Source organism: Deltaproteobacteria bacterium GWA2_45_12, assembly GCA_001797365.1.
In the GTDB taxonomy this organism is placed as follows: domain Bacteria; phylum UBA10199; class UBA10199; order UBA10199; family UBA10199; genus UBA10199.
In genome coordinates this window covers 1-44,890 of the sequence record MGPH01000060.1, presented here as the reverse complement: position 1 = coordinate 44,890, position 44,890 = coordinate 1, and the positions used below count along the sequence as shown (strand labels likewise).

Genomic DNA, 44,890 nt, shown 5'->3' with positions numbered 1-44,890 from the left:
CGGTTTAAATGTTTTCATGCCTCCTTATATCAAAAACCGGGGCTGTTGCCGATCATGAATTACTAAAAATGTTTCCCCGACAGGCTCCTAGAGTATTGGCACCTACATTATTTCAGCCTTGCGTTTTCAAGAAAGTTGATTCTGGACCAACTAAAGGATTCTCTAAGAAAGAGGTCCTCCCTCAATTTCAAATTCGATAATTGGAGCCGAGTTGTAAAGTATCGTTGGGCGCTTAAACCCCTTTCTGCCGAAGGGAGTACTTTGACTGATGCGGGAGGTCGATTCAATATTGGGGATATAGACCCAAACCGTTTTCCAGCTTTTCCGGCGTTGTATCTAGGAGAAGATGCGGAGACCGCATTAAAAGAAGTTTTTGGGAAAAAGCCACAGCAAAAAGGATTGGATGCTTTAGATTTCAGTTTGACTAACCCAGATTCCTACAGCCTTGTGCGGGTACAAGGGCAATTGGAGATGGTTCTGGATTTGACACACATGGAAAACTTGCGAGACTATTTTGAACTGATTAAGAAAATTAAATTTCCCAAGTACGTAGAGACAACGGCAAAGATTTTGAAGCTGCAGAAGCCCAGGACAATCAAAAATCTTTCGGAACTAAAGAAGAGTTTATTGGAGCCAAATTGGCGCATTTTCCCAATGCAATATGATATTCCAGCAAATTCCCAAATTCTTGGTCAAATTGTAGAAAATGCTGGCATTCAAGGTGTTCTTTATCTATCCGTTCAGGGAGGAAAGAAATGCTTGGCTGTTTTTCCACGTAATTTAGAAAATTCCACAGCCTTTGTTCAGCTCATGGATCCATTGCCTGAAGGAACGAATATTGAGTCTAAACTGGATATGAATTCCTGGAAAAAATTGGTTTGATATGTGGGTAAGACGAGTTTGGGTGTCCGCCCCCCAATTTATCGTTTCTAACCGTTTGAAATTATTAAATAAAAAATAAGTAAACAAAAAGCAACTCTGGGCGGTTTGTTTCCCGATAATATCTGTGGAAGGAGATATTTTATGCCAGTAACAGTACCCGGAGCATCCAATCAAAATCAACCCGCTCAGCCGGATTTTAATGAGCAGGCATGGATTGATGAACAGAATAAAAAGGCGGCAGCCCAAGTTGCTAAAAATGAGCAAGAAGCGGCGAATAACCGTCATGCGACGGAGGCCGGTGCTACGATCGCTACAGCTATTAACCCCATTGCGGGTGCGGTGGTCGGTGTGGTTTCCGGTCTTATTGAAATTTTTGCCGGGGATACAGCCAGTGGGGCAAGTGCCATCGCCAGTGGAGCCGCAGGGGGTATTAAAGAAGCTAAAAAACCGGATCCAGTGCCTCAACCAAATATTCTTGCAGAAGCTCAAGCGAATCGAAAAACTCCAGAAGGAGCCAATGGCCCTGTTGCAATAAAAGCCGAACCAGAAGGTGTTGATAGAGAGAAAAAAGGCAAAGGGCCCGCAAGCGCTTCAACACTCATGTACAATTCAGACGTATTAGAAGATCCATCGAGGCTGGAACGTCAAACCAAGCTTGCTTAAAAAAGAGATTTTTTGTGATCCTTTCTTGACATTTTTTACCTTCTTCTTTACAACAAAAAGAGTCCTAAGTTTAAGCCCTTATAATTTAAGGGCTTTTCAATACCTTCTGCATGACAAAACGCGCCATTAAGCTTTGTAAAGAAGATGCCTGCAAAAACGAGCAAACCACCATGGGGTATTGCCGTCTTCACTATCTTAAAAACTGCCGTAAAATCCGCGAAAAACAAAAGAAGAAGGCCGCCCAAAGTTTGAACAAATATATCGATTTCATCATGAAGAAACACCCCGACAATTATGTTGAAACCATCAAGCACGACCTTCGTCATGCAGGTCGTTTTCAACAGCGCGCCGAAGAATATTTTTCGGATGATGGTTTTAATGATGTCATGGGGGAGGTGGACATGGGGCAGGAAGTTGAACGTATTGTGGGGAACCTTAAAGTAGACGAAACCGTCTAGCTGTTTCCTATTTTCTTTCTTGATTATCCCTTCATTTAGTTGCTAGTCGCTAGTAATTCGGGGTCTACTAGCGACTCATTTATGAAAGCTTTCATCAAAACATACGGCTGCCAAATGAACGAGCAAGATTCGCTTCAAATGGGGGGGATTTTGTCCCGTTTGGGATATGGAAAAACCGAAGACCCCCTTCAAGCTGATTTTATTCTGTTTGTCACCTGCAGCATTCGCGAAAAGTCAGTCCACAAGGTTTATAGTGAGTTGGGGAAACTAAAACCCTATATTGAAAATAACCCCCAATTAGTCGTGGGGCTTTCAGGCTGTGTGGCTCAACAGGAAAAGGGGAATTTGTTTAAGCGGTTTCCTTATCTCGATCTGGTTTTTGGTCCCGATGCCATTTCAAGCTTGCCAAGCATGTTAGAAGAAGTGCGCCTTAAAAAAGGAAGCCTCTTTCCGGCTCATCTGATGAATACCCGTTTGCACACGCGCAAGGATTTTGATTTTGTGAATCTGGTTGCCGAAGATGAAAACCGCGTCCGTGCTTTTGTCAACATTCAAAAAGGGTGTGATAATGTGTGCGCCTTTTGCATTGTCCCCTATGTGCGTGGGCGCGAAGTTTCGCGCCCCAGTGATGAGATTCTTCGTGAAGTGAGCATGCTGGTTGATATGGGAGTAAGGGAAGTGACCCTTCTTGGACAAAACGTGAATTCATATGGGATTAAAGATACGGATGAATTGAAATTTTCCGGTCTTTTGGAAAAAATCGCCACGCAAACCAAAATCGAACGCTTGCGGTTTACCACATCCCATCCCAAGGATGTGGGGGATGACCTTATTGAAAAATTTGCAAGCCTTCCCAATTTGTGTCCCCACTTCCATTTGCCCGTGCAATCAGGCTCCACCAAGATTTTGGAAGCCATGGGCCGCCAATACACACGCGGACAGTATTTGGAAATCGTTTCAAAATTAAAAAAGGTCCGGCCAGGCATTTCACTGACGACAGATATTATTGTCGGGTTTCCTGGTGAAACGGAAGATGATTTCAAACAAACCCTTTCGCTAGTTGAAGAAGCCGGTTTTGATTTGAGTTATTCATTTGTTTACTCGCCAAGGCCTTATACAAGTGCTATCAAACTTGGGGATGATATCTCTACAGAAGAAAAAAACAGGCGTTTAAACCTTCTTTTGGAAAAGCAACGCCAAGTTTCGCGAGAAAATAATATCCGGTTTTTGGGAACAAGACAGGAAGTGCTTGTGGAAACGTGGGATGTGCTTGGTCAGGCATGGATGGGGAGAACTCCCACAAACAAAATTGTTCATTTTAAAACGAATGATTTATCTTTGATTAAAAATGCGGATCATTTGATTGGGAATTTAAGGCAGGTTGTCATCAACCACACAAACCCGCATTCACTTTTAGGAGAGTTAGATCATGGAACTTATCAAAATGAAGGTAACGGGGCTGACCATCGACCCGTTTACCAACATGCCCATCATCATTCTTAAAGACGAGCAGGAAACAATGGCTCTTCCCATTTGGGTCGGTCTTATTGAAGCCTCCGCCATTGCCACCGAGCTTGAAAAAGTTCAGCTTTCACGCCCCATGACCCACGATCTGATGTGCCATATTTTAGCCGAGCTTGAGGCCCATGTTGACAAGATCGAAATTGTTGATTTGGCCGACAATACGTTTTTTGCACAAATCTATCTTTCACATGCCACACACAGTTTTGTCATCGATAGCCGCCCCTCCGATGCCATTGCCATGGCTTTAAGGACACGAGCCCCCATTTTTGTGAACAAAACAGTCATGGAAAAATCCCGTCGCATCGATCTTTCAAAAGAAATGGATGAGGGAAAAGTAAAAGAACAAAAATGGACGGAAATTCTGGAAAGTCTGGCCCCTGAAGATTTTGGAAAATACAAAATGTGATGCGTCACTTTCGTTATTTTTTACGACAGAATATCATTCTTTTGTGGGCCCCTGTGGTTTGTTTTTATGGGCTCATTTTTTATTTATCAAGCCAACCTCCCGAATCTTTAAACATACCCCACCTTTTTGAAGGTTTTGATAAACTGCTGCACTTTTTTGAGTTTGGCATGCTCGGCTTGTTTGTCATGCGTTCGGTGATCTGGGAACGCTATTATCATCATTGGTCGAAACGTTCCTGGCTTTATACGCTCTTGCTCATAGGAGTGTTGGCTCTTGGAGATGAATACCACCAATCTTTTGTGCCCGGGCGTGAAGTTTCTTTTTGGGATTGGCTGGCCGATATTGGTGGAGGAATAATAGCTATTGTTGGAGGAAGACTCCTTTATCGTAAGCATGTTCAGCGTGTGTCCGCTCTTAAAACATAAAAAATCGTATTTTGTGTTTGCTTCCCCGGGTTTTTTATGATTTCCATCTTGGCTATGAGTCTCTTTTCTTTTGATTCTATTCAACCCAAAATTCATGCCTCTTGTTTTGTGGCTCCCCAAGCCTGTGTGATTGGCGATGTTGAAATAGGGGAGGGCTCTTCTATCTGGTTTCAAACGGTGGTGCGGGGGGACGTCAATACAATCCGCATTGGCAAAAAAACAAACATTCAGGATTTATGTATGGTGCATGTGACCAATCGGGATGCCCCCAAGCCTGCCCCCACGGTTATCGGGGATGAAGTTACTGTGGGTCATCGGGTGGTTTTGCATGGTTGCACCATTAAGGACAGATGCCTTATCGGCATTGGAAGCATTATTTTAGACGGTGCTGTCATTGAGGAAGAATGCATGATCGGTGCGGGAAGTCTTGTGACCCCGGGAACAATTATTCCCAGGGGGCATTTGGCATGGGGCTCGCCTGCCAAAGTAACCCGGCCTCTAACAGCGGCTGAAAAAAAATTTCTACGCTTATCGGCGGCTCATTATGCCCAATTGGCAAAAAAGTATGGGGAAGAGGGGGATAGAAAATCATGAATGAAAATATCACCTCATGCAAAAATTTGACAAGCAGAGTGGGGGATCCTTTGGAGGGAATGATGGCCAGGGGCACGAACGCAAAAAAGATACATGGCTTCTTATGTTTGTAGCTGGTATGTGGTTCCATAAACCCCAATATAACGCCGCAGCAGCAGCCAAAGATGCAAAGATGAGCGATGTTCCTTACCAACTAAGCCAGGCTCAATCTGTTGTATCTTTTGAAGTTTGATATGAATTGGAATTCACCATGGATATCCTTGATTCCCCTTTTTGTGTTTAATGCTTTCATGCTTTGCACCGTTTTGGCGTTTCGCCCCATTTATCGCAAAAAGGGAGTCACCCAAGAAATTCAGGAACGTCACGCTTCCAAGTTTTTGAATCGCTGGATGCGTGAATACTGGTTTTGGCTTACCGATCCCATCATTCGTTTTTTTATCCGTTTTCACATTACTCCCAACCAAATCACCTGTCTGGGTACTTTTATTGGTGTTTTGTCGGGCCTCTTTTTTTCTTTGGGGCATTTTGGTTTGGGAGGCTGGTGCATGATTTGGGGCGCCTCCTTTGACATGTTTGACGGAAAAGTGGCCAGGCTAACCAACAAGGAAACAAAATCGGGAGCCTATTTTGATTCGATCATGGATCGCGTTTCCGAAGGGGCTGTTTTTGCCGGGCTCATTTTTTATTATCGTGAAAGCCTTGTTTTATGGATTGCCGTGATGGCCTTGTTGGGATCGTTTATGGTTAGTTATACCAAGGCCAAAGGAGATGAAATGAACGCACGTTACAATGGTGGTTCGATGCAGCGACCGGAACGTATCGTTTATTTGGGAGTGGGGGCCGTTTTTTCGCCTGTTTTTTCTTGGATGCTTTCCCACTATTTTCCCTTGTTAACAACGGAAGCATTGTATGTTCTCCCCCTTTTTCTTGTCGCCCTGATGACATGGGTGACTTCCCTTAATCGTATGAAGAATGTGATGAAAATGCTGGATCAATCCTGCTAGAGCCGCCCCTCGACCCCTCGACTCCGCTCGGGGACCACTCCATTCGGGGAGCATTTTTTAGCGGTCATTGAGCGGAGTCGAAATGCCGCTCCCTTGATTTCTCTTAATTCCTCCTTGTTGTTTTTACCCTCTTTGTTAGATTTACTTTCATGAGTTTGTTTAAATTGACTTCTTCTTATAGTCCCACGGGGGACCAGCCCCAAGCCATCAAACAGCTTGCCCAAGGAATTCAAAACAAATTAAAACACCAGACTCTTTTGGGAGTTACCGGTTCGGGAAAAACCTATACGATGGCTCATGTTATCAATCAGGTACAAAAGCCCACCTTGGTGATGGCGCCCAACAAAACACTTGCCGCCCAGTTGTATTCCGAATTCAAGGAACTTTTTCCGCATAATGCCGTCGAATATTTTGTCAGTTATTACGATTATTACCAACCCGAGGCCTATATGCCTCGTACCGACACTTACATAGAAAAAGATTCGGCCATTAACGAAGATATCGACAAATTGCGCCATGCGGCCACGCATTCTCTTCTTGAACGGCGCGATGTGATCATTGTGGCGTCGGTTTCCTGTATTTATGGTTTGGGTTCGCCCCAAGCTTATTATGGGATGCTTGTGGACATCAAAAAAGGAATGAGTGTGGCCCGCGATGCCATTTTGGCAAAGCTTATTGAGATTCAGTATGAAAGAAACGATGTCGATTTTCATCGGGGAACATTCAGGGTGCGCGGGGATGTGGTGGAGATTTTTCCCGCTTACGAAGATGCAAAAGCCATTCGCATGGAATTTTTTGGGGATGAAGTGGAAGAAGTCTATGTCATTGATCCTTTGCGTGGAACCAAATTGGAAAAGCTGGACCGTGTGGCTATTTATCCCGGTTCCCATTTCGTGACTCCCGAATCAGAATTAAAGCGGGCTGCCTTGGCCATTAAGGAAGAATTGCAAGAAAGGATTCTGCATTTTCAGCGAACAAACAAGCTGCTGGAAGCCCAGCGCATCGACCAGCGCACTCGTTATGATTTGGAAATGATCGAAGAAATCGGTTTTTGCAAGGGGATTGAAAATTATTCGCGCCATTTGACGGGCCGCACTCCTGGAGTGCCGCCGCCGACACTGTTGGAATATTTTCCCAAGGACTATCTTTTAATCATCGATGAATCGCATATTACGGTTCCGCAAATTGGGGGAATGTATCAAGGAGATCGTTCCCGCAAGATGACCCTTGTGGAATATGGGTTCAGACTTCCTTCCGCCCTTGATAACCGTCCTCTCAAATTTGAAGAATTTGAGAAAATGACGGACCAGGTTGTTTATGTTTCAGCGACCCCTGGCCCTTACGAATTGGAAAAAAGCAAGGGGAGAGTCGCCCAGCAAGTGGTGCGCCCGACGGGTCTTTTAGACCCTGTTATTGTCGTCAAACCGGTTGAAAGTCAGGTGGATGACCTTTTAAAGGAAATAGAAATTGTCACTGGTCAAGGGGAGCGGGTATTAGTGACCACGCTTACCAAACGCATGTCTGAAAATTTGACGAAATATTATTTGGAAAAAGGGGTGCGCGTTAAATATTTGCACTCAGAGGTGGAAACCCTGGAGCGAATGGAAATTTTGCGTGACCTGCGTCTTGGAAAATTTGATGTGCTGGTGGGGATTAATCTTTTACGTGAAGGGCTTGATTTGCCCGAAGTTTCCCTGGTGGCCATTTTGGATGCCGACAAGGAAGGTTTTTTAAGATCGGAAAGATCACTCATTCAGACATTTGGGAGAGCCGCACGTAATGTGCATGGGAAAGTGATTTGCTATGCCGACAAAATGACGGCGTCCCTTCAAAAAGCCATGGGGGAAACCCAGCGTCGACGGGAAATCCAGGAAGTTTACAATAAAAAGAACGGCATCACACCGCAAACAATCATCAAAGCCATCCGTGATTCATTGGTTGTCGCTAATGCCGACTATGTCACTCCTGAATTGCCTGAGGCTATGGGGGGGGAGGTGGCGCTGTATAAAATTCCTGATCGTGTTGAAGAGTTAAAAAAGGAAATGAAAAAACTGGCCAAGGAACTTCAATTTGAAGAGGCGGCTCAAATCCGTGATGAAATAGAAAGATTAAAAAAGATCGAACTGAAGTTTGGTATAGAGTAGGGACCCCGCACCGCGGGGTCCCTACACACCCATGAATTCTCTTGTTAATAAAATCTCCGAGTTCCCCATTTTCCCCGGTGTGTATTTGATGAAGAACGAAGGGGGAAAAATCATTTATGTCGGCAAAGCCAAAAATATTAGGGCACGCGTAAAGCAGTATTTTGGGAAAGAAGCCCTTGCCCGTTACCAGATTGAGTTCTTGATGAAGAGGGTGACTGATATTGATTATTTGATCACGGGCACAGAAAAAGAAGCCCTCCTTTTGGAAAACAGCCTCATCAAAAAACACAAACCCCGGTACAATATTTTCCTCAAAGATGACAAGTCCTATGTCAGTCTGAAGATAAATGTGGGGCATCCCTTTCCAAGCCTTACAGTCACACGCAAAATAAAAAAAGACGGGGCCCTTTATTTTGGGCCCTATTCAAGTGCCGATGCATGCCGGCAAACGACTGAATTTATTTATAGGTATTTCATGTTGCGTACCTGTTCTGATCACGAGTTCTCCAACAGGTCCAGGCCGTGTCTGGAATATCAGATCAAACGCTGTAGTGCACCCTGTGTGGGGTACGTAAGCAAGGAGGAATACCAAAGGCAAATAGATCAAGTGCGTCTTTTTCTGGAAGGCAGGAACGATCAATTATTAGATGAATTGAAATCAAAAATGGAATCGGCTTCAGAAACGACGGATTTTGAAGAGGCGGCGCGTCTGCGTGATCTTATGTCCCACATCTCCAGCACACTTGAAAAACAGCATGTCGTACACCATGGGGCCAGAGAGCAGGATATTGTTTGTCTTTATAGTGAAGGAGCTAAGGGTATTGTGGCCCTTTTGCATGTAAGGGAAGGATCTCTTGTCGATTCACGGGCCATTTCCATGGATGTGTTAGATGAGCCTTCTGATGTGATGGAGGCTTTTTTAAAACAATACTATCTTGGGGATGTTTTTATTCCCGATGAAATTTTGGCAAGCCCTCTCCCGGAGGATATGGGGGCTCTTCAGGAAATTTTATCGGAAAAGAAGGAAAAAAATATTTCCATCCGTTCGCCAAAAAAAGGGGACAAAAAAGAAATGATCGAATTGGCATGCAGGAATGCCGAATCCCAATTCGGGAAATGGGTGAAAAAAAATAGGGAAACAGATGAGATTCTATCCGGTGTCAAGGATGTTTTGGGAATGGCTGAAATTCCACACCGCATCGAATGTTATGATGTTTCCCATATTTCAGGAAAACATGCCACGGCGTCCCGTGTTGTTTTTGTTGAGGGGAAGGCGGATAAAAATCTTTACAGGCATTATAAAATGCAGGCTCCGGCAGAACCCAATGATTATTTGATGATGAGGGAGGTATTGGGAAGAAGGTTTAAAATCCCCCTCATTCCCCCTTTTCCGCCAAAGGCGGATCTGCCTCTGGCAGAAAACAAGGGGGGTAGGGGGGATTTAGACAATGTACTCCCAAATCTCATCATGATGGATGGAGGGAAAGGGCAATTGGGCGTGGCGCTACAGGTCTTAAAGGAGCTTGGGCATGAGCAGGTTCCTGTTATCGGCATTGCCAAGGGAAAAAGGCAGGGAGCGCGTTCCAAGAGTGCGTGGAGTGGAAGGGCCGAGGATGAAATTTACATTCCCGGAAGAAAAAATCCGCTCAAGCTAAGAAGTGGTTCGCCGGAACTCATGTTGCTCCAAAGAATCCGTGATGAAGCCCATCGTTTTGCCATTAAATATCACCGGTTGTTGCGCAATAAAATGTAGGGGCGTTGGCTGGTCACCGAGCGGAGTCGAGGTGGCCAGCCCTTCGACTCCGCTCAGGGACCAGAGTTACCGCAATAATTTTTCCCTAAATTCCTTTGGCAAGGGCATGGGTTTCCCGATTTTATAATCATAATACACCTGGGCTGATTTGCCTGTAGCCGCCAGGTCGCCGGTACTTTTTTCTTTTAATTCATATTCAAAAAAGAAACTCGAATTTTTAACTTCGCTTACTCTTAAATGAACGACCAGGTTTTGGTCGACGAAAACCGGTTTTAGAAACCGGCAGGAAATTTCGGCAAGGATAAAGGGAAAGGTTTCAGGGCCCACATGTCCTTCCGTTGGAAGATCATAAAAGTTCTTAAAAAAGACGACACGGGCCTGCTCCATATAGGTGAAGTAATTGGCGTTGTTGACATGCCCCATGGGATCGCAGTCGGAGAAACGCACGTTTATTTCGGTGGTGGATTTCATGATTTTTCGGGCGCCGCTTGCTGCGCCCTCTATTTGCCGTGTATGGGCGCGGCAAGCAGCGCCCATACGGATTAAAAATAATACCCAAATGAAAAATGGAAGCGTTGTCCATTTTCGGTCTCCCTTTTATCAAGCACAAAACCATAGTCAAGCCGGATGGGGCCGATGGGGGTGATATAACGAAGGCCAACGCCTGCCGATTCCCTGAAGGAATCGCTGTCCATTTCATCAAAAGAGTCGGTGAGGCTGCCTATATCAACAAAACCAGCCAGTTTGAACGAATTAAACAATTGATACTGTAATTCACCGTTATAAATTAACGAAGTGGTTCCACCCTCATCCTTGACGGCGTCTTCATCAAAGCCGCGGATTGTATCGTTTCCCCCCATGAAAAAAAGCTTGTTGGCAGGGATGTGTTCTGAATCGCGGATTTTAAAAAGCTTGCCAAGCCTGAAATTGTTCACCAGGGTCAGCTTTTTTGAAATGCTTAAATAGTTGGCAAGATTGAATTTGGAAATATTAAAATTATTGGAAGGATCGGCCAGGTCCGTATCGAATTCGGTTGAAACCAGCGCGTAGAGGCCTTTGGTTGGATCTGCGATATTGTTGCGGGTATCATAACCGACGGCCACACTTGGTTCAGAAAAGGTATTGTCAAAGAGATTTCCCCCAAGGGCCGAGCTATTGCTGGTGTCTTCAAAAATATTGAAGTGTGAAATCTGGAGTTTTAGGAAGAGGGTCCAGTCCGAACCGAATCTTTTGACTGTCCCGACAAAACCGCCATAGGACATGGCGTTGAAATTTTCATCATCCTCATACTCTATGAAATATTGATTGACCAAATTCCAGCTGGCCCCAAAAATTCGTGGTACGAGAAATGTTACTTCACCACGGTTTAATTCAAAGCCGCCGACACCGCGAAACTGGAACTGTTTTCCCTGACCGAAGAGGTTCCGTTTGGTAAAAAGAATCTGTCCCGAACCCAATTTATCGCTGTCATAACCCACCTGAAAATCCAGGGTGATGGTTTTTCTTTCCTGAAGATTGACAACCAGATCGATGACGTCTTTTTCCTGTTCCACACCGATGGGCGTTATGTTGACAAAATCAAAAATGCCGAGCCTTTTCAAGTTAAGCTGGGCATCGAGCATCTTTTTATTTGAATAAACATCCCCGGATTTTATTTTGAGTGTGTCGTGGATGGTTTTCAATTTTGTTTCATAATTTCCATGAATGATCACTTCTCCCACTTTGCAGGGGGCTTCTTCACTGATATTAAAGATGAGAGTGACCTCAGGTTTGTCCGGATCTTTGTTAATAGTGGTTTCGATTTGGGAGTAAATGAACCCATTTTTGTCATAAAAACTTAAAAGCCTGTTTTTTGATCTTTCAAGATCTTCTTTTGTCAGCACTTTCCCCTTTTTTATTAAAATACGATCAAGCAGTTTGGCAGTTGAGATTTTGGAGTTTCCTTCAAAAAGAATGGAATTTATTTTATAGGCCTTACCTTCGGTAAGGTCGATGTTCAGAGTCGCTGTATCTTTGTAAGTATTAAAAAAAGAATTAAAACCCTCGATCTCGACATCGAGATAACCTTCGTCATGATAATAGTTTTTTATTTTTGAAAGATCGTCGGCAATGGAGGGCAAGTAGAAGAACCCCTGTTGGGTCAGGGTGTGTTTTTTGTTCTCCATGACGGCATTCAATTTTTTATCACTTAATTTTTTGTTACCTTCAATGTTTAAGTGCCCAAGGCGTGTGCGGGGGCCCTCATGAATGTTAAAGGTGACGTCGATTTCTTTTTCATCATTTTCAACCAGTGTTTCTATTTCGGAAAAAAAGAAACCATTAAGGCGATAAAATTGTAAAATTCTTTTCCCACTTCGTTCAATGCTGAAACGGTCATAGCCGTGCTCTTTAAAAAAGCTTGTGTGTTTTTTGAGGGTCTGGTTTTTGATGAGACGGTTTCCGGAAAAATGCAGATCCAGTTTTTTTCTTTCGTTAATCTTTATGAATACGTCCACTTTTTTTGTGACGGGATTATAGGCAAAACGCTCTATTTTCGCCTTGGCGCGCACATAACCGTGTTTTAAATAGAGGGCTTCAATCTTTTTGATTTGTTTGCGGACCAAAGAGGGTCTGAAAATGGAAGGTCCATAAACGATGTTTTTCAACCTGTTTTCAGTAAACGCTGTATTCCCCGAGACGCTTACCCGACCCAAGTGATAAGTATATCCACGCTTGATATCAATTTTAAGATCGATGACATTGGTTTTTTCCCGTTTAAAAGGGGTGATGTTAACCTTGGTGCCGTAATAACCATATTTTTGGTAAAAAAGAACGATACGCCTCCGGCTTTCCTCCATTTTTGAAAAATCAAAGGGTTCTCCCGGTTGAAGGGAACTGATGCGCAAAATTTTCTTCTCCAAGAAAGGGAGCTGTCCCTTGACGGTGATGGCACGAATGACTTGGGCTTCTTTCAGGTAAATGTCTAGATTGATCGTATTTCCACTTTTTTTTTGGGTAATTTCAACTTTTTCAAAAAGGGCCGAGGAGATGAGATCCTTTTCTGTGCTTGCTAGTAGTTCCTCAGTAAAAGATTGCCCCTTTTCTATAGGAACAAGGTTCTTCACTTCGGTTTCTTTTAGCCGATAAAGATCCAAGTGCCACACAATCACACCAATAGTGGGCATTTTGGCCGCAAGCGATGTCCAAAGCGGGATGATGCTAAGAACTAAAAGCAAAAGAAAATAAATTGCTCTTTTCAATAGGCCTCCATACGCCAGGTTAAATCAAAACGATAGCGACTTCCTGTATCCTTGCTTCCTTTGATCAGTAAATTATCAGTAATCAAATATTCAAGCCCCAATCCTTGAGAAGCCGTTTCAACTTCCAGATCGGTATTGACAGTAATGGCCACACGTTCGGATAATTGTTTGCCAATGGCAAAACGGGAAAAGGAGGAGGAATTTTCTGTGTAGTCGGTTTCCACCTTGACGATATCCAAATGTGTGGCCTTGGAAAGGGGCGCCTGCAGTGCGCTGGCCACTTGCGAGGTAAGGGCGGCCCTTGAAAAAAGGTTTCTCTTTTCGTTGGATAATTCGTCGGGCGTTTGCCCGTAGGCAATCAGGGAAATGATGTCGTTCTGGTTTAAGGCCGGGGTTGATTCCAAGGTAAGTTCAAGATTATCCGCAGGCCCCCGAATACGTGCATAAACCTCGACATCGCGTATGTTTCGGGTGGCCCTCATTTCCATATAGGGCTTCAAGCTTCCTTTTTGGGTGAAATTGGCAAAGCCGGTGGCATCTTCAAAATTGATCCCCAAAGCACGAATGATGCCCCCATTAATATTAATCGACCCCGTCAATTGCGGAAATGTTCCTGTGCCTGTCAAATGCAGGTTAGTCACCAATGTGAGTTCGGCCAGGTTATTTTTGATAAGAAATTCACCGGGGCTTTTAATATTCAGATCAAATTGGGTTTCTTTGAATATTTGGGGGAAGGTCTCTTCTTCTTTATAAACAATTCCCACTGGTTTGAAAATGAACTGAGAAACGGAATAGTCTTTATAGTACAGACCATCCACGATATTTAAACTTCCTGATAATTTGAGTGTGCTTGCCAAACTGCCGCTTAAGTGAACATTTGTGTCGGCAAGAATATGCCATTGGTCTTCCCTGTTCATGGAAAGCTCTTCTGCCCTAAAATTCAGGTTGGCAGAGGTAATGACAGACACAGGGGCGTTATTGTTATCAGATGCGAGTTCCTGTTTTTCCAAGACAACCCAGCCATTTAACAGGGCCGGGCTATCATCATAGTTAAAACGGACATTGTTGAACTGGTAACGGGGGCCTTCCAATAAAATGGTTCCATGGGCCTCACTTATTTCTGAACGCAAATTCCTGAAAAGCAAAGTGGCCTTGTCCAGTTTAAGGGTGCCAAAAAATTCAGGATGAAAGAGGCTTTCCTTCCAGGTAAGATCCACATCGGCCAGGCCTTCTCCTTCGACAAGTTGTGAGTGAATTTCACTGGCTTGATGAAAATCGATCTGCCCCTTTATTTTTAAATTGGAATTTCCTTCCATCCCCAAAGGTCCTTCAAGCCTTAAGCCTCCCTTTCCCAGAAGGGTGGATGTTGGAGAAAAATCAAGAATCTTGTCTTTGTAATGCAGGGAGGTTTTTGAATTGAGATGGATTGATTTTTCCTCTCCTTCTATGTGCAGCGCCAAAAGATCAATCTGGGCTTCTGAATCAAGGGGGCTTTTTAAGGCATAGTCAACAGTGGCTTTTGCGGAAGCCATGATGGTGTCCACCTTAAATGGAAAAACAGCTTCCACAAATGAAAGATCGGCCTGGGTGGCTGATATTTCCATGTGCAGCATTTCGGGTTTTATATTGAGAAAGGTCCCTTGGAGATCGACGTTTTTAAAGACAGGCCCGTTGAAGGTGTAACCATTTTTGTCGAAAGTAAAGGCAAAGGGTTTTGTATTTGTAAAAACTTCCTGGTTCTCAAAAACAATTTGGGAATTGAGCAGATTGAAAGTGTTGTTTCCCATGTCCAGTTTGGCTGAAATTTTTTCGAAAGGAACACCATACCAGGTTACCTTTGAAAGGGTGGCCAGGCCCTGACCTTTATAATCCCCTTTTTCTTTGTGCAATGAAAAGTGGCCATCTAAAATACCCTGGAACACGGGGGTTTTCAAAACAAGATTGGCCGGCATGGAAACAAATTCTGTCTTCAGGTCAAAAACCTGCAATGAAGAACGGAACACTTCTTTAATATCCAAATTAAGAGACCCGTGGCCTTCTCCTAAATTACTTACCCCTGACAAAGAAAGTTTCTTGTCCCTGATTTTAAGCCCCCCCTGAAAAGTGCCTGCAAAAAGACTTTCATAGGCAAAGCCACTTGAGGTTATATTCAGATCCACTTCCGGGTTTGATAAGGCTCCGCGCATGTTTCCCTCTGCCGAAATGTCTCCCGGCATGTCGATTTTCGAGAAAAGGTGAAGAATGCTTTTAAGGTCAAGGGGGTCACTTTTCAGGGCGAGTTGGATGTTTTTTTCCGGCAAGCTGATATGGCCACTCGCTTTGAGAAGTTTGGAACCGATTTTAAGGTTTAAATCCGGAATTTCGATTTTTCCTTGCTTCATATTCAAATGGGAACCCAAATTCAAGTCACCGGCATCCGGAGAAAATTGGTTGTCTAAAAATTCGATTGAAAGAACACTTTCAAGCTTGTTCTCGTTTATTTTTTTAAAACTGCCTTCCCCCTTAAAAGTGAGCCTGGCCTGTCCAAAGGCGTTTTTTATGTTGGCCTTGCCAAAGGGAAGATGTTTGAATTTGAAAGAGTCTGAATTAAAAATGACCCATTTTGTTTTTTGGGTTTCTTTTTCCCATGAAGCACTTAAGTGGGCCTGACCGCCAAAGGCCTTGATAAGCCCCTGTCTTAGGCGGATGGAATCATCTCCAACGTAAAAGGGGAGATGGATTTTGTCAAAATAGGCATAGGTCTTGTCTTCAGGAATTGGGAGGCCATATTTGGATGAAAGAAGAGGAATGAGCGAATCATCCCACCCTTGGGATTTATTCCAGGGTGTGGGGGTTTTGGAAACGGCCAGCAAGAGTTTTTTGAACTGAAGATCTCCGTCAATCTTTGGGGATAGTTTTCCCGTCTTTTCATCTAAGGGAAGGTTAAACGAACCATTGGCACTGACGCTGTCGGCGAAGACATCCATTTTTTGTGTTTTGGCAATGATGTTTTTCCAATTGATGGAATAGGCTTTTTTGTAAAAAAGGAATGGTTTGGTGGCCGATAATTTCATTTCTCCAAAATACAAACGGCTGCCATCGGGAAAAACAAAGGTGATGTCACCAAGATGGGCCTTATCTAGAACGATGGTATCCAGTATTTTGCGAATATGGACGGGGGTTTTGGGATTGGGGGAGGTTTTGGCTTGGGATATTTTCCCCAAATTAATTTTAATGCCACTGGCCTTGGCATCAAAGAGTTCCACTTTTCGAAGGAGGACTGACCATGGATTGAAAATGAGTTTGAAGGAACTGACTTCAATGGTGCTTTCGGCCTTGGGTATTTTGACAACGAGGTTTTTGCCTTCAAAGCGGCCGGTGAGGGCATTAAATCGCAAAGCTTCGGATTTGACATGGATGCCAATAACCCGATTGGCAGTTCCAATGGCCCATTGCTGAAACCAGTTTGAATTGAAAAGAAAATGAAATAAAAAAACCATGAACCCAAACAAGGCCGCCAGTGTGATAAGTAACTTCAGCCATTTTGGAGCAGGTTTGTGCATGAAGGGCCAAGATTAGAGGAATTCAATAAATTCTTCAACTGTTTGGGAAGAAGTAAGGGCGTATTGTGTCAAAGGCATCCCTTCGGGACGATACGCTCCTACAAGTCTCTTAAGGGGATCTCTAACAAACTCGAGTTCATGGTTCGAGAACCTCACCATGTCCACTATAGCTTAGTTGGGACACCCTGAGGCTCTCGAAGGGTCACTCTGCAATAACGCTTTAAGCAATTTTTCGTGAATGCCCCCAAAACCGCCGTTACTCATGATCAAAACAATGGAGTCAGGTTTGGTGTGCAAGGCAAGATGGGTCACAATGTTTTCCACTCCTGAAATGTGTTGGGCTTTGATGCCCTGGCTGTTTACATCTTTTACGACGGTATCGACATCCAAAACGTGTCCGTCTTTTACTTTTTCGGGCATGAAAACATCGGCCATAATGACTTGATCTGCTCCCGTAAAGCATTCCCCATAATCTTTCTGAAAAATATTTCGTTTAGATGAGTTGGAGCGCGGCTCAAAGATGGCCCAGAGTGTGTGCTTGGGAAAACGTTTTTTAACGGCTGCAATGGTTTCGCGCACAGCCGTGGGGTGGTGGGCGAAATCATCCATGACAATAATATTGTTGATTGTGCCCCGTATTTCCTGGCGGCGTTTGACTCCCTTAAAACTTTGGAGAGCTTCTGAAATTTTTTGATGGCCAAAACCCAAATGACGAAGGAGGGCGTAAGCGGCTAGGACATTTTGGATATTATGGTCTCCCATGAGGGGGGAATGGAGCAATCCCTCACGTTGACCTCGATAGAGGACAGTGAAAGTAGAGTATGGTTGAATGGTTCGACGGGGCTTACCATGTCCAGAATCGGACACCCTGAGCCGATGTGCTGAGCCAGTCGAAGCATCGTCGAAGGGTTGCTCGCTTTGGAAGTTACTTGCGCTCCAATTTCCTTCCTTTAAGCCATACGATTCTGTTTTTACATTTGACTTTTTAACCAGCTCACAAAGCCGCGGATAATGATTGCAGTAAAGCAGAAATCCCTTCGGATTTATTTTTTCAATCAGTTTTTCAAATGAAGAACACAAATGATCGAGGTCGCGATAAATATCGGCATGATCGAATTCAAGGGAGGTGATGATGGTGTGATGGGGTTGATAGTGCCAAAACTTGGGACCCTTATCGAAAAAAGCCGTGTCATATTCATCGCCTTCGACCACAAAATACTTTCCTTTTTCATTCCACGCATGATTGGGAAGATCTTCCTGCAAAATGCCTCCAATCAAATAAGAAGGTCCCGCACTTAGCTCAACCAACAAATGAGAAAGTAATGCCGTTGTTGTTGTTTTTCCATGAGTTCCTGAAATAACAATCGATTCTTTGCCTGTGATGAAAAAATGCGAAAGCGCCGCCGCCATCGAGGTGTAGGGGATATTTTGGCGTAAGATCTCTTCGGCTTCAGGATTTGTTTTGGGAATGGCATTCCCCACAATGACTAAATCGGGTTTGGGGTTTAAATTTTCAGGTTTGTAACCAGTAAAAAGTTTGATTCCCAAATTTTCAAGCTGAGTGCTCATGGGGGGGTAAGTATTTTGGTCCGACCCGGTTACCTTAAAACCACGTTTTACAAGCAGCCCCGCAAGCGAACCCATGCCCGTGCCGCAAATGGCGGTGAGGTGAATGTGATGAATGTTTTGAGGAATATAGGTCATGTCGGGGAGGGGTGTTTTGTCCCGAAGGGATGCCTTTGGCACAAAACGCCCTTACAACAATTTTTTGCAATATAAACAGCTCTTTTATCTATCGTCCAGTTTTTACTTTTTTCGTAACTAGTACCTGTCGGGAAACTGGGTTCATCTGATCGTCGCTATCGACGCTTCCGACAACGCGCGCTCCCGGCGGACCTTGAGAACCGTATTCCGTCCCAACCCGACCAACAACTCCTTGCCCTTGCGAAATATCCCGTTTACGATCTTTTTCGCGCTCAATGTCTTGTGATTCTTCGGCCCATCCCCGCCACGAGGGACGAACCTGGTGTTCGCCCAACCCGATATTCGCCCATGTCCGCGAAAACCATCAAATTGGGTCAATGTAGGAGAGGGCGATCACAAGGATCGTCCCTACAGGAACATGGTGAGCAAAGTCGCACCCTGAATTGGAAAACTTCAGGGAACCATGATAGTCAAGTAATGCCTCTCTGAAGTTTTGAGGATTTGTCCCGCTTTGATCAGATCAGGATTGGGAAGTTTATTGAGTTCTGCCAAATAAGCAGCCGAGGTACCGAATTTTTTTGCAATGGCAATCAAACAATCCCCGGTTTTGACTTGGTAAGTATCGTAGCTAGTTTCTCGCTTTACGCCCGGAGGTCCCCCGCCATAAAAACCATCCAAGAAAGCATTTGAAAGAATGGGTGCATTTAAATTCACTGAAGAAATAGGCATAAGTCCTCCAAAAATGAGGCTTGAGTTAAAAATCGCGAGCTGGAATTTTGAGAGTTTGTCCCACTTGAATCTGGTGAGGTGCTGAAATACGATTCAACTTCGCCAGATAGGGAACCGTACTGTAAATTCTTTTGGCGATTTTACTCAAGGAATCCCCCTTTACCACTTCGTAGTAATCGTATTTACTCGCCCGGACAACAACAGATCCCCCACCATGAACACCCCCCAAAAGGGCTTGGCTTAAAACCGGGAAATTCAAACTCACAGATGAAATAGCCATACAATCCTCCTTAAGTGTTAAAACCGCAATTTGCTCCTACTAAGCTAATGGAATATAAAAGCAATCTAAATTTTTCTTCCACCATCGACCCTCGTTCTCGATTAATTTTCTCTGAAGGCAGGTTTTCATTTGGTCAAATCACAAAAAACTTAGGGGAGTTTCCCGACAGGCACTAACTAGTTAGCACTTTCAACAAAATACAAAAAAATGGACACCCTGAGCTTGCCCCGCATACGGGGTCCCGCTACGCGGTGATCGAAGGGTCATTCTTGGACAATATTTACTCATTTATATCAAGAATCATGGTTCGACCACCGCGTAGCGGGGTCCCGTTTGCGGGACGGGGCATGTCCAATTTCTTTTGATTTTGAGAAGTGTTGACCAGTTACCTTTTTTCTAACTAACATTAGTTTCACCAAGATATCTTTTTTCTGCAACCAGATAGGCCATTAAGGGTAGTTTGTCTTTTTGAATCACGAAATTTTGGGGACACATCTTGAGTAATTCGCCTTGTTTTTTGGAGGGAAGGCCTTGTGATTTGAGTTCAAAACAACAGTTGTCGAAATGGAAATCGATCTCCGCTTTTGAAGTCTGACTATATAAATAGCTCGCCTGAATATCATCGGCATATCTTAAGGTTTGTGCCAGAAAGGCGCATTCATCCAGTTTCATCTGGGGAAGGCTTTCATCAAAAGTTCGTCTGACATTAAATCCGATGGAAGCAAATATCTGTGCGACAAAGGGATCGAGTGGATACATTTTTTTCTGTTTGGAAGGGACGAACTCCTTTTTGTGGATGTCAAATTTAGGAAGTGTTCTTATGGAAAAATGGTCTTCCTGCATGTCGATCAAGGTTTTGACCGTGTTAGCGCTTTGGATATCGGTTCCTTTTTTTAAGACTTCATAATCGATGCGGCTGTTCATAGTTGTGATCAAGCGTTTGGAAACTGCCATAAGCGATCGTTCAGGGGTTCTGACCTTTGACCAAGTTCCCAAAATCCAATCCCGATATACATGCCAGACATGATCGGGGATGTGCCCTTTTTGTTTGTAATAACCAACGACTTGCGGAATGCCCCCCGTTTTTAAATATTCGTTCCATGGTTTTTCCCAATTGATTTTTTGATCATTCAGCCAATTTTGATTTAAATGATGAAAGTGAAGACCCTGATAGGGTGTTGCTAAATGAGGATAAAAAAAATCGACAAATTCCCTGAAATTCCAGGGCCTCAAAAAAATATTTTTACCTTCTCCTTTTCGGCCCGGAAGTCTTTCGCCGCTTTCAAGCAGGTAGCGGGCCTCACTTCCTGTACACCAAATGCGGGATTGGGACAATTTCCCTTCGGAGTAAAGCGTGCGCAGGGCCAAGTGCCAATCATGTACGGATTGAACTTCATCCAATACGATTGTGGACCTTCCCTGAATGCTGCTGGAAAGATGCTCATAGAGGTCTTTTTTGTCCAGCATGACGGAGCAGTCGGTATAAATAAGAGTTTCAGAATCCTGAACCTGGCTTAAGTAGAGTTTAAGGCTGGAGGTTTTTCCTACTTGTCGGGGGCCATACAAAAGAGAAATGGTGGCAAAAGGTGTGTCAAATATCCTCATTGGTATTGAGGAATAATTAAATATACATTCTTTTCCCCATAAATTAGCCTCATTTATGATGGCTGGATCATCAGTTAAAATATTAATATTATTGTATAATTTTAAATTTAATAATATACGCATTTGTGTTGAGGATATTTTATAAATTAATAAGAATCAACTCTTATTTCTTTAAGTCTTAAGAGTTTTTTAGCAACCTCCCCGAGTAGAAGCCGATAAGAGGCCATTCAATTATTATGGCTATTCCAGGTTTAACAGAGGCGCAAACGCGCCATTTTTGGGGGGTTTTAGGGTTTTCCGATCCTCCTTCTTCCAGTCGTCAGATCACGGCTGAAGATCTTAATGTTTTTCAAATAAAAACAGGTGGCTTTTCGCAAGGTCGTGACACCTTGGAAACTTTAAGAAAACTAGTTGCGGGGAGAAGGCCAGAGCGTCCCGCAAGGCTTGTAAATCCCCTTCATAGTGCCTTACCACCTTTGTATCCGGACGGGAGAAATCGGGGAATGGTTTTGCAAAAGGCTTTTGAAAATAAATTAAATAAATTAGCTGAAGATCATCCCAATGTTTTTTTTGTAAAACACGGTGACGCTCGGTCTAAAGCCGTTGTTTTGGGATGTAAAGATAATCCTTCCATTGTGTCTGTAGCGATCAGAGATCATCTGAATGCTTGGCATTTTATTTCTTTCAGGTGGGATGATCCCAAGGAACAACAAATATGTGAGAAGATTCTGGGCACCTTAAAATATTCATCGCGGGAGATCCACGATTCTGAACTTACCCCACCTAGAGAAAGACTCCAGGGTTTTTTCCCGGGATTTGATGAGCTAGCCCGGGGGTGTGAGGCAAGCATTGGATCAAACCAAATGCGGGTGGGTTTTGATAATCAAGGAATTGTGCTGGATTCTTTGGATCGCCAGGGTGTTCCCCGTTATCATGTGGATGTTGATCCAGGTACTGTCGATAAGATGCATCAATGCATTCTTGATCATCAAAAAATGCAGGCCTGGCTCCTGGCCCTTCCTTTAGATACTCCCAATCTTTTTACTTATACCTATCCGGGCAGGGCGACCCCTGATATCCGTATTCTTTTTCTTGTAAATCAAGAATCGTCCGATGACTGTAATTATTTGCGTGCCCTTATTTGGAATGGCAGTTTTCTTTGTTTTGGGTGGATAGAACGCCAAACTCATCCCTGGCGTTATAATCAATTTGTTCTTTTGGCAAAGGAGGGGAAAGGGGCAATATCGCTGAAAATGGTACAAGGGATTGAGAGTTTTCCTGTTTCAGCCATGTTGGCCAATGATGATATCAATCCTGTTTTTGAAGGGGAGAGTTTTCTTGGAGCCCATATTTTAAGCGATGGGGAAGGGAGAAAAACGCTATTTAAGCTAAGCCAAGAAAATGTTCTTGCTGGTTTTGAATTGGACCCACGGGGGGAAAGTTCTATGGAGGGTGGAAGCATTGGCTTTGTTCCCCTTTACCCTGAAGAAGGAGAACCTTTCAGTCTGGGATGGTTCCAAAACTTACCTGATGATCATCCGGGAATTTTTTATGACCAAGGGGATAAATATCTTGTTTGTACGACCATCCCCCAGAATGGGATTGTCTTGTTATTTGAAAAAGAGGGGCAGCTTTATCTGGCTCATTTAAAAGAAGGCACCCATTCCCATGTAGTTTCTGATCAAACACTTCAAGTGGATCATGACCCCTATATTCAAAATCTCTTAAGCCTGGCTGGGTTTTCTGAAAGGAGTGTCGATGAGCCCTTAAAGTCTTTTTTGGAAATTTTAAAAAAAGAGGGCCTTTCTCCCTTGAGACAATCTCAAGTGAGTGTTGAAAAAACGAGTTTTATTTATAAACCTTCTGAATATGAAGATCTCGTCCTTGTGGAGCCGTTGCATGTAGGGATGCGCCAGCGAGTAGCGTTATTTAATGCCAAACTTCCTCTTTCTTTTCGTTTAAACGGAAATAAGCCCACTGATTCCTTGGGATGGAGTCAAACGTGCATGGAACCCGTTGGTTTATGGAGCCGTGTTGTTGATGGGCATGGAAATGTTCTGACGGGACTTGATGCCCAAGGTCATCCTCCTTTTTATATGGATGTGAAATGGGGCAGCCCCCAGTCGGCCATTATCCGATATGAAATAACAGCCCAAGAAACAGATCGATTGCTTAAACCTCTCAATGCCCACGGAAACATGCAAGGAGATCTTCGTCTTGTTTATGTAAACGATGCCTGGGTTTTAAAGCCGGAAAAGTCTCCCTTAAGGGATTTTCTTGAGAGAGTGGCTTTTGGCCCCAGGATGGTATTGTATTGGAAAGAAAATGCAGGAAAAGGACGCATTCTTCTTCTAGAAATTTCCAATGATCCAGAAAAAAAACTCACTTCTCAGGCAAAACGTATTTTTGAAGCCATGGGATTTGCTTCAACCAGAACAGAAAATGAAGGAGATCCATCCTATTTTTCCCGTCTTATTTTTGGGGACAATTTAAGTTGGGGTTTTATTCATCAATTGGTGGATGCTTTGGAAGGATTTAAGGAAACTGTTTTAAGAACTCACAGACCCTTATGTTGGGAGGAGGACCATCAGGCCAGCCTTTTTCTAGTTCAGGCGGCCGTTCAGAATTTTAATAACCTCAAACCCAATCGGCCCAATGTCTTGGAAGTAAAAGAACAGGGGGATGGGATAAGGTGGTTTTTGCCCGAAGCTTTTGAAGAATCTCGAACCTCTTATCCTCTACAAATTAAAGAGGATACGGGTGCAACCCCTTCTTTGACACAACTGTTTGCACGCAACTTAAAAATTCGGGTGAGCATTCAATGGGGGGAAGGTGTGGTTCCCGTTGTTTACAGAGGGGTGCGTCGTGATGAAGGGGCGACGTCCATTTATGAGCTTACTCCCATAGGCGATGCTGGTTGGGGCAAGGTTCTCTTGAAACGTGAAGGAAAAAATTTCAGCTTACAACCCCAAGAAGGAAGTTCTCCGGCACGATTCTATCTTCCCCAGTTCGATGCGACTTTTGAGGCAAGTGCCCGCACGCTTAGCTTGGGTGTTTTGCATGATGATGATGATAATGCCTGGAAAAAATTAGGGGCCTTGCTCAAAGAGGGTACGGACTGGGCAATCCCCGAGCGCCAAAACATAAAAGAGGGGTGGCGCGTTTTGCTGAATGTGCCTGAGGGGCAGGAAGACCGGGCCGAACGTGTTATCAATCAATGGGCATCCTATCAGCATCATGTTCTTTCAAATCCTTCAAAGAAGGCTTTTGAAAACAGATCCGGTGATATTGTTAAACTTGCCGAAGAATTCAGACAGATATCCAGCCCCAGTGTTCGCCGTCTTTCGTTAACTCCTGTTGATGGGAGGCCCCTTGTTTTGCGTAATGACAGTATGACTCTCCAGTTGGAAACGGTTGGGGCACCCGATTTGGGTTTGGTGCTGGTTCGCTTAAGCGGTTCATGTCGTTTCTATCAATGGTATGCACCCCAGGGCAAGCCCTGGACCCAAGATTCCGTCCGCCTAAGGCCGGACAGGGTTTTGACCCAGCAAGGCTCGTCCCCGAAGCCAACGAGCGTAGGGGATAAATTAAGAAACAGGGGTGATGTTTCTGTTCTGGACCCTTTAGATGAGAATGGGCCCCAAGGTTCTTTCAAATTACAAAAAGTGGGCGGGACTTATGTTTTAGGATGGGACCGGGAATCCGGCTTGGGAAAATTTTTGGAAGATGAGTGGGGTAAACCGGTTTTATGTGCCGAGGTTAATGAAATAGATCGTGTCGTTTTCTTGAAAGCAAATGGGGCACGGGCTCGGTCGCTTATCCACTATTTGAGTACAAGAGTGGAAGATCTGGAATTTGTGGATGGAGTGGTTTCTTTTCCCTACACCCATCGAACAGCCTTGGCTGTTTGGCGGCAGCTTGAAAATATCCGTGGGATATATGCCGATTATATGGCTCAGCAGGAATGGCCCTTGACCCAGTGGCCCCAGGATATTACCGGGCATTATGAGCACGGGGAACGAGTGAAAGTGGGGCTCCCCTCAAAATTTTCTTTTTTCAGCCTTGCCATGGACGTTCGTTCTGTTTTTGAAAAAGGGCGATTTTCCCATTTTGTAAATGATGGTTTTGTCATGAACGGGAACCCTCTTTCTGTCGAAGAACAAGGAGAAACCTGGCAGGCCTGGTGTGATGGAAGAATTTTTGAGCCGGGCCAAAAAATATCCCAAGGGGCCTCTGTCAGGCTTGTGGCAAGAGTTAATAATCGCTGGATGAATTTTGTTTTCCGTTTTTCAAAGGCTCCTCAGGCCAAGGGGCGTCTGCTTAGTTGGCCCATCGAAAGAACCGAGCACTTAAGTGATGGACTCGACCTGAAAACATCTTCTCTTTTATCTCCCCTTTCTCGTGAAGAGGAAGATTTGTCCGTTGGTTTGGAATTGTCGTTTCCTCCCCAAGTACGTGCCTGGTTTGAGAGCCATGGAATGGCTCCTGCTCCTTCTATTGACTTGGCCCGGCGCCCTCAACCCGGAGAAGTTCTTTCCTATCCTGTTGGCCGGATAGGTTCGCTTCATTTTGATCTCGTTGAAGAAGAAAAACTTGTTGCGCAACTAAAACCTGATGAGGCTTTACATGACATCGATGGAAAATATCTCCATTTTGTATTTTCTAGTGGGGAAGAATTGAGGCTGTTTTTGAAGGAACAGGAAGGATTTCTGACTGTTTTTAAATCGGATGTGGAACCCCTTGCCTTTTTGATGGGTCTTTTGGGGAAACCTTTTGATGCCAAATTAGAGACTGGGCAAGTTCTTGTGGTAAAAACAGAAGACGGTGAAGTTAGATTGGTCCCCACCAACGAAAAAGATTTAAAGCCCCCTGTTAAAACCATGGTGTCCTTGACAGACGGGCAACGTGGAAAATTGGAGGAGCTGTTGGCCCATGGCGAGGAAGGAAACGCTGAAGCTTGTTTTTTAGATGGAATTGCAGCTCCCCTTCAAGCGCATGATCTTATTGCGCCGGGGGATTTGTTTCCCATGACAGCGGGTTCCCAGCAAGAGGTGCGTGATGTTTTGGACTGTGCTTTTAGGGAACATAAAACTCCCCAACAGATATGGGAAGAACGTTCTTCAAAATCTTTTAGAATTGTTGTCCGGAGTGTGGAGTCAGGCCATGAAATCTCACTTCCTGTCAGATTTAGGGACCCTTCAGAATTGGCGGATACGGATCGTCGCTTAAATGGCTTTGTTTTGTCACCGGATAAAGAAAATCCCATCCAGGTAAGAGCTGCCGGAGAAGAACACTGGGAGGCCTTGGGCGAGGATGTCCGTTATTACCGACCCAAGGGTTGGTGGCGCATCTTTTCACTCGAAAGAGGAAATACTCCCTTTTATTTGGGCGTTGTGGCCAGTGGCAAAAATCCTTTCTCGCTTGTTGTAATAAGTGAGGCGGGGGTTTCCGATTTGAAACAATTACGCCAAAGGGCAAAAACCCTGGCCGATGAAACAAGCCGGCGCCTGATTTGGTCGAATTCTTTCAGGGTTTTTCTTGATTCCAGTGAAAGCCGTGATGCAAAAGAGCCCATCCCTCTTTCTTACACCCTTGTAGGCCGGGAAGAAGGGCGCATTGTGACGGCCCACCTTAGGGGTCTTCTATACCACCCGCTTACGCGCCAAATGGAAATGGACGCAGCGGTTTTAGTGAAAGATGGAATCGAGACTCCGTTAAAATTTGTTGAGGTAAGCCAACAATGGGAATGGATTTTCCAAACACCCCGGGGAAATCGCTATTCTTTAAGCCTTTTTGACAAAGTCTTAAGAGATCTTGAGATGGAAGAACGATTTTCACATGAGGCGGTCATGAACGCCGCCGGTGTTAGTGCCGATTACGAGCTTCGTCCGGAAAAAACAAGAAATGAGAAACAGGCCGAATATGCCTATGATGATACGATAAGAGTGGTTTTGGAAACAGAAAGCCCGCCGCCTGTTGCCCCTCCTTCCACTTGGGGAGGAACCCTTCTTGAAACGGCAAAGCTTGTAGACGTTGCCTCGGAAGATTCTTCAACCAAAGAACAGCTTCTGAGCACTGTTGATTTGGAGAAGATTGTTTTGATCCCCGACCAGCCCACCTTTTGGACCCAGGTTTACACAGGTTCAAAATCAGAAAAAAGACGCTGGATGACCTTTTTCGGCTATTCCAATGGTTTGCAGGTTGTTTTCCAGATTTTGATGAAGCCCCTCTCTAAAGGTCAAAATTTTAAATATGTGGCTGATTGTAACAAGGGGGAAACAGTCGATAACACCGTTCTTGTTTATATCCAGAATCCCCGCAATCCTGGTCAAATTTATGCTCTGCAAGCCGAAGATGTTTTCATGAGCCAGGAAATGGAAGGGGATAGGATCAATCTTGATCTAAGAATAAAGGTGGATGAATCGGACGAAAGGGATGTTCGATTCAGATTGACGCAATCCCTGTGTTACAATTCAGCCCTGCGACCCTTGTTTGGTTTTGAAGGAAAACCTGCCAATGGGCAAAAGAATGAGGATCATGCAAATGAGACCATGCAAGGAGGGTATTCGCCCGCGACTATCCGCATTCTTACCCAACTTTTTGACCTGGATGAAAAAGCCCCTCTTAATTTTAGGGAAGGCTGGCGGGGGGGGGCGCTGGATTTGGTTTCCGTAACCGAGGAGATGGGGAATGGAAACCATGAGCATCATATTTATGGTTTACGTCCTGTGGAAGACAAATTGGGTCTTTTCAGGGAAGGGGAAGAAGCTCCGGCCTATTACGTGACCCAATTCAAAAAGGAAATGACCGATCCCGTGTATCTTTTAGAAGAAGTATCGACCGGTAAAAACTCCAGGGTCATGATCATCCATCCCGATGGCAATATTCTTGTTCGTAACATCCCGTCCAATCTGGACCAGCTTTCCAAGGCGCCGCGTTCCTTTGTTTATCATATGCACAAAATAGAAGGGGGGCGTTATTCCAAAGAAAAACCTTCTGCAGCGGCCTGGGATATGATTGCGCTTTCACGTGATGATTTATTCAGGAATTACGGGATTCCCAAGGAGGCTGAAGTTGTTTCTTTAGTGCCTGCCTTGGCCCGAGGAGAAGGGATTGATGGAACTGCCGTGGTGGCCAAAAGCTCAACGGATTTTGCCCGTATACGCTTGTATGTATGGAAAGATGCGAAAGGGTGTCTTAAGGTGGCCCCGGGAAATGTTTATGAGGAAGAACTGGATGCCGGGGAATATTTTCCTTGGGGAACAGATTTTTTGCCCACAGATATTCCCAACCAGTGGCGTGACCAAAAAACAGGAAATCGCCTTGTTTTAGATGTGGTGCAAGACAGTCCGGGCGGGCGTGTGCGCGTGGTCATGAAAAGTTTGAATGGGGGGCAGGCTAGTGATTTGGTTCCCTATGGTTGGATGGAGTTTGCCAGTGAAAGTGATTTATTTGGCGATGCCACCCAAAAGGGGTTGGCCCACTATCATGAAACGAAGGCTTTTAGTGGCCGCAAACTTCTCCCCAATGATGAAAACTTTTTGACCCAACGCGCGGGGGCTTCACTGCTTTTTGAATCGGTTCCCGAATTAACCGTTGAAGCTTTTAAGCATGACCCTATGGGGCGTGGTTTGTTGGAGGCTCTGTCTCATACACAAGCGCGCCATGCTGATGTAGGTGTTTTGTTGGGGGCGATCCATTATTTAAAACTGGATCAAATGGAAAAATATACGCAGGACGGCAAAGAAGGCCCGGGGCTTGAAAGGCTTTTGGTAAACGTGGCGGCGTGGGCGGCACAACTTCCCCGGCCTCCTGCGGGGAGAAGGAGAACATCTCGAGCGCGGACAGAGAGAGCTTCCAGACCTCCGCGACCGTTAGGAGATCGTGCTTTAAAAAACGGTGGAGAAGTGGACAAATTAAAAGTGGCACAGGCCTTTGAAGTTCCCCCCATTTCTGTTTGTCCAGATGTTGCAGAAAAACCGGCCAGAGAACAAAAGCAACAAAGGGCAACTCCAACTTCTGTGCCTCGCATCAGAAGATCGAGAGTTTCATCGTTATCAAGAAATTTTGGTCTCAGGTTTGCTCCTCCGCTTAGTTCGGGATTACGTTCATTATCCGGGGTTCGGGTGTTTCGGTAGTTTCCTATTTTTCCAAACTGGATTCTTCTTTTTTTTTGTGTGAAAGGTAGCCCACAGGTAAATCTCTATGTCACCCCATTCAAAAAAATCATTTTTTCAGGTTTTCTGGAATCTATGTGCCGTTTTTTCTTTGATGGCGGCTTTTTATATTTTTGGGATGGGTGGCTTGAACAATTTTTTTGATTTAAATTTAGCCGTTAAGTTTAGGGGAATGACACCCATAATACCTCCCAAAGAATGGGGCGGGATTTTGTTGAGTGCACTCTTTTTTGTTGTCCTTACATTTGTGTTTGGTGTTTTCTCCCGTTTTAATGATTTTTTAAGCTTTTGTAAGATTCATCCTTTAAAAGCTTTCACCCTTTTTGCCTTTCTTATTGGCGGAACTTGGTTGGGCGTCCATGGATTTAAGCTTTATCTGCTTGGTGGAGTGGAATTCATGATGGTTGAAGATGATGACTCTAAAAAATTATCTGAATGGGTTTACAAGAATCACCCGGATGGAGGCTGTTTTATTCAAAAGCCCGGAACTCGTTGACGCTCTTTTAACATCGGGAGCCGAGGTTAATTTAAAAGATTTGCTCGGACGTACGGTCTTGATTTTATTAGTGACCTATCGTGACCAGGCCAGTGAAGATGAAAAAATAAGTTTGGCGCAAAAACTTGTTTTCAAAGGCGGTGATCTTTCTGTGCGCGACCAAAATGGCCAGACCGCCAAAGAAATTGCTCAAAGTCGCGGGCTGGCACGTTTGGCGGAAATATTGTAGGGTCCATATCATAGAATAGCGAGTGACCCTTCGATCACCGCGTAGCGGGATCCCGTATGCGGGACGGAGCTCCCTCCAGAGGCGGGCAGGCAGGGTGTCCTGTATTGGACATGGTGAGCTTCGTCGAACCATGCTTTCTAAATTGTAGTAAAGGATTTTTAAAGTGGCATCACTTATTCCCCAAGAAACCCTCGACGAAATTTTGCAGCGTATCGATATTGCAAGCCTTATCGGGGATTATCTTGTCCTTAAAAAGGCAGGCAAAGACTTTAAAGGCCTGTGCCCCTTTCATCAGGAAAAAACTCCGTCCTTCATGGTGAGCCCTTCCAAGGGGATATTCCATTGCTTTGGTTGTGCCGAAGGGGGGAATGCCTTCAAGTTTTTGATGAAGCTGGAAAATCTCACTTTCCCTGAAGCCGCCCAAAAATTGGCTCAGAGGGTGGGTATTATTTTGAAAACCGAAGAGGGAATCTCTTCCCAACATAAAGAAAAAGATATTTTTTACAAAATCAACCGTTATGCGGCTTGGTATTTTGCCGAAATTTTTAAAACTTCCCAGGGAAGACAGGCCAGTACTTATTTGGCCAAACGGGATATTAGCCCGGAGACCATCCAAAAATTCATGCTGGGTTCGTCAACAGACGCTTGGGATGGGCTCTCCCAATTTTTAAAAAGCAAAAACGTGCCTCTTGAGGCCGCCTTAAAATTGGGTCTTGTGAGGGCCCGCAAGGATGGCTCGTCGACTTATGATTTTTTTCGTCATCGCCTCATGTTTCCCATTATCGATAGCGAAGGTCGTGTTCTCGGGTTTAGTGGCCGGCGCTTGAATGACTCAAAAGAAAATGAGGAGCCAAAATACATCAACTCGGCTGAATCCCCCATTTATCACAAGGGAAGTGTGGTTTACGGACTTTTTCAGGCCAAGGAAGCTTTGCGTAAAACAAGGGAACTTATTCTGGTTGAAGGCAATGTGGATGTCATCAGGCTTCATCAGGAGGGCTTAACCAATGCAGTGGCCCCCTTAGGGACAGCCCTCACCCAGATGCAGGTGCAATTTCTGGCCCGCTTTGTCGATCGTTTCATTTTGATGTTTGATGGGGATGCGGCAGGATTTAAGGCTTTCATGCGGGCTTTGCCCATCTTGTTAGCTGAAGGGCATCATCCGCGTGTGGTCATGTTGCCGCCGGGTGAAGATCCGGACTCGTTTGTGCGTCGTCATGGAAGTGCCGCCATGACCAAACTTGTGAGTGAAGCCCCCATGGCCATGGATTGGCTTGTCATTCACCACCTTTCGCAAGGAGGCACAACACCCTCTCAAAAAGCGGAGCAGGTCGAAAAAATTATTCCTTTTATTGACCAGCTTTCATCCACGGTGGAACGCCAGGCCTATAAAACGAAATTGGCTCATTTTTTGGGGTCAAATTCAGATTTTCTCTCGACATTAAAACGATCCGAAAACCCTTCCCGAACAAGGGGTTTTTCAAAAGTGGAAAAACAGGAAAAAATTTCACTTGAAAGAATTCTGTTCGGGCTTTATGTCACCTATCCCCAACTTATTGATGACACATTAAACGAAGACGTATTTCAAAATATTGAAGATGGTTTTATAAGAGATTTGTTCCAGAAGTCGGTGACGTTTTACCGGAGTGGGGCGGGGCTTTCCTGGAAGCAACTTTTAAGCGATGCAGCCGATGATAAGGCGCGTATTCTATCGGGTTTGGCTTTAAGTGATTTGTTTGATGTTCCTGAAAATGAGGTTTTGCAAATGGTTCAGGATTGTCTCTATCGCATGAAGATTCAAAGATTAAAGGGGCACCTTCAAACACTGACAGGCGAAATTCATCTGGCTGAAATAAAAAAGGATCCCCAGCTTTTAAACCAGCTTTTGTCCCAAAAGACAGAGGTGGTGCGTACCTTGAAAAGTTTGGGAGAACCAACAGCGGTCTAATTTTTTAAGAGGTAATTTTTTCATGGCTAAACCTGCAACAAAAGAAAAAGAGAAATCCATCGATCGCAAAGATATCCAGACCCTTATCGACAAGGGAAAGGAAAAAGGGTTTCTTACTTTTGATGATATCAACAGTGCCCTGCCTTCCCATCTTGTCTCAGCCCAGTCTTTAGATGAAGTATTAGCCGTTTTTGACGAATTAAATATCGAGGTTGTTGAGTCTGAAGATGACGCCAAACAAAAGAAAAAAGACGATGACGGAACCAAAAAAGATGCCAAGGATGATGATGATGGTGAAGAGGTCGTGGCTGAAGTTGATACCAGTGTCAGGTCCAATGACCCAGTCAGGCTCTATTTAAGGAAAATGGGGCAGGTACCGCTTTTAACACGCGAAGGCGAAGTCCTTATCGCCAAGCGTATTGAAAAGTGGGAAGACCATGTCTTGCAGATTATTCTTGCCTCTGCTGTGGGACGTCAGAGCATTGAAGATCTTCATACCAAGTTGCATAAAGGCCACATCCGGGTCTTTGATGTCATTAAAGAATTAGATGAAATGGAAGCAGCCCATGAAGCAGGTGTGGATACCACCCACATGGAAGAAGGTCACCGTGTGCGTATTTTAAAGCTGGTGGGGCAGGTCATGGCCCACATGAAGGAATATAAAAAATTCGATTTGAAATCACGAAGCCAGAGATTACGTGAAGCCAATAAAAAGGTTTTGGATGAGAAGAAGCTGGAATGCCAGTCAAAGATGATCAGTTTGTTGCGCGAAATCAACATGAATCGCGACACCATCAACAGCATCATTAATCGCTTGAAAGATGTGATCGAAGAAGTGGAAGGCTATGAAAAAACGATCACCCATATCCGCTTAAAACTTGACCTTGAAGCCGACGAAGCTGTTCCCATTGCCAAGAAAATCAAGACATCGCCCTATTTGCAGCGTAAAATTGTGCAACAGTCCAAGCTTGGCAAGCAGGAAGTGATGGAGCAATGTGAAAAGATCCAGGAAGCGGCCAAGTTGATGCGCAAGATTGAAAACGGTTACGAGGCCAATGTTTCCGAGCTTAAACGCACTTATCGTGAAATGCGTTATTCGGAATCGGAAGCCGATCGTGCCAAGGGTGATTTGGTTGAAGCCAATTTGCGTTTGGTGGTCAGCATCGCCAAAAAATACACCAACCGTGGATTGCAGTTTCTGGATCTGATTCAGGAAGGAAACATCGGTTTGATGAAAGCGGTTGATAAATTTGAGTATCGTCGTGGTTATAAATTTTCCACTTATGCCACATGGTGGATTCGCCAGGCCATTACACGCGCCATTGCCGACCAGGCTCGCACCATTCGTATTCCCGTTCACATGATCGAAACCATCAACAAGCTTGTCCGTACCTCGCGTTATCTGGTTCAGGAAAAAGGACGCGAACCCACACCGGAAGAAATTGCCGAAAAAATGGAAATGCCACTGGAAAAAGTCCGTAAGGTTTTGCGCATTGCCAAGGAACCCATCTCTCTTGAAACCCCCATTGGTGAAGAGGAAGACTCCCACTTGGGTGATTTTATCGAAGACAAATCCATTGCCAGCCCGGGGGATGCCGCCATCAATTTTAATTTGGGAGATCAAACCAAAATGGTTTTGTCCACCCTTACTCCCCGTGAAGAAAAAGTATTGCGCATGCGTTTTGGTATCGGGGAACGTTCCGACCACACTCTTGAAGAAGTGGGACGTGATTTTTCGGTGACTCGTGAACGTATTCGCCAAATTGAAGCCAAGGCCCTTCGCAAATTGCGCCATCCCAGTCGTTCCAAGAAACTCAAAAGTTTTGTGGATTGGTGATGGATAGTTTCACGGACATGGTGAGGCTCTCGAACCATGCACCCTTCATTTAGGTCCACATTATTATTAATAGTAATTGGACTTTTATCATCCTGTTCCTCACCTAAAACTTTAACTTCATTCTGGATGGCCCCGATGCCTGTTTGGGATGGGGTTTCAGCCCAGGTTCAAACAGTTTCCATTCATGTAAATTCCCAGGGTATCATTGATGTCATTGCTCAAAACCTTCCGGCTTTACCAACCGACCCTGTTGTCCATTACCAATCAGGGGTTCTTATCCCTGGATTGATTAATGCCCATATCCATTTGCTTAACCCTCCTTCATGCAAACCCGGGAAAGGTTTTGTTCCCACCACGCCGCTGACAAATGCCCGGCAAGTTTTACAATCCGGATTTACGACAGTCGCTGATATGGGCAGTTGGCCCGATCTAGTCGTTTCTTATAAAACATTATTTTCAAAAAGGGTGGATCTTGGCCCACGGCTTTTGATTGCCGGTCCCATTGTGACTATTCCCGGAGGGTATCCGGAAAACTGGATTCCTAGCGAAGCAAAGAAAGTGGGGGCTGTGCGTTTTATCAATGACCCCCGGCTTTTAGATGATTTGAAACGATGGCAGGTGGATTATATTAAAATGGGGATGCAGGAAGTAAGCTTTGGGGGAAAGGAACTTCCTTTTTATTCAGAAGAAAACTTAAAAAGTTTCATCGATCAAGTTCATCATCAAGGTAAAAAATTTTTTGCCCACGCTTTGACACGTCAGGGGTATGCCTTGGCTCTTGGTTCAAATGCGGATGGCATCCTTCATGGAAGCCATGAGCTTTTGGATGAAAAAACCTTGAATGCCATGGCCCAAAAAAACATGCCGGTGATTCCCACAGTGTGGGTTTGGAAAAACGCATGGGATGTTCCTGAAAATGATTTGGATCAAATGTACGGATGGAGGGATCAAGTTTCTAAAAAACAGTGGGATCAGTGGCAGCTTTATTTAAACGATTACAAAAACTCGGGCGATTCTTTTCCTTCCTCTTTAGTTGATGAAGAGGGGATCAAAAAGAATCTTGCCCAACAAAAGCACCGTATCTTGCAGAAGAACATTCAGGCGTGGAAAGAAGCCGGCATTCCTTTTGCTTTTGGGACTGATGCCCCTTTTTGTTTTAATACAGCATTCAATTCGTTTGAAGAGATAAGGGAATTAAAAAAGGCCGGGCTTTCAAACAAGGATGTTTTAAACATGTTGACCCAAAATGCCGCCCGTTTTTTGGGAATTGAAAACCAGGCAGGTTCCATTCAGGTGGGGCGCAAAGCGGATATGGTTGTTGTTTTGGGTGATCCCTTTGCTGACATCCATGTTTTGGAAAAACCGGTGGCTGTGTATCGGGAAGGGCATTTAATAACAAAGGCCCCCTTGGGACTAAAGGAAAAGTTCTTGAGCGTCTATTTGTTGGTGAAGGCTTTTTTGAAAACGGTAGTCAGCTAGGTTTGTGGGCCCTCCAGGACTTGCCCGCCAGAGGCGGGTCCGCCTTTGGCGGAAACCTGGTACCTTGTGGGCCCTCCAGGACTTGAACCTGGGACCAACCGGTTATGAGCCGGCCGCTCTAACCAACTGAGCTAAGGGCCCTTAAAACTAGCGCGTTGTCTCATGCGAAAACCAAGTTTTCAAGTCAAAAACTTAAAAAAGGGATGAATTTTTTTTCGAAGTTCCTTGAGGTTCCTTCTGTTGTTTTGGGCTAAATAATCCCATGGAGCGGGCCGCCAGGGGCTCCCATGGTATCCACCTTTTTTTGAACGAGAGGATCTTCTTCCAAAGGGGGGGGCTGTTGGGGTTTTAGGCGGGCATCAATAACAAGGCTTCCCCGGCAACCCCAGTGCTTGTTTTCAGTAAAAGAATCGATTCCGTAAATATCAGAAGCTGGATTGGAACGGATGAAAGTGGTCCACAATAGGTTATTAAGATTACGGGCAGTAAAAGAACTATCATCGACCACAATAATCAATGGAAGTTTGATAAGGGACGCCGCTTCATGGGAGGAGAGGTCATTACATAATTTGAGTATTTCAGATCGATTTCCATGTTGTTTTTCAATTATTTTTGGCCCTTCGATCACCAAAATTCCGGGCATGCCGATGCGCGGGTTTTTAAAAGGATCCGGTAGTTTCAAGTTTTCAGGAATCTTGTTTGTCAGCTCACGAAGAAAAGGGCCGTGAGCCGCTAAAACCACTTTTGACCCTTCGTTTAAAGCAAACCCCGAATAATCGAGTGTGTCGATGGTCGTGCATGTTTGAAAATGAATATCGCGGGACCAATCCACAATTTTTAAGAAGTGAGTGAAGTAAGCCAGAATATCATGGCAGGAAAGGGCAGGATTATCTTCATGAGCTGTCATGAAAAGATATTTGGCCAACGAAAGCTGCCCCTGGCCCAAGATGGCATTGGCCTGGGTTAAGATTTCTTGCGGACGTTTTTCCTTCAAATAAGGGGTGTAGCGTTCACTGCCAATGGCTAAAAGCAAGGGGTGTACACCGGCAGCGTCTACCGCATGAACTTCTTTAACCCCCGGAAGTACGTGTGGGATGAGTGGACCGGTGAGTTCGTGAATGAAAGCTCCGAAATGGGTGTCTTCCTGGGGGGGGCGACCCACCGTTGTAAAGGGCCAGATGGCATTTTTTCGATGAAAAACTTTTTCAACCCGAAGCACGGGATAATTGTGTTGCAAACTGTAATAACCCAAGTGATCTCCAAAGGGACCTTCAGGGAGAAGTTTATTGGGAATAACGGTGCCGGTAATACAGAAGTCTGCTTCAGCATAAAGGGGAAGGTGATGTTCCGATTCAATCAACGGAATGCGCTGTCCTGACAAAAGCCCGGCAAAGGTGATCTCGGGCATTCCTTCAGGCAGGGGCATCACCGCGGCCAAAGTCATGGACGGGGATCCACCCACAAAAATATTCACCCGAAATGGCTGATTTGCCTTGATAGCCTCATCGTGATGCACTCCAATGCCCCGATGAATTTGATAATGCAGCCCCAGCTCTTCATCGGGTTTGTATTGGTTCCCTGAAACTTGAACCCGGTACATGCCAAGGTTTGAATGCATCCAGCCGGGATTTTTGACTGATTCCGTATAAACTTGCGGAAGTGTGATGAAAGCCCCGCCATCCTTGGGCCAGCTGACAAGTTGGGGAAGCTGGCTTAAAGTGGTTTCGCATTCCATGACCGGCCCAAAACGCACCATTTTAGGTTTTAAGTGAAGCCCCTTTAAGGCAAGCCCTCCCAAACGCCACGGTTTTTTCAAGGCCAGGGAAGGGTCAATTTTAAGCCGGATGAATTCCCCCACAGTATCCAGTGTGTCACGAAATAAAAAACGTGTGCGTTCCATGGTCCCAAACAAATTGGCCAACATGGGAAAGGGGGTTCCTTTGACATTTTCAAATAAAAGGGCGGGGCCACCGGCCTGGAAGACGCGGCGTTGAATCATCCCTGCTTCAAGGTGGGGATCAATCTCATTTTTTATGCGGACGAGCTGTTTGTGTTTTTCTAGATCAATGACGCATTGCTGAAGATTTTTGTATCCCATGATGATTTACCTGTTTTCCGGAGGAGTAAAAGGGACATAATCCATATTCATTTCGCAAAACAATTTGGCGACATTTTCCAGATTAAGCCTCAAAGTCGTCCCACTTTTTATTTTTAGTTTTTCGGACAATAGACCTTCTAGGATGGGAGCGATATGCATTTTTGAATCAAGCCAACCCTCGGCATCTGCCTGAAGGCGTCGGGATGCCGTCATGCCCCCGTAAGTGGTTGGGTTAAACACGTTTCCCGGTGCCAAGCCGAAGATGGAAACGCCAGTGACCCCATCGCGTGCATGCTGGGCCGCGATGGACTCAACCATTTTTTTTACGCCCGCCTTGGCCATTTGAAACAGAAGATCCTGGGCCCAGGTTTCAAGCACGGTAATGGCGGCCATGGAAATAATGATTCCCTTTTTCCGGGCCCTAAAGAGCGGTTCAAGATGGAAAACAAAACGGGCAGTTCCCAACAAATCCGTCTGGATGATGTTTTCCAAAGTCTGAATGTGATGGGGGCTGGGAAGCCATTCGCTGATTTCGGCATAATTCTTGTTGTAACCGGCTAAAGTCACCAGACCGTCGAGGGAAGGGTGTTCTTTTAAAATTTCATGAATCGATTGATTCACTTCTTGTGTTTGGGAAACATCACAGGCACGAACCGTGATGGCGGATTGGGGAAATCGGGTATTTAATTCTCGTTTTAGATCTAAAAGCTTTTTCTCATCTTTTGAAACAAGAATGACATGGGCTTTTTTTTCAAGAAGAGCTTGGGTTACGGCGCGCCCCATGCCCCCCGTGGCGCCTGTGATAAGAAATGTTTTTCCGGCAAGAGACATAGACCGTTTATATAACGCACATAAAATAAATCGTCGAGAAGATCGTGCGTTAGTGCATCTTGAAATTTTCTATCTTGAAATTGATTTTAGGGAACATTTTTGGAAGGTGCAGCAACTGGAAAACCATGACGCCAATGGAAATACGGTCAAACCACGACGAAGTGGGCCATCCGAAATGAACGGTGATGTTTTTATCGGGAAGTTCGTATTGCAGAAGTTCCAATATAGCCAAGGTATTGTGATGAATGTTGGCTCGTTTGAAGGGAATGCGGAAATGACTTTCCCCACTGCGGTCAGGAATGGGTTGTCGTGGGGAATAAAAAGTGATGAAAACAGCCCGATCATAAGTTTTTTCCTGGGGAGTGTCAAAAGGACGCTTGAAATGGATGTGCACGTTTTTTTCATCCGATTCGGCGATATAAAAAATAAGATCCATGGGTGTTTCGCCGCGTTTGACTTCCCTCAATTCAGGAGCACGTCTTTTTGTCCCATAAATCCCTATCAATAAAAAAGCAATTGTTGTGGCAAACCACAGAAAAAAACCTTCAGGACGATGGTAAGACAAATAAATGAATGAACTTGTAATGAAAATAAAAAGAAAAAAAGTTCCTGTCCGGCTTACATTATAAGAAAGAACTTCCTTGGTTCCTTTGGCATAACGATAAATCAGGAGAGACATCAGTTGAATCATAAATGATGCCAACAGTCCAATGGCATACATATGAGCCAGAGAGTGTTGTTTGCCCTGTGTAAAGATGACAACCAGTGAAAAGAAAATGGCACTTCCAATATGGACGCGGTAAAGAGAAGCCAATCGGTTTGGTTTGATAATCCAGTTAAAATTGTAACGATGGGATACGCGTTCGATGAGTTCGCTTCCAGCTACAAATGCCGTATTGATAGCCATAAGAAGGGTAAGGCTAGCCACAATAATGACGAATACGGCAAACACGGGACCAAAACTAAAGTTGGCATAATGGACGATTAAGTCGGTTTGATGGGCTGAAAAATCAATGCCAGGTGTAGAAAGGACGAGCACTGTGACAAGCGGGGTGATGATGCCAACTGACAATGACAAAAAAAGATAGGACTTGGCTATTGCGCGCCAGCTTTCAACCAGAGTTGCTGTCTGGAGAACGGATTCAACTCCTGAATAGGCGAGGATGCAACTGGAAAGGCCGGCTACCAGGTAGAAAAACCCATTAAAAAAGCCATGATTCGTGGTTGTTGAAAATGTTGTAATGGCGCTTTGACTGATGGTATCCCAGTTTAAAGCTGAAAAATTAAAAAAGCTCGCAACAATCAAATTCAGGAAAACAACCATTGTGAAGAGAAAAATGATAAAAGTGACACGTGCATTGTTGTGGATTCCGGATATGTTTAAGATAGCCACCAGCCAAATAATTCCGATTTCCAGACCTATTTTGACTGTCGGAGCCATATTTAAATAAGAGGAGGCATTTTCTACGGCACTTACGGCTGAAATGGCGGCTGTCAGTACATAAACAATGAAAATGGAAGCGACGGCCACAAAGGAAATAACAGGCCCAAGCACAAGATAGGAAAAATTATAAACCCCACCTCCCTTGAGATTATGTGCATCCAGAATTTCAGCAATCTCCACCATGCGTGTAGTCAGGTAGCGGATAAAAATGCTTGTGAGAGGAATGAAGATGATGGCCGCAAATCCAAGGGAACGCCAAGCTTCACTTGGCGCGTAAAAAATACTGGTCAATTCATCCATGAGGCAAATGACCCCTATTGACAGCCAAGTGAGCCACCATTTACCTCCAGAAACATAACTTAAGAGACTCCGTTTTGAAAAAAGATAAAAAGCGGCAGAGACAAGAATGATATTGAAAGCAATTAGAAATATTTTTTCCATGTGTAATGGGAAGGGTTTATTTTGCTTAAATTGTGTTTTGAGTCAAGAAACATTGGGGGGGTATTGTGCGGATGTACGGCCGTGCTGAAGTGCTGATGTTTAAGAATGCTTTAATAACATCCGTACATCCGTACTTTGGCACATAAAGAAATTGTTATTCTTTTATTCCTATATTAGTCATTTCAACTTATGAATACTTTTAAATATCTTGTTTATGACATTGAATCAGTCATAAATAAACCCCTCCTTAATAAAGTCCTTTTTCCCGCTGAAAATTTAAGTGATGAAGAAGCTTATCAAAAGCATCTGCAAGAATTGCTTAAAGAAGATCGCACTTTTGTGAATCCGTCTTTTCATAAGCCCGTGTGCATTGCGGCTGTGGCCGTTGCTGAGGATTTTTCTATTTCACGTGTCGGGCTTTTGGGAGATGTGCCTCGCACAGTAAGATCTTTAGTTACTGCTTTTTGGGATGTTTATGCCAAACAACCCTGTTTGGTTGATTTTAATGGCAAGGGTTATGACATCCGTTTGATGGAACTATGGGCCTTTCAGTTGGGGCTTACCATTCATAAAAAACATTTTGTCAAATTTGGGGCGCGTTATCGGTTTAATGATGAACATCACATTGATTTGCACGATTTTTTAACCAATCACGGAGCGATCCGCTTCATGGGCGGGTTGAACATGTTTTCAAAACTCTTGGGCAAGCCCGGTAAAATAAATGTGAAGGGAGACATGGTTCAGGAACTTTTTGAACAGGGGGAATTATTTCGTATCGAAGATTATTGTTTGGGTGATGCCATGGACACTTATTTTGTTTTTTTGCGTACACGCGTGATGATTGGGGAGATAACCCTGGAAAGGGAGCAGGAACTAGTTCTTGCCGCCAAGGAAATATTAGAAAGAAAACAAAAAGAAGAAGGATTTTTCTATGATTATTTGGCGCATTTTGGGGAATGGAAACCGGAGGAATAATTTCACGTTGCTCGAGGGCTCGTGGCTCGTAATACGCGAGTCCGCGAGTAACGAAAAAATATGCAATACTGGCTCATGAAATCAGAACCTACCAGCTATTCCATTGACGATTTGGCCCGGGATAAGAAAACTTTTTGGAGTGGGGTTCGCAATTACCAGGCCCGTAATTTTATGCGGGATCAGATGAAGAAGGGGGATCTTGTTCTCTTTTATCATTCCAATGCCGATCCTTCCGGTATCGCTGGTTTGGCAAAGATTTGCAGGGAGGGTTACCCTGATTTTACCGCCTGGGACCATCGGGACAAGCATTTTGATCCGACATCTAACCCTGAAGACCCCACATGGTTCATGGTCGATCTTGCCTTTGTGAAAAAATTCAAAAAATTTGTTTCCTTAGAGGATATAAAAAAGAATCCAAAATTAAAGGCAATGATGGTGACCAAGAAAGGATCCCGCCTGTCTGTTCAACCCGTACTGAAAACCCATTTTGATATCGTTTGTGAAATGATGGAGAATCGGCCATGAAGCCGATGCTCCATAGAGAAATTATTTCAAGCTACGAATATAGGCGATAATATTATCAATGTCGGCATCGGGAATCATGGCTCCCCAGGCAGGCATTGTAACCGCAAGGCCGGCAGCGGCTCCACCATTCTTGATGACGTTTTTCATTTCAGCATCGGTTTTTGTTGTAATTTTTAAATTTCTCGGTTTTGGATTTAAGGCTACAGCACCTGGCCCATCCCCCATTCCTGAAGCGCCATGGCAGGTTACGCAAAACATCTGGTATTTGGCTTGCCCGGCTGTTGGGTCGGCACTAAAGACCTTAAGGGGGGCAGCAATAAAAAGGGTTAAGATTAAAAAGGTGATTATTTTTTGTTTCATATAAAACTCTCCTTGTTTTTTTACATGTACTAAAACGGGACTAAAAATCAAGCAAGTTTAATAGGGGGAATGCCATAGGGGGCATTATGATGTTCATCATAATAAATTGATTATTTAAAAAATGTTTTGTTGGAAAAATGTTTTAAGGAATGAATTCCGCAAGCGCGATTTCCTTTGTAAGGCTTAAGTTGGCATGGGCGGCACTGTGAACCACCGTCACATAAAGAGTTTGTTCCGATAAAGTGCCAACGCTTCCTGTGGCATAAATAGGGGCATTGATAATCGCTGCTGCTGAACTTAAATCTCCCCGACCTACCGCAGGGGTACCAACCGGGCCCACGAGCATCCGGCCAAAGAGTTTCTGGTTATCGGTGGATCCTGTATTGAAAAGATTGATGTCAAAATTAAAGACTCTTCGGGTTGCTGAAGTGGCGATATTACCGGATGTGTCATCGTAAAGAGTAACTCCCCCTAACTTGATCCGGATGCGCATTGTTCTGTTGGCCGCTGTATTATTAAGGTAAGTGCCTGCCAGAGAAACATGCAATCCACTTGAGGTTTGCAGGAGATTTGCGGGAACTTCATAAGAATAAATAACGGTTTCAGCAACGGAATTGGTGACGTCAACGGTATTAAAATTCCTATTTTTGATGACGGGGGCGTTGACAATAATATCTGTTGAATCATTTCCCGGATTGTTGCTGGCGGTGACGGCTTCACCCAAAAAATTAAGTGTTGTTTGCGAGGGTAACGAACTTCCTTCTTCTTCTATTTCTGAAACAACGGGAGTACAGTCTTCGGCTGCACCGCTGGCATTTACACCGGCAGCCAATTCACCCTCCGAACAATTAGATCCATTCGCACCTAAACTTGTCGCCTGCGCTGCCAAATTAACAGTGATATTGTTTGGGATGTCATCATCGGTAATCAAACGATAGGTTGGGTTGCCATTGGCCCCACCGGCAAACAAAAGAGAAGAGGTGTTTGCATCATCCGGTAAATTATCGGCATTGATTGTTCCGGTAATCTTGCCTGCAGAAACAGTGTTGATCTTGGAATCTGTGACACCGCTATCTTTGATGCGTAGTGCGTTGCCGCTGACCTCAATGCTTGTATTGTCTACATTGACCTGAAGATCCACCTCTCCTGAGTTGGCTCCACCGCTTAAACCACTTCCAGCGGAAGTGGCGATGCCTGTAATGTCTCCTGTGCCGGCACTGCCGCACTGAACATTTCCTAAATTATCGGTTTCCAAAGCGGTACAATTGGTTAAGCCGGAGACGTTATCAAAGTTCATGGAAGTAATTCCTGCAATTCCTCCCAAGCCGGTAATGTCAATAGTGGAAGTATCCAAGAAATTGGTAAAACCCGAACCTCCGCTTGAAGAGATCTGGATGGCATTGTCAACACTTTCGTTAACGTCGGCATTATCAAGAGCCATAAGGGCTTCCATGTTTCCAAAAGCCGGCTGGGCATCGTCGGCGTTTTGCAAAAATAAAAGGCGTTGTGTGGTGGTATCGTTAAAATTGTGGGTCATGATTCCCGAGATCATGTTGACATCGGTATCGGATAAAACCGAGGCATTGACTGAAAGATTTTCGTTGTTGTTGAAGGAAAATTGAGCATTTGATTCAAAATTCACGTCTGCTTGGAAAAGATGGTTTCCCGTCCATGTGGGATTTAGGGCTTCATTTAAGGAAAGAGTGACATCCCCATCATTTCCTCCGCCGTTTAACCCATTTCCTGCGGTGACGCTGTTAATGTCTCCTGCGCCTTGAATCCCTCCTGTCACGGTAAGGGTGCCCCCAATGGTAACATCTCCTTCTTTGTCCACTTTAAAACGGTCAGCTCCCGCTTCTTGTAGCAAAAACAAACTGCCATTATTCGCACCTTCGGAAGCGGCATTAACACGAAGTGAGGCGCTTGCCGGCTGATCTGAAAGCGGAGGTTTGGTGATGAGAACTTGAGATGCATAGTTTTGATTGCCGGTCCAATTCATTGAGTTGGAGGTATTTAATGTGATGACGCCATTGCTTGAAACAAGCCCTTGCCCCAGCGCGGAATCAGATAAGCTAAGGGCTGTGCCGGCTACATTGGCAAAGTCGGCTAAATCGGCACGGTCAGCCACCTTGGCATAGGGTGTTGAAAAAAATTCAAGACGCGGGCTTAATTCATCGTCATCCCCAATTTGGGTGCCCAAGCACAGTTTTTCAGAGTTATCAATCATGGTCACCTGGGACGGTGAAAAAAGAACTTTGGCTGCAAAGATTCCTGCGGTGAAGGGGAGATCTTCGATAACGCTGAAAATAGGGTTGGATGAATCGCATCCATCATAGAAATTAAAGGTGACTTCAAAACTTCCCTCAAGGGGAGTTTCCGTATCTTTGTCCACAATAAAGCCTTGCACAGGAAATGAATCTTTATCAGCCCACGCTGAAAAAAATGTAAGCCCGTTTATGAAGATGCTCAGTATGAAAGTGAGAATCCACTTTTTATATTTAAGGATTTTTTGCATGAACGATTCTTTCTTTTCCAAATTCTAAAGAGGGGCTTTTTGCCTTGTATTGGGATGATGAAGCCTCTCCTTGCAAGCTGCCCGCTCCCACAATAATAACTCCCTGGTAAAGAGGTGAAGTTGCAAACGAACTTTCCGGGGGTCTGGCTAAATTACTTACACTTTGGTTTTCTAATTGATTGGGAGGAAAGCTTGTTGAAGCTCCGTCCCCTCCACAGCCGGTCAAAAAAATCACGAATAAAACTTTTAGTCCTGTAAAGTAGTTAAGCTTGTTCTGAAATATGTTTTTTAAGAAGTTTTTCATAAATAGCTACGCCTTTAGTTCATAAGCAAGTTAAATGCCAAAAAAGCCCCCATTTTATTGTTTTAAAACAGTATCTTACAAATAATTTATATTCTCAGAATGGGAATTTATGAAATGCCTCTAAAAATGAGAAAGGTTTTTTTTCTTAAGAGCTTCTGAAAAATTTAGTTAGATGGTTCGAGATGGACTGCGCCCCGTCAACTGGAGAGTTGGCGTCAGAAGTTGAGATGGGGGTTGCAGTCGTTAGTTTTTGTTTTCCAATAAATGGCTTCAAACTCC

33 protein-coding genes and 1 tRNA gene are annotated in these 44,890 nt (G+C 44.4%); 19 read left to right on the top strand and 15 right to left on the bottom strand.

Going from position 1 to position 44,890, the window contains the following annotated elements; all coding sequences use genetic code 11:
- Positions 1 to 135 precede the first annotated feature (135 nt).
- The 11 genes from A2048_00805 (at position 136) to A2048_00755 (ending at position 9,853) form a co-directional block, all read left to right on the top strand.
- On the top strand, positions 136 to 882 hold the full coding sequence (locus tag A2048_00805) for a hypothetical protein (GenBank protein OGP07692.1): 747 nt from the start codon (positions 136 to 138) through the stop codon (positions 880 to 882).
- A 141-nt stretch (positions 883 to 1,023) separates the two neighbouring features.
- Complete coding sequence (locus A2048_00800; GenBank protein ID OGP07691.1) at positions 1,024 to 1,545, top strand: hypothetical protein; 522 nt, start codon at positions 1,024 to 1,026, stop codon at positions 1,543 to 1,545.
- 110 nt (positions 1,546 to 1,655) lie between these two features.
- Positions 1,656 to 2,003, top strand: coding sequence for a hypothetical protein (locus tag A2048_00795; protein OGP07690.1), 348 nt, complete (start codon positions 1,656 to 1,658; stop codon positions 2,001 to 2,003).
- Positions 2,004 to 2,084: 81 nt separating this feature from the next.
- Positions 2,085 to 3,506: a tRNA (N6-isopentenyl adenosine(37)-C2)-methylthiotransferase MiaB gene (locus A2048_00790; protein ID OGP07689.1), complete on the top strand. Its 1,422-nt coding sequence runs from the start codon at positions 2,085 to 2,087 to the stop codon at positions 3,504 to 3,506.
- The gene (locus A2048_00785) at positions 3,433 to 3,933 is read left to right on the top strand and encodes a hypothetical protein (protein ID OGP07688.1); all 501 of its coding nucleotides are present in this window, start codon (positions 3,433 to 3,435) and stop codon (positions 3,931 to 3,933) included. The genes A2048_00790 and A2048_00785 overlap by 74 nt, the downstream gene beginning before the upstream one ends.
- Positions 3,933 to 4,358: a hypothetical protein gene (locus A2048_00780; protein ID OGP07687.1), complete on the top strand. Its 426-nt coding sequence runs from the start codon at positions 3,933 to 3,935 to the stop codon at positions 4,356 to 4,358. The genes A2048_00785 and A2048_00780 overlap by 1 nt, the downstream gene beginning before the upstream one ends.
- Before the next feature lie 54 nt (positions 4,359 to 4,412).
- The gene (locus tag A2048_00775) at positions 4,413 to 4,952 is read left to right on the top strand and encodes a gamma carbonic anhydrase family protein (protein OGP07694.1); all 540 of its coding nucleotides are present in this window, start codon (positions 4,413 to 4,415) and stop codon (positions 4,950 to 4,952) included.
- Positions 4,953 to 4,968: 16 nt separating this feature from the next.
- Positions 4,969 to 5,184, top strand: a complete 216-nt coding sequence (locus tag A2048_00770; GenBank protein ID OGP07686.1) for a hypothetical protein — start codon at positions 4,969 to 4,971, stop codon at positions 5,182 to 5,184.
- A 1-nt stretch (position 5,185) separates the two neighbouring features.
- Complete coding sequence (locus tag A2048_00765; protein OGP07685.1) at positions 5,186 to 5,956, top strand: hypothetical protein; 771 nt, start codon at positions 5,186 to 5,188, stop codon at positions 5,954 to 5,956.
- A gap of 149 nt (positions 5,957 to 6,105) precedes the next feature.
- Positions 6,106 to 8,100: an excinuclease ABC subunit B gene (locus A2048_00760; GenBank protein OGP07684.1), complete on the top strand. Its 1,995-nt coding sequence runs from the start codon at positions 6,106 to 6,108 to the stop codon at positions 8,098 to 8,100.
- Positions 8,101 to 8,131: 31 nt separating this feature from the next.
- On the top strand, positions 8,132 to 9,853 hold the full coding sequence (locus A2048_00755) for an excinuclease ABC subunit C (protein ID OGP07683.1): 1,722 nt from the start codon (positions 8,132 to 8,134) through the stop codon (positions 9,851 to 9,853).
- Positions 9,854 to 9,919: 66 nt separating this feature from the next.
- Here the strand turns inward: A2048_00755 and A2048_00750 are convergent, their stop codons facing one another.
- The 8 genes from A2048_00750 to A2048_00715 form a co-directional block, all read right to left on the bottom strand.
- Positions 9,920 to 10,324 (bottom strand): hypothetical protein, encoded by a 405-nt coding sequence (locus tag A2048_00750; protein ID OGP07682.1) that lies wholly within the window; start codon positions 10,322 to 10,324, stop codon positions 9,920 to 9,922.
- A gap of 71 nt (positions 10,325 to 10,395) precedes the next feature.
- Positions 10,396 to 13,092, bottom strand: coding sequence for an outer membrane protein assembly factor BamA (locus A2048_00745; GenBank protein ID OGP07681.1), 2,697 nt, complete (start codon positions 13,090 to 13,092; stop codon positions 10,396 to 10,398).
- Positions 13,089 to 16,634, bottom strand: coding sequence for a hypothetical protein (locus tag A2048_00740; protein ID OGP07680.1), 3,546 nt, complete (start codon positions 16,632 to 16,634; stop codon positions 13,089 to 13,091). The genes A2048_00745 and A2048_00740 overlap by 4 nt, the downstream gene beginning before the upstream one ends.
- Before the next feature lie 171 nt (positions 16,635 to 16,805).
- The gene (locus tag A2048_00735; GenBank protein ID OGP07693.1) at positions 16,806 to 18,338 is read right to left on the bottom strand and encodes a hypothetical protein; all 1,533 of its coding nucleotides are present in this window, start codon (positions 18,336 to 18,338) and stop codon (positions 16,806 to 16,808) included.
- A 141-nt stretch (positions 18,339 to 18,479) separates the two neighbouring features.
- Complete coding sequence (locus A2048_00730; GenBank protein OGP07679.1) at positions 18,480 to 18,716, bottom strand: hypothetical protein; 237 nt, start codon at positions 18,714 to 18,716, stop codon at positions 18,480 to 18,482.
- A gap of 75 nt (positions 18,717 to 18,791) precedes the next feature.
- On the bottom strand, positions 18,792 to 19,067 hold the full coding sequence (locus A2048_00725) for a hypothetical protein (GenBank protein ID OGP07678.1): 276 nt from the start codon (positions 19,065 to 19,067) through the stop codon (positions 18,792 to 18,794).
- Between the two features lie 25 nt (positions 19,068 to 19,092).
- Positions 19,093 to 19,347, bottom strand: coding sequence for a hypothetical protein (locus A2048_00720; protein ID OGP07677.1), 255 nt, complete (start codon positions 19,345 to 19,347; stop codon positions 19,093 to 19,095).
- 396 nt (positions 19,348 to 19,743) lie between these two features.
- Complete coding sequence (locus A2048_00715) at positions 19,744 to 20,952, bottom strand: hypothetical protein (GenBank protein ID OGP07676.1); 1,209 nt, start codon at positions 20,950 to 20,952, stop codon at positions 19,744 to 19,746.
- A gap of 236 nt (positions 20,953 to 21,188) precedes the next feature.
- Here A2048_00715 and A2048_00710 point away from each other — a divergent pair, with 236 nt between their 5' ends.
- The 6 genes from A2048_00710 to A2048_00685 all read left to right on the top strand — a co-directional run bounded on the left by A2048_00710 (position 21,189) and on the right by A2048_00685 (position 35,118).
- A complete protein-coding gene (locus A2048_00710) occupies positions 21,189 to 29,090 on the top strand; it encodes a hypothetical protein (protein ID OGP07675.1) in 7,902 nt (2,633 codons plus the stop codon).
- A 67-nt stretch (positions 29,091 to 29,157) separates the two neighbouring features.
- Positions 29,158 to 29,625 (top strand): hypothetical protein, encoded by a 468-nt coding sequence (locus tag A2048_00705; protein ID OGP07674.1) that lies wholly within the window; start codon positions 29,158 to 29,160, stop codon positions 29,623 to 29,625.
- Positions 29,588 to 29,854: a hypothetical protein gene (locus A2048_00700; protein ID OGP07673.1), complete on the top strand. Its 267-nt coding sequence runs from the start codon at positions 29,588 to 29,590 to the stop codon at positions 29,852 to 29,854. The genes A2048_00705 and A2048_00700 overlap by 38 nt, the downstream gene beginning before the upstream one ends.
- A 163-nt stretch (positions 29,855 to 30,017) precedes the next feature.
- Positions 30,018 to 31,802 (top strand): DNA primase, encoded by a 1,785-nt coding sequence (locus tag A2048_00695; GenBank protein ID OGP07672.1) that lies wholly within the window; start codon positions 30,018 to 30,020, stop codon positions 31,800 to 31,802.
- A gap of 22 nt (positions 31,803 to 31,824) precedes the next feature.
- Positions 31,825 to 33,639, top strand: a complete 1,815-nt coding sequence (locus tag A2048_00690) for an RNA polymerase sigma factor RpoD (GenBank protein ID OGP07671.1) — start codon at positions 31,825 to 31,827, stop codon at positions 33,637 to 33,639.
- Between the two features lie 126 nt (positions 33,640 to 33,765).
- Positions 33,766 to 35,118 (top strand): hypothetical protein, encoded by a 1,353-nt coding sequence (locus tag A2048_00685; GenBank protein ID OGP07670.1) that lies wholly within the window; start codon positions 33,766 to 33,768, stop codon positions 35,116 to 35,118.
- Between the two features lie 64 nt (positions 35,119 to 35,182).
- Here the strand turns inward: A2048_00685 and A2048_00680 are convergent.
- The 4 genes from A2048_00680 to A2048_00665 form a co-directional block, all read right to left on the bottom strand.
- A tRNA-Met gene (locus A2048_00680) sits at positions 35,183 to 35,259 on the bottom strand.
- A 109-nt stretch (positions 35,260 to 35,368) separates the two neighbouring features.
- Positions 35,369 to 37,216: a 3-octaprenyl-4-hydroxybenzoate carboxy-lyase gene (locus tag A2048_00675; protein ID OGP07669.1), complete on the bottom strand. Its 1,848-nt coding sequence runs from the start codon at positions 37,214 to 37,216 to the stop codon at positions 35,369 to 35,371.
- Positions 37,217 to 37,222: 6 nt separating this feature from the next.
- On the bottom strand, positions 37,223 to 38,047 hold the full coding sequence (locus A2048_00670; GenBank protein ID OGP07668.1) for a hypothetical protein: 825 nt from the start codon (positions 38,045 to 38,047) through the stop codon (positions 37,223 to 37,225).
- Positions 38,048 to 38,096: 49 nt separating this feature from the next.
- Complete coding sequence (locus tag A2048_00665; GenBank protein ID OGP07667.1) at positions 38,097 to 39,932, bottom strand: hypothetical protein; 1,836 nt, start codon at positions 39,930 to 39,932, stop codon at positions 38,097 to 38,099.
- Positions 39,933 to 40,121: 189 nt separating this feature from the next.
- Between A2048_00665 and A2048_00660 the strand changes: the two genes are divergently transcribed.
- Together A2048_00660 and A2048_00655 are read left to right on the top strand one after the other, a co-directional pair.
- Entirely contained in the window at positions 40,122 to 40,907 is a 786-nt protein-coding gene (locus A2048_00660) for a hypothetical protein (protein OGP07666.1), read from the top strand.
- Between the two features lie 60 nt (positions 40,908 to 40,967).
- The gene (locus A2048_00655) at positions 40,968 to 41,432 is read left to right on the top strand and encodes an EVE domain-containing protein (GenBank protein OGP07665.1); all 465 of its coding nucleotides are present in this window, start codon (positions 40,968 to 40,970) and stop codon (positions 41,430 to 41,432) included.
- A gap of 21 nt (positions 41,433 to 41,453) precedes the next feature.
- On the opposite strand, the gene A2048_00650 is transcribed toward A2048_00655, so the two are convergent.
- From A2048_00650 to A2048_00640, 3 genes are all read right to left on the bottom strand, one after another.
- Positions 41,454 to 41,792: a hypothetical protein gene (locus A2048_00650; protein ID OGP07664.1), complete on the bottom strand. Its 339-nt coding sequence runs from the start codon at positions 41,790 to 41,792 to the stop codon at positions 41,454 to 41,456.
- 142 nt (positions 41,793 to 41,934) lie between these two features.
- Entirely contained in the window at positions 41,935 to 44,307 is a 2,373-nt protein-coding gene (locus A2048_00645) for a hypothetical protein (GenBank protein OGP07663.1), read from the bottom strand.
- Complete coding sequence (locus tag A2048_00640; GenBank protein OGP07662.1) at positions 44,291 to 44,611, bottom strand: hypothetical protein; 321 nt, start codon at positions 44,609 to 44,611, stop codon at positions 44,291 to 44,293. The genes A2048_00645 and A2048_00640 overlap by 17 nt, the downstream gene beginning before the upstream one ends.
- Between the last annotated feature and the right edge of the window lie 279 nt (positions 44,612 to 44,890).

Excerpts from the sequence above, each read along its gene's own strand:
- A2048_00800 (OGP07691.1), top strand. The coding sequence starts at position 1,024 with ATGCCAGTAACAGTACCCGGAGCATCCAATCAAAATCAACCCGCTCAG.
- A2048_00795 (OGP07690.1), top strand. The coding sequence starts at position 1,656 with ATGACAAAACGCGCCATTAAGCTTTGTAAAGAAGATGCCTGCAAAAAC.
- A2048_00790 (OGP07689.1), top strand. The coding sequence starts at position 2,085 with ATGAAAGCTTTCATCAAAACATACGGCTGCCAAATGAACGAGCAAGAT.
- A2048_00785 (OGP07688.1), top strand. The coding sequence starts at position 3,433 with ATGGAACTTATCAAAATGAAGGTAACGGGGCTGACCATCGACCCGTTT.
- A2048_00780 (OGP07687.1), top strand. The coding sequence starts at position 3,933 with ATGCGTCACTTTCGTTATTTTTTACGACAGAATATCATTCTTTTGTGG.
- A2048_00775 (OGP07694.1), top strand. The coding sequence starts at position 4,413 with ATGAGTCTCTTTTCTTTTGATTCTATTCAACCCAAAATTCATGCCTCT.
- A2048_00770 (OGP07686.1), top strand. The coding sequence starts at position 4,969 with ATGCAAAAATTTGACAAGCAGAGTGGGGGATCCTTTGGAGGGAATGAT.
- A2048_00765 (OGP07685.1), top strand. The coding sequence starts at position 5,186 with ATGAATTGGAATTCACCATGGATATCCTTGATTCCCCTTTTTGTGTTT.
- A2048_00760 (OGP07684.1), top strand. The coding sequence starts at position 6,106 with ATGAGTTTGTTTAAATTGACTTCTTCTTATAGTCCCACGGGGGACCAG.
- A2048_00755 (OGP07683.1), top strand. The coding sequence starts at position 8,132 with ATGAATTCTCTTGTTAATAAAATCTCCGAGTTCCCCATTTTCCCCGGT.
- A2048_00750 (OGP07682.1), bottom strand. The coding sequence starts at position 10,324 with ATGAAATCCACCACCGAAATAAACGTGCGTTTCTCCGACTGCGATCCC.
- A2048_00740 (OGP07680.1), bottom strand. The coding sequence starts at position 16,634 with ATGCACAAACCTGCTCCAAAATGGCTGAAGTTACTTATCACACTGGCG.
- A2048_00735 (OGP07693.1), bottom strand. The coding sequence starts at position 18,338 with ATGACCTATATTCCTCAAAACATTCATCACATTCACCTCACCGCCATT.
- A2048_00725 (OGP07678.1), bottom strand. The coding sequence starts at position 19,067 with ATGCCTATTTCTTCAGTGAATTTAAATGCACCCATTCTTTCAAATGCT.
- A2048_00720 (OGP07677.1), bottom strand. The coding sequence starts at position 19,347 with ATGGCTATTTCATCTGTGAGTTTGAATTTCCCGGTTTTAAGCCAAGCC.
- A2048_00715 (OGP07676.1), bottom strand. The coding sequence starts at position 20,952 with ATGAGGATATTTGACACACCTTTTGCCACCATTTCTCTTTTGTATGGC.
- A2048_00710 (OGP07675.1), top strand. The coding sequence starts at position 21,189 with ATGGCTATTCCAGGTTTAACAGAGGCGCAAACGCGCCATTTTTGGGGG.
- A2048_00705 (OGP07674.1), top strand. The coding sequence starts at position 29,158 with ATGTCACCCCATTCAAAAAAATCATTTTTTCAGGTTTTCTGGAATCTA.
- A2048_00700 (OGP07673.1), top strand. The coding sequence starts at position 29,588 with ATGGAGGCTGTTTTATTCAAAAGCCCGGAACTCGTTGACGCTCTTTTA.
- A2048_00690 (OGP07671.1), top strand. The coding sequence starts at position 31,825 with ATGGCTAAACCTGCAACAAAAGAAAAAGAGAAATCCATCGATCGCAAA.
- A2048_00685 (OGP07670.1), top strand. The coding sequence starts at position 33,766 with ATGGCCCCGATGCCTGTTTGGGATGGGGTTTCAGCCCAGGTTCAAACA.
- A2048_00675 (OGP07669.1), bottom strand. The coding sequence starts at position 37,216 with ATGGGATACAAAAATCTTCAGCAATGCGTCATTGATCTAGAAAAACAC.
- A2048_00670 (OGP07668.1), bottom strand. The coding sequence starts at position 38,047 with ATGTCTCTTGCCGGAAAAACATTTCTTATCACAGGCGCCACGGGGGGC.
- A2048_00665 (OGP07667.1), bottom strand. The coding sequence starts at position 39,932 with ATGGAAAAAATATTTCTAATTGCTTTCAATATCATTCTTGTCTCTGCC.
- A2048_00660 (OGP07666.1), top strand. The coding sequence starts at position 40,122 with ATGAATACTTTTAAATATCTTGTTTATGACATTGAATCAGTCATAAAT.
- A2048_00655 (OGP07665.1), top strand. The coding sequence starts at position 40,968 with ATGCAATACTGGCTCATGAAATCAGAACCTACCAGCTATTCCATTGAC.
- A2048_00650 (OGP07664.1), bottom strand. The coding sequence starts at position 41,792 with ATGAAACAAAAAATAATCACCTTTTTAATCTTAACCCTTTTTATTGCT.
- A2048_00645 (OGP07663.1), bottom strand. The coding sequence starts at position 44,307 with ATGCAAAAAATCCTTAAATATAAAAAGTGGATTCTCACTTTCATACTG.
- A2048_00640 (OGP07662.1), bottom strand. The coding sequence starts at position 44,611 with ATGAAAAACTTCTTAAAAAACATATTTCAGAACAAGCTTAACTACTTT.